Consider the following 57,671-nt stretch of genomic DNA (forward strand, 5'->3'; position numbering starts at 1 on the left):
TAAAGGGAGAATGCAACGCCATACCTATTTTTCGAAAATTGTATGGATACATATCCAATTGAAACAGGCACTTGTACTTGTTATAATTTAGTTGTCATATAAAGTTTTTGTTTAGGAGGGATAATTTTGAAAATAAAACAAATTACACTTTTAGGACTTATGATGGCCGCTATTTGTATCGGTACGATGTCTATAATGATACCAATGCCTGCAACTGGCGGATACGTGAACATAGGAGACAGCGTTATATTCATGACTTCAATACTGTTTGGACCTGCAGCAGGGCTTATAGCCGGAGGAATAGGATCCGCCCTCGCAGACCTTCTCAGCGGATACGCGCACTGGGCCCCATTCACACTTGTTATAAAGGGGCTTGAAGGGCTTGTTGTGGGACTTCTTATGAAAAAAGGACTTTCAAAAGGCAGAATGCTGACTTCAACACTTGTAGGAGCTTGTTTGATGGTTACTGGGTATCTTTTCGCAGGAGCTTTTATGGAGGGAAGCATGCTTGTAGCTCTTGAATCGGTTCCTGGAAACATATTCCAGGGAGTTGCAAGTATGGCAATAGCAGTTCCTGTATCGATTGCAATATCTAAAACTTCATATGTAAGAGATAATATGCTTTCAAGAAACTAATCAAGTGAATGCATAGCCAATCCGAAATAGGGTTGGCTTTTTTATTTTGTCTTTATCAGTCCCAAAATGTAAGTTGTGTTAAGAATGTTAAAAATAAAAGTTTTACCCGCATTGTTCCTGGGAATAATAAAGAAAAACAAACTAAAAGGAGTGTTTTACATGTGGCGGAGTCGTATCGAAAGATGTCTTTTAAAATATAATCCTCAAAAATATGATCTTCTGGAATCAAGCGGCGGTCTGGAAGGCTATCTGGATGTCCTTGAAAACAGCGCCAAGAAAATATTTTTAAGGTTGCAAAGACAGCTTTCCAAAAAGGCCTCTGCATTTTCTTCAGATACTCGTTTTCTATTTTCAAATATGGATAGGTCCATATCACTCCAAGCCGAAGACATAACTTTGGACAGCATAATGTATGAGATAAGAAAAAACTAAATGAACGAATTTAATGCGGGGGCCTGTCACACTGCTCCCGCTTTTATATTGTCAAAAAAAAAATTGTATGGTAGATTATAATTTGATATTTAAAAAGCGAGGTAATTAAAATGAAAATACTCGGACTTGTAACGGAATATAATCCTTTTCACAACGGGCACCTTTACCATCTTGAAGAGTCCAAAAAGATTTCAGGAGCCACACATACAGTAGCCGTAATGAGCGGGCATTTCCTCCAGCGCGGTGAACCGGCTCTTTTCGACAAGTGGACAAGAGCCGAAATGGCCGTAAGATCGGGAGTCGACCTTGTGGTTGAGCTTCCCCTTGTATTCTCTTCACAGACCGCGGAAATATTCGCATATGGCGCAGTATCCGTTTTGGACTCCATGTGCTGCATGGACTCACTTTGCTTTGGAAGCGAATCTGGAAACATAGAAAATCTAAAGCTAATATCATCAATACTTGCAGACGAACCATTTCAGTTCCAATGTCTTTTGAAAGAAAACCTGAGTAGTGGCATGTCATTTCCGTCAGCACGGGAAAATGCCCTCATAGACTATATATCACAATCCCCCAATATGCACCTTGAAAAAGATGAGCTTGAAAGCATTTCAAAGGACATAAAAAATCCAAACAACATACTCGGGGTTGAGTATATCAAAAGCCTAATACATATTGGCAGCAGCATACATCCACATACCATAAAGAGGATCTCAGCCGAATACAACAGCACTCAAATAATCGGTGAAATATGCAGTGCAACAGCCATAAGAGAGCATCTAAAGTCATCTTATTCAATGGACGAGCTCGAAAACGTTATGCCCGAGTATAGTTTCAGACTGCTCGAAAGGCAGATTTCAAAAGGATTTTTACCCGTATTCGACCATATGTTTTTCGAGATGATACTCTGCTCTATAATTTCAAAGGATGCAGCCGGGCTTTGCCTTGTAAACGAGGTGAAGGAGGGCATTCAAAACGCCGTTTCAAAATATGTGCGAAGCTGCAAAGACTTTGAGGATTTGACGAGTTCCCTGAAGTCTAAAAGGTATACAATGACAAGCATCAAGAGAATGCTCTCAAACATACTTTTAGACATAAAAAGAGAAGACATAGACTATTTTAAAAACCTCCATCCTTCCCCCTATGCAAGGATTCTCGCATTCAACGAAAAGGGGACCCAGATTTTAAAAAAGGTAAAGCAAAATTCTGGCATCCAGGTTATAAACAAAACCGCAAACGCTTCATTTTCAGCCCATATGCACCAGAAGATGCTTGATTACGACATCAAATCCACAGACATATACAATATAGTATACTACCGAGGCCGCAGAGATTTCATGGACGGGTCTGCAGACTACAAGACATCACCCGTATTCGTAAGGGGCTAACTCTCTCAAGAGTTTTACAAAAAACAAAAAAATGGCGGCTTTCAGCCGCCAAATATAATTAACTTCCTATTCTCTTAGCCCATTTATATGTCTCTTGGTAAAATCCTGAATCAAGTGGTGATACCATCACCTTGTCCTTTGCTGAAGACGCATGAACAAACTTACCACTACCTATGTATATACCTACATGGTTTACACTACCGCTTCTGTCCGTCGTGAAAAACACAAGATCTCCACTTTGAAGGTCTGACTTGGCAATGGTCTCACCATTGGTGCTCTGAGCTTTAGAACTGTGAGGTATGCTCTTTCCAAGTGCCTTCTTGTATACATATCTTGTGAATCCCGAGCAGTCAAATGCATTAGGGCCTTCCGCCCCCCAATGGTAGTCTTTGCCCAAAAGCGAAAGTCCCAGGTTTGCAGCAGCAGAACCTCTCGAGCCTCCCCTTGAAACAGCTTGAACATTCTCTTTAAGCATTGGTATGTCTACAAATTTGTCATAAATGTAGGCTTCCTCTCCAGATTTCATTGATACCTTTGCCCATCCGTCATTTTTGTCAATCACTCTTACTTTCTCGCCCTTGCCTAAGTTTGCAACCACAGGACTTTCAAGGCTTGCACCCTGCCTAACGTTTACATCTTCAGCATTAACAACTCCATCTACACCCGCTTGGACAACGCTAGTATATTCGCTGCTTATCCACCCTTCAGACGTCTGGCTAGTCTTTATTTTGTACCAACCTTCAACTTTGTCGACGATTAAGACTTCGCTGTCATTATTGAGTTTTGAAACTACAGATGAATTTGAATTTGATTCGCTTCTGACGTTAAGTACGTTGGCATGAACCTTTCCTAGGTTGTAAGATTGGGCAAAAGAAGAAGAACCGGTTAAACCTACAGCAACAATGATAGAAAAAAGGACTCCAATTTTTTTATTCATATTGCAGCCTCCCGTAAAAAATATGGTGCGAGCGAAGGGAGTCGAACCCTTACTTTCTTAAGAAAACAGACCCCTCAAGCCTGCGCGTCTGCCTATTCCGCCACGCTCGCACATTTTAAATTGTAAGGCCTGTAGAAAGACCCGCCCAGCACTTATGTGTTGTGCTGACATCCTCTATTATAAATACATGCGGGCCATATGTCAATATTTTTTGCATTAAAATTTATATTTATTCGCCAGCATTTGAAAATTTCTCCGCTCCCCCGTATATGTTAGTACTGCTTGGAGTTGAAATTCCAGCTATCCTCTCGCTGACAACAAGCGCATTCTTTTTAAAAACAAGCGGTATATACGGTATATCGTCGTTAACTGCCGACTGAAGCTGCGAATACTTCTTTTCAAGCTGCGCTTTATCCTTTGTGTATTCAATTTCACCTATTATGCCGTCGACCTTTTCACTTGCATACCCGAGTATGTTTCCCTTGCCTTGCGAGTGAAGCGCGTACCTCATGGCGCCCGCAAGCGGCATCTTCCAGCCGGCAATCACCATATCGTAATTACCAGAACTCAAATCGGCTGCATACTCTTCCCAAGGCTTTTCCACAACTTCTATTTCCAAACCCATGCCTACAAGAGAGTTCTTTATTATATATGCCGCCTTGACCCTCTGGTCGTTTTCAGAATTCACTAGAAGGCTCAGATGTATGTTCTCCATCTGGATTCCTTGCATATACTCTCTTGCCTTTTGAACATCATATTCATATGGCTTTATGCTCTCATCGTAAAAATCATTTTTGGGGTTAACAGGTATTTGGGTTATCTCTCCTTTTCCAAGATAAACCTCTTCAATCATTCTGTTTCTATCTATGCCGCTTATAAGCGCCTTTCTGAAATTGATGTTTCCAAAAGGCTCTTTTACCATGTTGAACGCCAAAAACTCGAATTCTCCCGAAAAATAGTCTATTGTCCTTATCTTCCTGTTTCCGTATTTACCTTCAAAAAACATATTGTCGTCGTAAAAGTCTATCTCCTTTGCCATGAACATGTTGCTTTGAGCCTGAGAATCTGGAACCACCATAACCCTGAGCGCTTCTATAGCAGGCTTTTGTGCATAATAGTCCTCATTCCTGTTTAACACTATCATTTTGCGCTTTTGAAACTCCCCTATCTTGTACATGCCGCTTCCAACAAGGTTGTTTGCATCTGCAGCAAAGTCCTGGGCACTAAGGGCCTCGAGCCTGTGTTTTGGCAGTATGGGAAATATGAGATTCCTCACAAGCGATGTGTCGATCCTTTTAAACTCTATATATACACTCTGGCCTACGTCCGCTCTAACCGCAGATATTTCTTTTACAAGCTCTGCGTAAGGACTCTCTGGAATACTTTTTATTTTTTCTATTGTAAAAACCACATCATCCGCAGTAATGCCCTTCCCGTCATGCCATTTCACGCCGTTTTTAATTTTTATCTGGACAGATTTACCGTCTTCACTCCATGTATAGGAACTTGCTAGTTGAGAAATCACATTATCATTTTGATCTATTTTAAAAAGACTGTCATATACCAGCCCCAGCGCGTTTCCAAGCGATTTTTCAGTGTTTAGTATTGGATTTATGGTGCTAAACCTTATGCTTGAAATGCTTATGGTATCATAGCCGTAGACCTGCTTCGCCTTTTCATCCTTAGTCCTCTCCTCTTTAGTCTGCACATTCTCAGTACTGCATCCCGCCAGCATCACTGCAATACAGGCAAACAAAAACATTGCAACAAACTTCTTATTTTTCATTATATATTCACCCTCGTGTAAAATAGTGAGCTCTGCAAAGCAAACGCCTTGCAGAGCGTATTAATCTCTGTATATCTTATTGTAACGCTCGTAAGTCTTGAGTACCTTGTTCACATAGTTTTTTGTTTCTCCATAAGGTATGTCTTCAAGCTCCTCTCCATCTTTGCTGTATCTTTCATCCGAAAGCCATTTTTTCACATTGGCTGGACCAGCATTGTACGCCGCCACTACAAGATCATTGTCATATTCGAATTCATCCGAAAGCTTTTTTACATACCAGCACCCCACCTTTATATTGGTGTCTGGATCATATATAGAGGCCTTCGAACTGGTCGTATCGCCGCCTGCGTATTCATATGTTATGTCCATAAGCTGCATTAGCCCCTTTGCGTCCCTGCGCGATTTTGCATACGGAAAAAACTTGCTCTCAGTCTTCATTATAGAGAATATGAGCATGGGGTCAACCTCATATTCGTTGGAATACCTGTATACGCTTTCGCTGTAGTGCATCGGATATATGAGTTTCAGCGTATTTTTAACATTAAAAAGCATGGCTATTATGCTGATTAAGATGCCCGCTCGAAATAGAAATTTGTTCTTTTTAAGTCTCAACTCCCAAATCCTCCATAATACTCAAGAAATTTCTCCACCTCATCTTCAAGACTGTGAATATCCTTCGAATTGTCGATTACATAATCGGCATATTCCCTCTTCGCATCTTGCTCCATCTGGTTTCTTATTCTGCCCTCTGCCTGTTTTCTGTCTAGCCCGTCCCTTTTTTGTATCCTGTCAAGCTGAATCTCTTCACTGCACACAATCAAAAGTACAAAATCTACAGATTCATTTAAGCCGGTTTCAATCAAAAGGGGCGCATCGAGCACCGCAATATCATGCCCATCCATATCCAGCTCCTTAACCCTCTTTTCTATCTCTCTCACTATTATGGGGTGCATTGCATCATTTAGCCTTTTGAGCTCTGCCCTGTTCGAAAATACAATACTGCCTATTTTTTTCCTGTCCAGGCTCTTGTCGTCGCCGAGGACACCTTTTCCAAACAATTCCACAATCTTATTGTACCCTTCATTTCCAACTTCTGAAATGCGCCTTGAGATGGCATCGGCATCTATCACTTCAATGCCCCTTTCACTGAGCATTTTGGAAACCGTGCTTTTCCCTGTTCCTATAGAGCCTGTAAGTCCTATGAGCCTCATATACTCCACCTTTTCCAATCCATTGCTATTTTGCGTCATACCACGAGCTTGCGCTGCTTAGGTCAACCTTAAGCGGAACCGCCAGATTCATGGCGCCTTCCATTTCACTCCTAAGTATTTCTTCAACCACATCCTTTTCCTCGGCATACGTCTCTATTATGAGTTCATCGTGCACCTGCAGTATAAGCTGAGACCTCAGTCCCTTTTCCCTCAGCTTTTTGTGCACATTCACCATGGCTATTTTTATTATGTCGGCCGCACTTCCCTGTATAGGCGTATTCATGGCAAGCCTTTTGCCCAAATTTTTAAGAATGAAGTTGCTCGATCTTAGCTCCGGTATATACCTTCTCCTGTTCATAAGCGTCAGGACATAGCCGTTATCTTTTGCATACTCAACTATGTCATCCATGTATTTTCTGACATTTTCATATCTGTCCAGATAGCCGGTTATATATTCCTTGGCTTTTTTAACAGGTATACCCAGGTTCTTTGAAAGCCCGAAATCGCTTATCCCGTATATTATTCCAAAGTTTACGGCTTTTGCCGCTCCCCTCATTTGCCTGTCAACCTCTTCTATGGGAACCCTGAACACCTCGGATGCCGTTCTCGAATGTATGTCCTGCTCCTTTATGAACGCGTCCTTGAGCTTTTCATCGTCGCATATGTGGGCAAGTATCCTGAGCTCTATCTGAGAATAGTCCGCATCAGTGAACACGCAGTCCTCTTTTGCTATGAACACCTTTCTGAGCTTTCTTCCAAGTTCAAGCCTTACAGGTATGTTTTGGAGGTTAGGCTCGGTCGAGGATATCCTTCCTGTTGTGGTTATGGTCTGGTTGAAGGAAGAGTGAATCCTGCCTGTCTTTTCGTTTATTATTCCCAAAAGCCCGTCTACATAAGTGGACTGAAGCTTCACTATCTGCCTATATTCGGAAATGAGGTCTATTATGGGATGCTTGGCACTTAGCTTTTCAAGCACCTGGGCGTTAGTGGAATATCCCGTCTTGGTCTTTTTCGTAGGCGGAAGGTCCAGCTTTTCAAAGAGTATCACCCCAAGCTGCTTAGGCGAGTTTATGTTGAACTTTTCTCCCGCATGCTCGTATATCTTCTTTTCAAGCTGCTCTATGTCTGCGGCAAACTCCTCCTTGAGCTCAAGGAGGATATCCCGGTCCACCTTGATGCCCTCGTATTCCATGTTGCCAAGAACCTCAACAAGGGGCATTTCGACGTCATAGAAGAGCTCTTCCATTTCATTTTTTGCTATCTCTTCTTCCTGCAAAGGCTTCACCCTGCTTACAAGGTTTATTATGGCTCCAAAATAATTGCTCAGCTCATCCGGCTCAACTTCCTCGAAAAGCCTTGCCTTTTTGCCTTTCCCAAGAAGCTCCTCCTGTGACTTTATGAGCTTTCCAAAATGCTTGCTTGATATGTTCTCGTGCTCATAGGCCGAGCTTGCAGAATCTATTATGTACTCTGCTACAGATATATCAAATTTCATGTTCTCAATACATACTCCGTAAGGCCTAAGATTTATATAGTCGTCCTTGAGCTTGTATCCGTATTTTTCGATTTCAGGGGATTCAAGCACTCCCTTCATCGCCATTATGTCTTTTTCCGAATTTATTTTCAGCATTTCTTCGCCGTCAATGCTCATGAAAATTCCTATTAGCTCCTTGTCGGCTATATTTGCGCCTTTGGATACGCTTTTCAGGTATACATATCCTTTCTCATTCACATTTCCCACGAATTCTTTAATACCCTTTTCGTCCGCATTTACAATGCTCAGCGTAGAAGGTTCTATGTTGACGTCTTCTTCAGCCTTTCCAGCTTCCCCAAACCTTTTTACAAGACTGCTGAATTCAAACAGGTTGAAAAGCCTCAGCACCTGCTCCCTGTCAAATCCTTTCATTTCCAGTCCCTCTATGTCGAATTCAACAGGTATGTCCGTAACTATTTTCGCCAGCTTCTTGCTTATTACAGCCAACTGGACATTCTCCTCTAGCTTCTCCTTCATCTTGCCCTTAAGATCTTCCGTGTTTTGAATGAGGTTTTCAACGCTTCCATATTCCTTTATCAGCTTTATTCCCGTCTTCTCGCCTATTCCCGGAACACCAGGTATGTTGTCCGACTTGTCGCCCATAAGCCCCTTGAGGTCTATAAGCTGGTTTGGCGTTATTCCAAACTTTTCAACGATAGCATCGCCGTCGTATTCCTCAAGCTCAGATATTCCCTTTTTTGTTATAAGTATTTTCACGTTGGCGCTTGCAAGCTGTAGTGCATCCTTGTCTCCCGTAACTATGAAGACTTCAAACCCTTCCCTTTCAGCCTCCCTGGCCACAGTTCCTATTATGTCGTCCGCCTCGAAGCCCTCAAGCTCTAGCCTGTGTATTTTGAATGCGTCAAGAAGCTCCTTAAGCGGTGCCATCTGCTCTCTCAGCTCATCCGGCATCCCTTTTCTGTGTGCCTTGTACTCGCTGTATGCCTTATGCCTGAAAGTTGGCGCCTTGAGGTCGAATGCAACGCTCATATGCGTAGGCTCGTAGTTGTCCATTATCTTAAACAGCATGGTCGTGAATCCATAGAGCGCGTTCGTATGGAGCCCGTCCTTGTTCATAAGCTCCGGGAGAGCGTAATACGCCCTGTTTATAAGGCTGTTTCCATCTATTATAACTAATCTCTTTGTCATTTGTTCATCTCCTAAGTTTAAATGCTGTGTATACATAGTTAATTATATAATAAAAAGGACCCTTCAGAAAGGGTCCCTGTTTAATATTGATGCACAAAATCAATTTGCTAATTAGTAAGTGTATTCCATTGTAACCGACGCCTTTATTGTAAGCTCTCCCTCGGATATTACAGCGCTGTCCATTGCCGCCACGCTCTTTTCCATGTATACTGCACGTTCAATAGGCACAGCATATCCCGACTCCACAACTCTGGCCGGAGACTTTATAGTAGCCCCAAGGGCCTGCGCAAGGCTCTCTGCCTTTTGGCTTCCGTTTGCAACAGCTTTTTTAAGCGCCTCGTTGTAAAGCTCTTCCCTGTTGCTCACAGAAAAATGCACACCGTTCATTCCTGTGATTCCATTTTCAACAGCCTTGTTGAGTACCGCCGCCACGTCGTCTATTTCATCTATTTTCACCTCGAAGCTGTTTACAAGCCTGTAGCCCACAAATATTCGCTCTCCCTTTTCACTTGAATAGTCATAGTCCTTGAAGAAATTGTACGATGTAGTCTTTATGTCCTTCCCCTCTATGCCAATATCCAAAAGCGTCGCCTTAAACTTGCTCACTATGGCGTTGTTCTCGTCAACTGCATTTTGGGCATTCTTATTAACCGTGTCGACGCTGAAGTTCACGCTTGCCTGGTCAGGAACAGCCGAAACCTCTCCCGCACCGCTTACCGTTATAACCCTTTGCGGTTCTTCCTGCGCACATGCCACTCCGCTTATCATAAGCAGTACAATAAATAGTGAAGCTATAAGTTTTTTCATTTTAATTCCTCCCCGTTTTTATTGTTTACACCATATAGACTCTCTACCCCTTAAAAAAGTTCCCGAAAAAATTTTTTAATTTTAAAGGCTTATTTTTATTTATCCAAAAAATGCATAAAACATATTGAAATAGTATCCTTTTTATGTTATTATGTTTCTTGTGGCAAACACATTTTAATAACATGCCGAAGTGGTGGAATTGGCAGACGCGCTGGACTCAAAATCCTGTGGTAGCAATACCGTACGGGTTCGACCCCCGTCTTCGGCACCATCAAAACCAAGACTTTCAACAGTCTTGGTTTTTTCAATTACTCGTATCTCAATGCCTCGATAGGATCCATATTCGCAGCCTTGTTTGCAGGGTATATCCCAAAAAATATACCTACTCCACATGAAAATGAAACAGCAATTATTACAATAGCAATATTTACGCTTCCCTCAAATCCCATAATACGGCCGGCTACTGCTGCAACTCCCACACCAAAAAGCGTGCCTGCTATTCCTCCTATTCCTGATATTATCATTGATTCTACCAGGAACTGCATAAGTATACTTCTCTTGGTGGCGCCAATAGCCTTTCTTATTCCTATTTCTCGTGTCCTTTCCGTTACAGATACAAGCATTATATTCATTATCCCTATGCCTCCAACTACAAGTGATATTGCTGCTATCGCACCCATAACAGTCGATATTACTCCAAGTACAATATCAAGCTGCTGCATCTGCTCAATTGCGCTAACTCCAACGTAGTATTCTTCCCCTTGGATATCGCTTTTCATCTTTCTTTTTTTTATGAAATTCACTATCCTGTTTTTTATTAAGTCGGCTTCTTCTGTCCTCCTTACCGATACTTCAAATGAAAAGTATTTCGACGGAGAATCAATTAAGTTTTTAAGTGTCGTAACAGGACAATATAATGTAGTCGAGGGAACCGCACCCAATGTCTGAGCGAGTTGTTCAAAAACTGATTCAGGCTTTTCGTATATCCCAATAATTGTAAGGTTGACTTTCTTGCCTCCAATATCAACATTAAGCTGTTTCCCAAGTGGGTTTTCATTGTTGAATACGTTTTTCGAAAGGCTTTTATCTATCACTGCAACCCGCCTTTGTGATAGCATATCCTCTTTTTTAATGAATCTGCCCTTTATAAGGTTTACGTCTTCTATCACATTGTAATTTTCATACACACCTCTAACGTCGACCCTTTCTGTTGTTTTCCTGGTCTTGACCTCCGCCTGCGCATCCACCCTTGGACTTGCTGCAACTATATCTTCCGAAAAAACGCTGCTTATAACCTCTATGTCCGAATCAGTAAAGCCATCCCTCATAATGTCTACATTTTCATTTTGCCAGTTGAGGCTTATAAATAACCTGTTCACGCCAAAGGTTTCAAACTCCTGGCCGATCCTCTCCTGGCTCCCCTGTCCAAGAGCCATTATTGTAATTACTGAAGCTATGCCTATTATTATGCCAAGCATAGTAAGGAATGACCTCATCTTGTTTGCCCATATGCTAGACATTGCCACTCTAAAGGTTTCAAATATGTTCATAGGCTCACCCTCTTTTTATAAGCTCGTCCTGTACTATCATTCCATCCCGAAACCTTAATACTCTTTTGCAGTATTGAGCTATCTCCATTTCATGAGTTACTATTACAATTGTCTTGCCTTCTTCGTTTAGCTTTGAAAAAATATCCATTATCTCATATCCTGACTTCGTATCAAGGTTTCCCGTGGGTTCATCTGCTAGTATTAATGAAGGTTCATTTGCAAGCGCCCTTGCTATGGCTACTCTTTGCCTTTCTCCTCCAGAAAGCTCGCTTGGCATGTGGCCAGCTCTGTCCGAAAGCCCGACCTTTCCAAGAAGCGCAAGTGTCCTCTCTCTCATGAAGCCCCTCTTTTTTCCTGCATATATCATTGGCAGTTCAATATTTTTGAAGGCGGATGTTCTTGGTATGAGATTAAATGTCTGGAATACAAAACCTATTTTTCTGTTTCTTAGCTGAGCAAGCCTATTTTCAGACAGACTGCTCACCTGCATATCATCGAGATAATATTCTCCCGTTGTGGCTTTGTCAAGGCATCCCAGTATGTTCATCAGTGTTGATTTTCCCGAGCCCGAAGGGCCCATTATTGCGACAAATTCGCCATCTGATATCTCAATGTTTATTTTTTTAAGGGCCTCGACCCTTATTTTCCCCGTCTCATAAACCTTTTCAATATCTACCATTCTTATCATTTGGATTCACCTTTTATTCTAACCTTCATGCCGTCAACAAATGACTCGTCTGGATTTAAAGCAACCTCGTCCAGCTCCCCAATACCTTCTCCTATTATCTCCACTTCAAGGTCTCCCTCTATTCCAAGCTCTACAGCCACCTCCTCGATTCTGTCACCTTCAATTTTGAATACAACGTATTTGCCGTCCGGATTTTGGAAAAGTGCCTCATACGGAACGATAATGGCTTCTTCCTTTTTATCTGTCACTATGTCCACATCTGCGGAAAATCCAGTCTTTATCCCCTCTGGCGGATCTATTATATCCACCTTGACAAGGACGTCTTTTTCTCCTTGGCCGCTGTCGGTCCTTGCGCTGGGAGCAATATACGATACCCTTCCTTTAAGGCTCTTTTCCGGGAAAGCATCTCCCGTTATAGCTGCACTTTGTCCTATTTTCACCTTGTGTATTTCAAACTGGTTGACATTCGCGTGTACTTGAAGCATTTGAAGATTATGGACTACAAACATTGGTCTTTGGTCTCTTGCGTCAATTCCAACTTTGCAGTTTGAATATACTATAGTCCCATCTATAGGGCTTATTATTGTTGCATCTTCAAGTTGTTCTCCTGCAAGCTTAAAATCGAGCTCTCTTTTTCTCACCTGCATCTGCTTTATCTGCCTGTTGCTGCCCCTTTTTTCGTCTTCAAGTTCTTTAAGCGCAATTTCATATGCATTTTTAGATGACAGGTATTTTTTTTCATTTTCATCAAGTCCATTTTTACTTATGACGTCGTTTTCATAAAGACCTATTGCGTTTTCGTAGTCTTTCTTTACAATTTCAAGCTCCAGCTCTTTATTTTGCACATCTTTTTCCAGCCTAAATATAGTGGTATCCTCTATGCTGTCCTGCAGTTCTTTTTGGGCTATGTCAAGGTCTATACTTGAAGACTCAAGCTTATTTCTAAGCGCATCTGTTTCAAGGGCTGCAAGTGCCTGTCCTTTTTTAACCACTTGTCCTTCCTCTACATATACAGCCTTTATGGCATCCTCAAGTTCTGAATTTATCTCAACCTCATCTCCGGACCTAATTGTGCCGCTCAATATCATATCTGAAGTTATTTCTGATTTTTTAACAGTCAGCTTTTCTACTTCCTTGACAGCACTTTCAATATTCATCCGAATCATAAAGTATATGACTAAAACTGCTATTAAAAGTATCGAAATAAATATAATGAATTTCTTCCCTTTAAATCTTTTCATAAAAGCACCTCCCTGCTCCACAGTTCACTTACTGATGATAATACCCCAATTGGTGCCCTATTATTTCATATTCTATACCCATTCAGGATTATTCACAGTATAAATGAATATAAATATTTGCTATATTTGATAAAATATGATATCCTTAAGGGAGTCTTAATTAAAGTTTGTAGAAAATATTTGAATTTAAAAATAAAATTAGAATTGTGTCGGTATTAATCGTATTAACTCTAAGTTTTTAAATTGATTTACTTTGTACGAAGTGTTTTAAGAAAATAAAATTTGGAGGTATCGATTATGAACGGTACAGTAAAATGGTTTAATGCAGATAAAGGATTTGGATTTATAACAGGAGAAGACGGCGTAGATATTTTTGCACACTTCTCTCAAATCCAAAAAGACGGTTTCAAAACACTAGAAGAAGGCGAAAGAGTTACTTTCGATCTAGCTCAAGGTGCAAAAGGACCTCAAGCCGAGAATATAGTAAGCATATAATTCTATATAGCATATCAAGGACATGAATATAAAATTCATGTCCTTTTTTATTTGATTTTTTATCATATCGGGTCTAAATTCAAAAGCACCTTCGACGTGCGAAGGTGCTTTTACAGTTCAATCATCCAATACCTATATTCTAATAAACCTCCACTCCCCTTTCATACACCGTCACAAACTGTTCCCCTCGCTTGAATTGGAACAAAAACTTGTATATCCCCGGCCTGCCAAACAATACGCTTTCAAAGCCAAGAGTGTATATATAGCCAGTCTGCTCTTTATCCAGCGTATATGGCTGACTTTCAGTGGTGTTGTATATAACGTTGCCTTCGGGATCTACTATCATTACCCTGTCCACATACTCCTTGCCGCCTTCAAGTCCGCTCACATCGAAATATGCGTTGAACGTATATGTGCCGACCTCGAATTTGCTGAATGGATTGCCTATTATCTTGTCCACAATAAGGCTCCTACCATATGAATCCTCTATCTCAACCGCATTTTCAAATGAGGAGGCCTCCCCGTAGTAGTCGCACAGTATCATGTCTATATGGGGCTTTTTTATCTCGACTGTACTTTCTGCACCATTCCACTCCACAAGAGCCCCAAAAATCTCGCTTATCCCTCTTATAGGAACCATTGTATTCCCATAAAAATTCACCGCAGGAATATCTCCCTTAACCTTCTCGCCATTATAATTTATGTTTACTGTCGGAAAACCATTAAACTCACCTGCTGTTTCCGCTGAATATATGCTGCATGCCGATATTACAAATACTATTGCCGTAGTCAAAATATATTTTTTCAATATACATCCCCCCTCAAATGCCCTAATTCATCTCTTTCTTTTATTTATATCCATATATACGCAGGCCTAAATAATTAATTGGAGTGTTTAGAAAAGCCCTAGAAATGGTAAATCATAAATAAAAACATAGGTGGGATGAATATGTCTTATACCAAAATAAACAGCATGCAGCGAAACCTGAGCATGCTTACAGATTTTTATGAACTTACCATGGCAAACGGTTATTTTGAAAATGGCTTTGAAGATAAAATAGCATATTTCGATATGTTTTTCAGAAGGGTGCCAGATGGCGGCGGTTTTGCAATAGCCGCGGGACTCGAGCAGCTTATAGGATATCTCAATGATCTCAGCTTTTCCAAAGAAGATATTGAATTTTTGAGGAGCAAAAGACAGTTTTCAGAAGGATTTTTGGACTATCTCAAGAACTTCGAGTTCAAATGCGACGTATGGGCAGTAAGTGAAGGCACTCCAATATTCCCAAATGAACCTGTTGTAAAGGTTAGAGGGCCCATAATACAGGCCCAGTTTATAGAGACGATGCTTCTTTTGACTATAAACCACCAGAGTCTTATAGCAACAAAAACAAATAGGATTGTGCGGGCCGCGGGAGAAAGGGCGGTCATAGAATTCGGCTCAAGGCGCGCTCACGGATCGGACGCCGCAATATACGGAGCAAGGGCCGCATTCATAGGCGGTGCGGTGGCTACGTCGTGCACAATAGCCGAGCAGCTTTTTGGCATTCCCGCTGTAGGCACAATGGCTCACAGCTGGGTCCAGCTGTTTGACGATGAAATCGAATCATTCAGGAGCTATGCCCGCGCATACCCTGAGAACTGCCTGCTTCTCGTAGACACTTACAATGTTCTTAAGTCCGGAGTTCCAAATGCGATAAAAGTATTCAACGAGGAAATAGTTCCAAGAGGATTCAGGCCCACTGGAATAAGAATAGACAGCGGCGACCTTGCGTATCTTTCAAAAGAAGCCAAAAAGATGCTCAACAATGCAGGATTCGAGGACTGCCGCATAATAATATCAAGTTCTCTCGACGAGAACATAATAAGGGACCTTCTCATACAAGGCGCTCCCATAGATTCATTCGGTGTCGGCGAAAGGCTCATAACATCGAAATCCGATCCTGTATTCGGAGGGGTTTACAAACTATCTGCAGTTGAAAAAGACGGCGAAGTTATTCCGAGGATAAAGGTCAGCAACAACGTCGAAAAAATTACAAACCCCGGCTCTAAAAACCTGTTCAGACTGTATTCAAATGGAAACCAAAATGCTATAGCCGATATAATCACACTTTTTGACGAATCTATAGACAGCAGCGTCCCATACAATCTGTTCGACCCGCTCTTCCCCTGGAAAAAAAGCACAGTTAGAAACTTCACTGCAGTTCCCCTTCTCCACAGGATATTCGAAAATGGAAGGCTGGTATACGACTCTCCATCAGTCGACAAGATAAAGGAATACTCAAACGAGCAGATCTCAAGGCTTTGGCCGGAAATCAAGAGGTTTGAAAATCCCCACAGATACTACGTCAACCTGTCAGAAAATCTTTGGAACCTTAAAAACAGCCTTATAGGCAAACATTCAAGCACATAATAGACATAGAAAAGCCGCAGCGTTATCACTGCGGCTTTTCTATGTCTATTATGAATTCGCTTCCTTCATTAACTTTGCTTTCAACATGTATTTTCCCGTTAAGCGAGAGCACTATGTGCTTTACTATCGCAAGCCCAAGGCCCGTTCCTCCTATCCTTCTGCTTCTTGCCTTTTCAACCCTGTAGAACCTTTCAAATATCCTAGGTATGTCTTTCTGAGGTATTCCTATGCCGCTGTCTTTGACCTTTATATGGATGTGCTGCTCATCTTCCTCAACCGTAACAATCACATTGCCTTCTTCCGGAGTGTATTTCACCGCATTGTCTATGAGATTTAAAAGCAGTTGCTTTATATAGTCCGGATTCGACAGTATAGTTATTTCCTTATTTTCAAAGCGTTCTGATATTTGAATGCTCTTTTTTTGTGCAAATGGACTTATCATGTCAAATACCTCTTTGTAAACATCCCATACGTTCACCATCGTGAAGCTTTCGCCCTTTTTATTCTCATTGTTTTCAATGAATGACAGGGTGAGTATGTCATCTATGAGATTTCTGAGTCTGTCAGTCTCCATATCTATAATATTGAGGAATCTGTTTCTCACCGCTATGTCTATATTTTCATTTCCCTTTAGAGTTTCTACAAATCCGCTTATGGATGTAAGAGGCGTCTTTAGCTCGTGCGTTACATTGGCAACAAAGTCAGACCTTATCTTCTCAAGCCTCTTTCTCTGTGTTATGTCCTCTATGTTTATTATTGCACCTATTGTGAGATCCTTTTCATCATGCAGCTTTATGGGGTCAGATTTTATCTTGTAGTAGTTTCCATTTTCATCTTCTACCACAAGTTTTTTTCTCTCTCCATATCCCATCACTTCCTTTATAGCCTCAAAAAAAGGCTCACCTTTCACCACTTTTTCGAAATTCTTTTGTTCAAAGTCATCGCCTTCATACGAAAACAACTTTTGAGCCTTCTGGTTCATGAGCATTACATTTTCGCGGTTGTCTATGGCTATGATTCCATTTGATATGCTCTTTAGTATTGCCTTGAGCTTTATGTTCTTGTCTTCGAGTTCAACTATGTTGTTTTTAATCTTTTTTACCATGTAGTTGAAATTGTATGCGAGCCTTCCAAGCTCTCCGGTAGCATCACTATCAAGTTCAACCGAAAAATCACCCTTGCTCACACTGTCCGCCGCATTCATTATGGACTTTAAATGTCTTCTCAAAACCATAAGATATCTGACAGTCAGACTGAGAAGTATGACTAGAAACATTATTATCAAATACAAGTCATCTACGTTTATAAAACCTCTGTCCATTATGTCGTCCATCTCCCTACTTGAACTTATATCCCACGCCTCTTACGGTTTCAATATACTTGGGCTTTTTGTCATTATCCTCTATCTTCTTTCTCAGATGCCTTATGTGAACATCCACTGTCCTTGTCTCTCCAAAGTATTCATATCCCCATATCTTGTCCAGAAGTGAGTTTCTAGAGAGCACTTGGCCCCTGTTTTGAGCCAGCAGCTTTAAAAGCTCGAATTCCTTTAGCGTAAGGTCTATCTTTTTCCCATTCTTGTATACCTCGTAGTTTTTGAGGTCTATTTTTATCTCGTCTATCTCTATTGAGTCCGCTTCATTAACCTTGTTCTTTTCATACCTTCTAAGAACCGCATTGACCCTGGCCACAAGTTCATTTACGCTGAAGGGCTTGGTTATATAGTCGTCCGCTCCAACGTCAAGCCCTTTTATCTTGTCGTCCTCCATATTCTTCGCAGTAAGCATTATTATGGGGGTCCCGCTTATATCCTTGTCCGCCCTTATCCTTTTGCAGACCTCCATGCCATCTATTCCCGGAAGCATAAGGTCCAAAAGCACAAGGTCCGGCTTTGTCTGCTTGACCTTTATATATCCTTCCAGACCGTCATATTCAGCCTCTACGTCAAATTCATTGAGCTCCAGGTTGAATTTTATAAGTTCCACTATATGTTCTTCATCATCTATTACCAAGACCCTTTTGTTCATATATTCTCCTCCAAATACTAAATTTCAAAATCATATTTGAGCTATAAGAGCCATCCTTTTGGATGTTTTTCCATCGCACCTGTACGAATGGAACCTTCCTTTAGTGCAGCAGGTACACTGGACAGCATCTGTTATATTGATTGCAGGGACACCCTTTTCCTCAAGTATTAGCCTATTTATCTTCCAAAGGTCCAAATAATGCCTTCCTTCATCCACTATATAAAACTTCGAGTCACAATTTGTAAACTCCAAGTTAAATCTTTGTGCAAGCTCCTCGTCCACCTCATAGCAGCAAGGCCCTATAGAAGGTCCTATTATGCACTTGAGGTCCTCTATTTTGCTGTCGTATTCATCTACCATCACATCTATAAGTCCCTGTGAAATCCTTCCATATGTGCCCTTCCAGCCGCAGTGTGCAAGTCCTACGACCTTTTTTACATCGTCTATTATCGCCACGGGCACACAGTCTGCGACATATATCATTATGGGAGTGTCTTCAATATCTGTAACTATGGCATCTCCCTCACAAATGCTTTTGACCGCACCTTCATTTATTTTCACAACTTCAGTCCCGTGAACCTGCTTCACATGTGTAAGCCTTTTTTCATTTATACTGCATGCCTTGCAAAAGCGGCTTATATCATGCGGGTTTTTCATGTTCACCTCTGAATCCGAAAAGAAAACCCTTATTCCGCTTTTCAGTTCAAAATCCCTGCCTTCGTAGTAGTTCAATTTTCCACCCCGCGTTATTTTTTCTCCTTAAGTATCTTTTCAAGCTCCTCATAAAAAGTATTTATATCCTTAAACTGTCTGTACACAGAAGCAAACCTCACATATGCCACTTCATCAAGCATTTTGAGCTTTTCCATGACCATCTCGCCTATCTTTTCGCTGAGTACCTCCCTAACGCCACTTGAATTTAAACTGTTTTCAATATCTGCAACAGCCTTTTCAACACTTTCCGTTGAAACCGGCCTCTTTTCACAAGCTCTAAGCATACCATTAATTATTTTGTTCCTGTTGAATATCTGCCTTGTTCCTTCTTTTTTTACAACCATCACAGGAACGTCTTCTATCTTTTCATATGTTGTAAACCTTTTTTTACAGTCGTCACATTCCCTACGTCTCCTTATTGAACACCCTTCGTCCGTAGGCCTTGAATCTATAACTTTAGACTGCATAAATCCACAATATGGACATTTCATAATATACCTCCAAATATACAATTGTAAACCTTCACACTACAATTTTAACATATTATTGCAAAATCCGCCCTTTCATTCTTTTTTGAAATAAAAAAAGAAGATAGAAACTATCTTCTTCTTCTTAAAAACGTCGGTATGTTGAAGTTTCCTTCTTCTTCCTGTTTTGCTTCTTTATCTACCTGGACTTGTGCCTGCTGCACATTTTCCTCTTCCTTAACTTCTTCCTTAATTTCTTTCTTTTCTTCTATCTTATGTCCATTTCCAGATTCAAAACCTGTGGCTATTACAGTTATTCTTATCTCGTCCTGCAGGTTTTCGTCTATTACGGCTCCAAATATTATATTTGCATCTTCATCTGAAGATTCTTGTACAAGGGTTGCCGCTTCATTGACTTCAAACAGGCCCAGGTCTGCTCCTCCAGTTATGTTAAGAAGAACTCCTTTAGCTCCCTTTATGGAAGTTTCCAACAGGGGACTTTGTATAGCCTGCTTTGCGGCATCTACAGCCCTGTTTTCTCCACTTGCAGTACCTATTCCCATATGGGCTAACCCCTGTTCCTTCATTATCGTTTGAACGTCCGCAAAGTCAAGATTCACAAGACCCGGAACAGCTATAAGATCCGAAATACCCTGAACACCCTGTTTTAACACGTCGTCTGCTATTTTGAAAGCCTCAAGCATTGAAGTTCTCTTCTCCGCCACCTGCAGCAGCCTGTCGTTAGGTATTGTGATGAGAGTGTCCACCTTTTCCTTTAGCGCTTCTATGCCTATCCTTGCGTGATTTTGTCTTCTCTTTCCTTCAAAAGTAAACGGCTTTGTCACTACACCTACTGTAAGTATTCCCATTTCCTTTGCCACTTCAGCAACTACGGGAGCAGCTCCTGTACCTGTTCCGCCACCCATTCCTGCAGTTACAAACACCATGTCGGCACCTTCAAGCGATCTTTGTATATCTTCTCTGCTCTCTTCAGCAGCCTTTTTCCCTATATCTGGATTGGCTCCTGCTCCAAGTCCCCTTGTAAGCTTTTCCCCAACCTGTATTTTTTGTTCCGCCTTTGAGGTATGCAGAGCCTGTCTATCCGTATTGATAGCTATAAACTCTATTCCCTTAAGCTGTCCTTCTATCATCCTGTTCACAGCATTGTTACCTCCGCCGCCCACGCCTATAACCTTTATTTGTGCAAATTCATCCATTCCCACATCAAATTGTATCATCAAGGTTCCTCCTCACCATGCTTATTATGAATTTACTATTTCTCGACAACTTTTCCAATTATTAATAATTTTTATACATATAATATTATCATAAATTTACCAAATGCGTTTATACTTTTTTCACCTTGTCAGTCTATTCGGCAGGCCTCTCCAAAATCTCTCCAATTTCATTTTTTTTAAGCCCCCTGCTTTTTCTTTGCGATATCTTGCTAAGCACAGCCCTTCTAATAGCAGCAAAATTTTGGAACAACCTTCCTCCAAACACTATTATAGGTGCATAGTAAAGAGGCACTCCAAGCTTATCTCCAAGGTAAGCCAAAAAGCCTGCAAGTATAGAATTGGTAAAAAAGCCTGTAATAAATATTGAATTATTATAATTGCCTTCAAGGCTTGCTCTTATTGCTCCAAACACAGAGTCAAGCGATGCAAGTATTGCCACTGAAATATAAAGCGAATAACTTTCAGGATATGTTACAGGTATATAATACCCAACTAAAACCCCAAGTAAAAGTCCAACTAACGCAATAATCAAATCAATCACCTTCTTCTATATATCTGAAATAAACATCACCGTTATATTGGGGAATACTCATGTTATCTGAGACCTGCGTCTGTACATCTATGCCCCATACTTCCTTTAGTATATATGCGTATGAACCCGGCGCCCTTACTGCTGCTTCAAGGTGCAAAGGATTTCCTGTCGCCTTGATTACAAAAGGCTGGCCGTATGTCGACTTGTTTATGGTTATTGTGGGTCCCGCACACTTTATTTCGGATGTAGTAATCACCCTCTCACCGTTTATGGAGATCGCCTCTGCTCCAGCCGCTTTCAAATCACTTACAAGTTCGAGCACATCTTTGTCGTGCACTATTATGTCGTTTTCTTTTCCAAACTCAACATCCCTGCTGCCATCTTTAAGCCTTACTACCACCCCCGGCCCACTCAGGTCTTTCATCCCCACTGAAGCCTTGAGGTCTTCCAGCTCTTTTTTCATAAGGTTTTTTATGGAACCGTTCTCATTGAGTGCAAGCTCATATTTTGCTATATTCTGCTCTTTTTCCAGTATGAGCTTTTCCATTTTTTCAATTTCTATCTTTTGCATATCCAGCTGGTATTCAAGCTCTTTTATACTCCCCAAAGTCACAAATATGTTGTCCGGGTTGAAGCTTTTTACCTGTATCGCGGTTATAAGCCCCAATATAAACATCAAAAGAACAGTCGTGTTTAACTTGATTCTATTTTTCATCTTTTCACCTACCGTCTATTCTACCGGTTTCGAAAACTCAAACTGTATCTTTTCAGTATTTCTAGGTATTTCAATTTCCTGATGCTTGCTTACATCCGTCTTGAGTCCAAGATACTGCCTTATCTCCCACATGATTCCATATCTCATGTTAAGAGCCGCTTCAAGCGTATCTGGATTTCCTATCGCCCTGATTTCAAAAGGCGTCTTTACAGGCTTGTCATTTATAAATATGCTCTCCCTGCTGTTTGCCGATAGATGTATTTCCGTATTCACAACTATTCTTTCTCCGTTTATGGATATCGCTTCTGCACCGGAAGCATTGAGCTTGTTTATGACAGAAAGCAGCATTTCATAGTTGTATATTATGGTTTCGCTTTCCTGCTCGGAGCCCATTACGTCTATTGCTATCTTGACTCCCGGCCCTTTGACTTTCGAATACCCTGCAAGCACTTCATATCGCTTTATGTCTTCCTTCAGATTTTTAACTACTATATTTTCCTTCGCTTCTGACTCCTCATATTCCCTTATCCTGCTTTCAAGCATTGAGAGTTCATTCGAAAGTGCCTCTTTTTTGTCCTTAAGCCTTTTAAGCTCGGTAGAAAGCTGTCTGGCTTTTTGTGACGATACGAGACCCCCTGTTGATCTTTCAACGGTTTTAAGCTGTATGGTAATCATTGTCCCAAGCAAAAGACTTAAAAGAAGTATTGCAACTTTATTTCTGTTCAATAAGCTCACCACCATATTGTCTGTACACAGGATAACCATTGTGCTTCATATCTATTATACCGTAATTTATGTTTTTCTTGTATAGGTCAGTAAGTATTTCTTTTAGAAATGGAATCTTGTACTCCAGATTCTCTCCTTCACCTATAAGCACTACTATCCCTCTGTATGTGCGCAGCCTTATTTGAGACTTCTCATCTATATTTATTTCCGAAATATTTTCAAGTATATCGCTTCCAAGGCATGCGTTGAGAAGGTTTAAAAGCCTTTGAAGAATATCCTCATTCTTCATTGATATCTTGTTCCCTATTTTGAAGCCATCAAGATCTATGCCCGTCAGTATTGGCCTGTCCAAGTTGTTTATATCATTTTCAACCCGAAGAGCCATGCCTTCTTCATCAATTATTATATATGCGCCCATATAAGGGACGCAAAAAAATTCCATTCTTTCAATTATATTTATGTCCATGCCGCTTGGGAAATCTTTTTCTATGTAAGCATCCTTTATATACGGACTTTGCATAAGGCTTTCCCTGACTTTGGATTTTTTCACAGTGATTATATTTTGGCCATTTTTAACACCTGAAAAGCTGATGACATTTTCAGCTTTCAATTTGATAAGCCCATTCACATTTATATTTTTTATATTGAAATAACCAAATTTGACCGCTACATAAAATGCCGAAGACAAGGCCAATAAAAACGCAATCGCAAACAAGAAAAATTTTTTTTTCAATTTTATCCATCCTTTAAGAGTCTCAAAACACTTTCTATATACCCTCGTCCAACTGCTTCAATCGCATAATTTCAGAATATATTACATCTATAGCCTCCGGCATTCCCATTTGGACGCTCTTATTCGACATCTCATTCAGCTTCTCTTCATCCATTATTATATTGAATATGTTTTGAGCTATCAAATCGGCAGTTATATCCTTTTCAAGAATCATTACGCCTGCTCCGTTTTCCTCTATGCTTCTCGCGTTATATTCCTGGTGATTTTCTGCCGTATGTGCCTTTGGTATTACTATTGCGGGCTTGCCCAGGCAAGTAACCTCTGAAAGAGTTATAGCCCCTGCACTACAGATTACCACATCGCATGCAGCAAGTACATCGGGCATATTATCTATATAAGGCACTACCATTTGATAGTCTTTAAGTCCCGCATCCGAAAACTCTTTGCAAAACCCTTCAAAATAGGCATTCCCAGTTGCATGCACAAATGCAATATCCCTATTGCAAAACTGGCCTATTACGCTGAGCATTGCATCGTTTATTTTCCTCGAACCACCGCTTCCCCCTACCGAAAGAACCATCTTTTTATCCAAAGGTATGCCAAGTTTTTTCCTTGCTTCACTCTTATTTGCATCGATTATCTCTTTTCTAAGAGGATTTCCAGTAAACTCCACATTTCGATCCGATTTGAAAAATTTTCTCGCATCTTCAAAGCTTATCAGTACTTTGTCTGCAAACCTTGACAGGAACTTGTTTGTCATACCTGGAAATGCATTTTGTTCATGCACAACCGTTGGAATTTTCATCATAGCCGCGCAAAACACAACCGGCCCTGACACATATCCTCCTGTTCCAATTACAATATCAGGCCTAAATCGCCTTATTATCGATGCTGATTCCCAAATACCCCTGAAAAACATAATGAGCCTTTTCATGTTTTCAAAACTTATTTTTCTTTGAAAACCGCTCACTGTTACCGTTTCAAAGTCATATCCGCTACCTGGCACTATCTTGCTTTCAAGGCCCATTTTTGTTCCCACATAAAGCACATTCGCGCCCTCGTTTTCAGATTTTATCTTGTCAGCTATAGAAAGAGCCGGATATATGTGTCCGCCAGTTCCTCCGCCTGATACTATGATCCTCAAAAATTCCATCTCCTATCTTTTAGTATACCTTGATACGTTGAGTACTACGCCTATTGAAGCCATCAGTATTATAAGCGATGTCCCTCCAAAACTTATAAACGGCAGCGGCATTCCTGTTGCCGGCATAGACGATGTTACAACCGCTATGTTTATCATTATCTGAATCGCTATTTGAGATATTATTCCGCTTACAAGCATGCATGAAAAGAAATCTGGAGCATTCATAGCAACCTTTATGCATCTGTATATCAGAAATACATAGAGCATAAGTATTATTATACAGCCTATGTATCCAAGTTCTTCTCCTATTATAGCAAATATGAAATCATTTTGAGGCTCTGGTATATAGAGAAATTTTTCATTGCTCCTTCCAAGTCCCAGCCCGAAAAGACCGCCCGTTCCAAGCGCATAAAGGGACTGTATTACCTGATAGTTGTTTCCCAGTTCGTCTTTGAATGGGTCCATAAATCCAGTGACCCTTTTCCACCTATATTCACTGCTCAGCGCAAGAATGAGTACGGCAGGGATTGCCGACCCCGCGGCTATAAATGCATATCTCCACTGAAGGCCCGCAGCAAACATCATGCACACTCCAGTCATCACTATTGTACCCGCAGTGGAAAGGTCAGGCTGTAAAAATACAAGTCCGAAAAATGATATGCATATTATCCCAGGGAGAATAGCTCCCCCTATTGACTTTTCTATATACCTTCTGTTTATATATTTCGCAATCAACACTATGGATGCGAATTTGGCCAGTTCAGACGGCATTATAGTCATGCCGCCTATTCTAATCCATCTTTGCGCTCCGTTTAGGTTGGTTCCAAGAGGTGTTAAAACGGCAATAAGAAGGAGTATTGACGCACCTGCGAAAAACCAAGCATATTTTTCAATCTTTTTGTAATTGAAGAAAGACATGAAAAACAGTGCAAACATTCCAATCACAGCATATGCCACATTTCTTTTCAAGAAATAGTACTGGTCCCCCAGCCTTTTCCCGGCCTGTACATAACTTGCACTGAAGACCATTACTATCCCTATCGAAACAAGTATGAGTGTAGCAAAAAGTATATACTGGTCAAAACTTCTGGCCCTCTGTTTTTGATTTTTCTCACCGTTTTTTTTAACTTCTTTTTTTTGAGACCCACTCATCAAAAAACCTCCTCAAAAAACTAAAGCTTTCCAACCTCTTGTTTGAAATCCATTCCCCTGATTTCATAGCTCGGATACATGTCCCAGCTTGCACATGCAGGTGAAAGCAGCACTATGTCACCTTTTTTAGCAAGTGAGCTGGCCTTTTCAACGGCTTCGTGCATGTTATTGACATCATGACAGTTATTAAAGCCTTTTTCATTTGCTGTTTTTCTTATTTTCTGAGCAGTTTCTCCAAGAAGCACAAGCTCTTTCACCTTGCCTTCAAAACTCAATATGAATTCATCAAATTCACTTCCCTTGTCCATGCCGCCGGCTATTAGCACAAGCGGCCTGTCATAGGCTTCAACTGCCTTTATAGAAGCGTCTGGGTTCGTCCCCTTTGAATCATTCACATAGTCCACTCCGCCTACAGTCCTTACAAATTCAAGCCTGTGCTCGACACCTTCAAAATTTTTAAGGGCCTTTACTATGAGACTCTCATCCATTCCCATGCACAGTGCCACTGCAACTGCAGCAAGTACATTCTCAAGGTTGTGCGCTCCTGGTATCCTTATATCTTCAATGCATGCAAGCTTGTTTGGCGCTCCTTCTATTTCAGATACTATCTCTCCGCTGTCAACATATACTCCGCAGTCAATCTTCTCATTCCTGCTGAAAAATACGACTTTGGACTTGCAAAATCCTGAAAGCTTTCTAGTTTCAGGGCAGTCGTAATTAAGCACTGTATAGTCGCCATCTCTTTGGTTTTTAAATATATTCGCCTTTGCATCTATATAGTTTTCCATAGTCTTGTGTCTATTGAGGTGGTCCGGAGTTATGTTGAGCACCGCACTTACCTTCGGACGAAAATCCACTATGCTTTCAAGCTGAAAACTGCTCAGCTCAGTTACAAGCACAGAAGATTCATCTGCCGAATCAACAACCTCTATTGCAGGTCTTCCTATGTTTCCAACTACAAATGTCTTGTGTTTTGACAGTTTGAACATCTCTCCAACAAGACTTGTAGTGGTTGTTTTTCCATTCGTTCCCGTTATTCCAACAAATGGAGCTCTCGAAAACCTGTATGCAAGTTCTATCTCACTTATTACTTCAGTGCCTTTTGACCTGAGGCTCTCCACTATCGGTATGTCTGCAGGTACTCCCGGAGACATTACCACAAGTTCTATCCCTTCAATTTTATCTGGGTGGCTTCCGAGTATGTATTCGACATCCAGCTCCGCGAGCTCTTCCAGTATATCTTCTACCTGCTCTTTGCTTTTGATGTCGTTTACAGTTATCTTAGCACCTTTGCTGCTTAAAAACTTTATTGTAGATATTCCGGTTTTTGCAAGGCCTATCAAAAGAACCCTCTTGCCTTCCAATTTCATTTTTATCCACCCTTCCATATTTTATCTGAATACGTTTTTTAAATACTTAAATAAATGCAATAAGTGCAACTGCTCCCAATACAAGACTCGTCGCCCAAAACACGCCAACAACCTTGGTCTCGTGCCATCCCACAAGTTCAAAGTGATGGTGGATGGGGCTCATTTTAAAAACCCTTTTTCCCGTAAGTTTAAATGATGTAACCTGTATTATAACCGAAAGCGACTCCGCAAAATATATGCCGCCCACTATGGGGATCATAAGCGACGCATTCATTATCACAGCCGCTGCAGCAACAGCTCCTCCAAGAGCCATAGACCCCGTATCTCCCATGAATACCTTCGCAGGATATATGTTGAACCTTAAAAAACCAAGGCATGCTCCAAACACGGCACTGCAAACTATTGCTATTGACTCATACCCCAGCATCGAAGCCGTGATCACAAAGAATACAGACACTATGAGGGTAACCCCTGACGCCAGCCCGTCAAGCCCGTCTGTAAGGTTTACACTGTTTACAGTGGCCACAACTACAAGCACTGTAAATGGAATATAGAGCATTCCCATGTCAAAATAGTATCCGTCTGTAAATGGTACTAAAATAGAACTTCCATAGTCAGAAGTCTTATACTGGTAAAGTACTATTAAAAACGCAAACACAAACTGCCCTATAAGTTTTTGATAAGCTCTAAGCCCCAAAGACCTTTTCAGTACCACCTTTATGTAGTCATCCACAAATCCTACAAGCCCGAATCCTATTATGGAAAAAAGCGCAACGAGCATATTGCCGTCTACCTTTCCACTTAAAAGCGAAGCCACAATTATGCCTATTACAAGTATTATCCCACCCATTGTAGGAGTTCCGTTTTTCACAAGATGGGTCTTTGGCCCCTCATCCCTTATCGTTTGACCGAATTTAAGCCTTTTTAATACAGGTATTAGCATTGGACCCGATATCAAAGTAGCTGCAAGCGCAACCACCGCTGGAATTAAAACCATGTGATAATTAAACATTAAATACTGCTCCTCTCTTCAAGCGAGATTACTATTTCTTCCATTTTCATCCCCCTCGAGCCCTTTACAAGCACAACATCTTTTGGCTTTACTATCGCTTTTATATATTTTGACGCATCATCTCTGCTTTCAAAATGCCTTCCGCAGTTCAAACCGTTTTTCAAAGCTTCGTCCAAAATATACTTGGAGTCCTTTCCAACAGTTATCATTATATCTACCTTGTCTGATGCATGCTTTCCCACCATCTCATGGCCTTCCCTGGCATAGCTTCCCATTTCGAGCATGTCGCCAAATACACATATCTTCCTCCGGCCCTCATAGGATGTCATAAAGTCCAGTGCCGATTTCATGGAATCGGGATTTGCATTATAAGCATCATTAATTATTATAAAGCTTTTTTCTATAATATCCAATCTCATTTTCTCATTCTCAAAAAGAGCCACTCCCGATACTATATCCTTAATATCAATATCGGCTTCAATGCCTGTACAAATCGCCGCAAGGGCATTATATATGTTGTGTCTGCCCCTTGACGGCACATAAAACTCGGTTTCACTTCCATGTATGAGCACTTTGAATCTGATGCCGTATTCATCCTGGTCATAACCTGTGCATATGATGTCATTGTGGCCCTCAAATCCAAATTTCACAATCCTGTATCCGCCATTTGGGTCTATTCCTTTTAAAAGCTCGTCGTCTCCATTAACTATGAGAATAGAATCATCGTCGAGGAAATTAGTCACTTCCATCTTGGCCTTTAGTATGTTCTCCCTTGACCCTAGGTTTTCTATGTGAGAATATCCTATATTCGTTATTATTGCAATTTGAGGCCTTGCTATGGATGCAAGCAGATCTATCTCTCCAAGATTTGACATTCCCATCTCGAAAATTGCCGCCTCATGACTTTTGTCAAGTTCAAACATTGTAAGCGGAAGGCCTATATGATTGTTGAAATTCCCCTTGTTTCTGTGGGTTTTGTACTTCTTTGAAAGCACATTGTAAACCATTGTCTTTGTGCTTGTCTTTCCGCAGCTGCCCGTTATGCCGACGCATTTGACGTCAAAAAGGCTTTTGTATCCTCTTGCTATGTCTGCAAGTGCCGCCGTAGTGTCTTCAACCTCCACTATGCTGCTCAAATCCCTTATTCTCCTGTTTACTTCGACTCTAGCTTCCTTTATGAAGCTTCTTGCACCCTTTTCAAATACGTCTTCTATAAACGAATGTCCATCGAACCGTTCGCCCTTTATGGCCACATATGTCTGGGAAGGCTTTGCGACTCTTGAGTCGATACATATTCCGGCCACTTTGTCCATGGCATTCCCCGAATAAAGTTTCCCTCTTGTCCATTCAAGTATATCCACTATCCGTACGTTTTCCATTCTATTTTACCTCCAGGTATTTTCTGGCGATTTCCCTGTCATCAAAATGTATCTTTTCGCTTCCGATTATCTGGTAAGTCTCATGCCCCTTGCCTGCTATCACCACTACGTCTCCCTCTTTCGCCATTGAAACTGCATTTTTTATGGCAATATTGCGGTCTTTTTCCACCTGGTAGTTCTGGTTCTGCGTATCCATCCCGCCGAGCACGTCATTTATTATTGCATCCGGGTCTTCAGTTCTTGGATTGTCCGAAGTCACTATGCTGACATCGCTGTATTTTTGGCTTATCCCTCCCATTACGGGCCTCTTTGTAGTGTCCCTGTCTCCACCACATCCAAATACGGTTATTATTCTTCCCTTCGCAAATGAACCTGCAGTCCTAAGTATGTTTTCAAGGGCATCTGGGGTATGGGCATAGTCGACTATTACGGTTTCTCCCTCCTTGCCGCTTATGCTCTCAAATCTTCCCGGAACGCCTTTGCAAAGGCTTATGCTCCTTTGAATCTGCTCCTTTGGCACTTCCGTTGCATAAAGGAGAGCTGCCGCTGCAAGCGAATTGTACACGCTGAATTCTCCAGGAATCGAAAGCTCTATGTCTATCTTGTAATCCGGCGTGACCATTGTATATTTCACGCCTTCCGAAGAAATCTTCACGCCCTTTGCCATTATGTCTGCCTGTTCCCTTATTGCATAGCTTATCCTCTTGGCCTTGGCGCATTTTACATTTTCATATATCCTTCTTCCCCACTCGTCATCTATGTTTATTATGTTGGCTTTAGAAGTCATGTGAAATAGCTTTTCCTTGGCGTTCATGTAGCTTTCAATGTCACCATGAAAGTCCATGTGCTCGGGAGTGAGGTTCGTGAATATGCCGTACTTGAAATCGCATCCGTCCACCCTGTCAAGCTCCAGAGAATGGGATGAAACCTCCATAACACAGCTGTCTATGCCATTTCCGACCATCTCATGGAAATACTGCTGAAGTTCAAGGCTTTCAGGTGTTGTCCTCTCGGATTCAATGTCTCGTTTTCCGGTATAAGTTTTTATGGTTCCCACTATTCCGCTGTCCCTTCCCATGCTTTCAAGAGATGACTTCACAAGATATGTTATTGTAGTCTTTCCGTTTGTTCCAGTAACCCCTGTAAGCTGGATGCCCTTTGAAGGGTTGTTATAGAAGTTGGATGCGGCTTTTGCCATTTCTCTTCTAGTGTTTTCAACTTTTACTACTGTTGCGCCCTCAACTTCTATGTCCTCTTGCACCAAGAATACCCTGCATCCCTTTTCATATGCCTTTGATGCATATTCATGCCCATTAGAGCTGAAACCCTTTATGCATATGAAAACATCGCCTTCAGATGCTTTTCTTGAATCGTAACATATTCCCTCTATATCAGTATCCATGTCCCCTCTAAAATCCAAAACATCAATTCCGTATAAAATCTCTCTAAGCTTCATGTGCTACCTCCATTTGCAATTATCGTGAAGTAAACTGCTTCAAAACGCGAACATATGGTGTCTGCGGATTGTTCTTATTTTACAGCCATGTCGTCCCTTTTCAAGTTTTAATTGAATTCGACGCTCACTACGCTTCCTGGCGGAACTGCGCTTCCCTGTGCCGGCTGCTGGCTCACTGCTGTTCCGCTTCCCGTAGCCTTTAGCTTGAGTCCTATTCCCTGCAGTATATTACCCGCTTCCTTTAGAGTCTTGCCCGCTACGTCCGGAACCGTAACATTCTGGCCAGCCTGCGCACCCTGGCTCTTGACATCCAATTTCATATAAAGCATAACGCTTGAACCCGCCGGAATCTTTGTATCCGGACTAGGGAACATATCCATTACAATCGCCTCATCTGTAAACTCTGTGTTGGCCGGCTCTATCACAGGATTCAAAAGGCTCCCTGCAAGTATTTGCCTTGCTTTGCCAAGAGTTACATTTCTAACATCCGGTATAATCGCCTCGTCAATAATCAAACTGCTGCCCTCGCCCACATAATAGTTGGGCTTGACATTTAGATATCTGAGCGTATCGTACATTACTTCCTTTGCTATAGGGGCAGCTACAACCCCGCCGTACTTAGACTGGCCGTTCGGCTCATCTATGACTATGAGCGTTACTAAGTCGGGCCTCTCAGATGGAGCCATTCCCACAAAAGACGCGTAGTAGTATCCGCCTGCATATCCACCGTTTATTACCTTTTGGGCAGTACCAGTCTTTCCAGCGACATGGTAGCCTGGTATGAACGCTCTGTTTCCACCGCCTTCAGATACCACTGACTCCATTATCCTTCTCATGGTCCTTGCTGTTTCCTTTGATATAACCTTTCTGACCTGCTCCGGCTGGACTCTGTCTGTTATGTTCCCCTTTGAATCCACATACGCCTTTACGACATGAGGCTTCATCATAACACCGTCGTTTGCTATTGCGCTTATTGCAGTTATAAGCTGTATCGGAGTTACAGAGTTCGCCTGGCCGAACGATATGGTTGCAAGTTCCACAGGGCCGACATTTTCCTCTCTATGGTACATCCCCACCTGTTCTCCCGGAAGGTCTATGCCCGTTTTAGACATAAGACCGAAGGCCTTTATGTACTCGTACAGTTTTTTTCTTTCAAGCCTTCGCCCAAGTTCTATCATTACAGGGTTGCATGAGTTTTGGACCGCCTGTGCTAGTGTTTCCTCCCCATGTCCTCTCGGGTATACGTGGCATTTTATCTTGCGGCCCCCAACTTCCGCATAGCCGTTGCAGTAAAACTTCTCGCCTTCATAGGTGAGTCCCTCTTCAAGCGCCGCGCTGACCGTCACCGGCTTGAACGTTGATCCTGGTTCATATGTGGCGTTTACAAGAGGGTTTTTCCACATTTCAAACCATCCCTTGACTTTTTGCTCGCTGTCATATCCCGCAAATTCCTGCTGGAACCTTGGGTATATTGGCGTTCTCGGATCATTGGGATTGTAGTCCGGCTTTGATCCCATGGCTAGTATCTCCCCAGTACTTGGATCCATTACTATTCCCATGACGCTTTTTGCATTATTTTCAACAAGCCCTTTGTCGAGCGCCTTTTCAAGGTGGTGCTGCACAACCTCGTCTATTGTAAGTATTAGCCCTGCTCCGTCTTTTGATTCGTTGTATTTTCCGTTTTCATAAGGTATGTCCCTTCCCGAGGCGTCGGTTACACTTATCATTCTTCCCGGAAGCCCTCTAAGTTCCTTGTCATATTCAAGTTCCACGCCGGCCTGCCCGGAATTGTCAGACGATACATGACCTACTACATAGGAAGCAAAATTGCCATATGGATAATACCTCTTGTTATCTTTGACTATCCACACGCCCTTTATGCATTCCTTTTGAATTTTTTTTGCAGGCTCCTCGTCTATCCATCTTGCAATCCTCACAAGCCCGTTTGTGTCCCTACTTATATCAGAAAGTACCTGAGGCTTTTCAAGCTGAAGTATCTGCGCTATGGTATCCGAAGTTTTTTCCTTTTCCGCTATGCTTGATGGTTTTGCCCATACAGTGTACTTGGCTATGCTTATGGCCATTTCCTTGCCGTTTCTATCATATATAGTGCCTCTCTTGGCTTCTATCGGTATGTCTCTTACCTGCTGTGTAAGAGCTTTTTCTGTCAGCCAGTCTCCCCTTACTATTTGTAGGTATCCGAGCCTCATTATGAGCCCGAGAAATACAAGCAGCACAAAGCTTTGAAGTACAAAAAGTCTTCTTTTATTCCTTATGTTAACCTCAGCCAATTCCTATTCCTCCCAATTAGCTCTAGTGCACATTTATATACACAATCTGCTCGTCTTTAGGATAGTCCATCCCGAGTTTTTCCCTTGCTTCCTTTTCTATTTTAGCACTATTAGTCTTCATTTCAAGCTCATAATAAAGCTCTTTCTTCCTGTTTATATTGTCATCCAGTTCCTTATTCAGCGAATGTGCCTCGTAATTGAGCTTTGATATTGCCGAATACCTGCTCATAAGCATAAATATCGATACTATAAAGAATATTGTAGCCCCTGTCTTCAGCCTTGAGGAGCGTTTTTTTGCCCTTGCGTTTTTAGCCCTTGGCCCCATCGCATCCGAGGATTTTTTCGCCGCTTTTCTGTATTTTTCGATATTTGTAACATTCGACCTCTTAGCCATAAAATCACCCTTTCGGATTATTTTTTTTGCGCAATCCTTAGCTTTGCACTTCTAGACCTTGGGTTTACCTCTATTTCCTCCTCGCTTGGAAGTATTGGCTTTCTTGTTATTATCTTCACTTCGCTTTTCTTGTCGCACATGCACATTGGAAGCTCTGGCGGACATACACAGCTTTTGGCAAGCTCTTTGAATGCATTTTTTACTATTCTGTCTTCAAGGGAATGGAATGTTATTATGCATATCCTTCCTCCCTTGTTCATAATTGATGCGGCATCCCTTATTGTCTTTTCTATTACATCAAGTTCTCTGTTGACCTCTATCCTTATGGCCTGGAAAGTCCTCTTTGCAGGATGAGGCCCGTCGATTCTCGCCTTTTTTGGAATAGCTCTTTTTATTATGTCCACAAGCTCAAGAGTCGTCTCTATATCCTTTTCCTCTCTTGCCTCCACTATGAACTGCGCTATCCTTGCCGCCCAATTTTCCTCTCCGTATTCTCTTATTATCCTCTCAAGCTCCTCTTTGGAGTACTCGTTTACGACTTCCCTGGCTCCTGTTTTCACCCTGTTGTCCATTCTCATGTCAAGAGGCGCATCCTGCATGTACGAAAACCCTCTTTCAGCCTCGTCAAGCTGGTGAGATGAAACCCCAAGGTCCAAAAGCAAGCCGTCTATCTTTTCTATTCCAAGCTTTTCAATCTCCGACTTTATGTTTTCAAAATTACTGCGCACGAGCCTTATCCTGTCTCCATAAGGCTTTAGCCTCTCCTTTGCAGTGTTTATTGCGTTTATGTCCTGGTCAAACCCTACCAGCAGCCCGGCTTTAAGCCTCTTTGCTATTTCCGTGGAATGTCCCGCCCCGCCCAGCGTTCCATCAACATATATTCCATCTGGCTTTATGTCAAGCCCCTGTATACATTCGTCCAAAAGTACCGAAACGTGATTAAATTCCAATTCCATCTCTCCCCACTCTTATTTTCATATATCCTCTATTATACAACGTCAACATACAACCTTGTCATAGTACGATATTACTAGTCATTATTCTGATTTATATGCTTATTTCATTATAACTTGAATTCTTTTTCATGGCAAAGCCGCATAGCTCAGCTCACGGCTCTATGCGGCATTTGTGTTCTTCTTTGTCATTATCATATTTATAATTATGGCAATACCTATAAGAACTATGCTTATCACCTGTGCCATTCTAAGCGGTCCGAGCATCAGGCTGTCAGTCCTAAGGCCTTCTATCCAAAAACGCCCCAGAGAATAGGCCATCATGTACACCACCATAACCTGACCTTCGTATCTCTTTTTTCTCCTCATAAAAAGAAGAAGTGCAAACACACCTAAGTTCCATATCGATTCATAAAGAAATGTCGGGTGAACCTTCATGCCGTCCACCATTATTCCCCACGGCAAATCAGTCGGCCCCCCATGTGCCTCCTGGTTTATGAAATTCCCCCATCTTCCTATGGCTTGGCCGAGTATGAGGCTGGGAGCCGTAATGTCCACAAGTTTTGGAAAGCTGAGCTTTTTGACCCTGCAGAATATATATCCTGCCAAAACGCCCCCTATGACTCCTCCGTGTATGGCCATTCCTCCAAGCCTAGTGTTGATCATCTTTAGAAAATCCCCGCTGTAATAGCTCCAGTTAAATATGACATAGTAGGCTCTTGCACCAACTATGGCTGATGGTATCGCCACAAGGAAAAGGTCAAGCATTGTGTTTTCTTCAATCCCCTGCCTTTTGGCCTCTCTGAGCGCCAAAACCATTCCAATCAGTATTCCCGATGCCATGAGTATGCCATACCACCTTATGTCTATTCCAAATATCCTGAATGCAACAGGATCTATCATACTTACACCTCCAGCACACATAAATGCTTTACAATAAAATTCAGTTTTATATTTTTAAATCCAATCTCTTTTACAGCCTATAAAAAAGCCAGGCAAAAGCCTAGCTTTTTCATACTTCATTATAATTGTAGACAATCCCAAAGTCAATTTATTTGGGATGTATTATTGATATTACGCTATTTTCCCTGTTGAAATGGTCAAACAGCCTTTTTTGAACGCTTTCGAACTCTATTCCCTTTAATACATCCATATATTCAAGGAGGTTTATTCCCTTGAAATGGTATGATATGAAATTGTTTGCGATAAATTCAAGCGAATCGAAGTATTTTATGAAAGCTCCTATGTGCTTTTTCTTTATCCTCTCGAATTTTTCACGGTCAAGGCCTTCCTTCTTGTACTTTTCAATGTACTCAAACATCTTTTCTCTGACCTTGTAAGGGTCTTTTGACTCTCCGCCGGCAACTGTATATCCGTAGTCAGGCAAAAGAGTGTATGACGCCGAAAAATTTTCGTTTATAATACCATTTGAATACAGCTCGTCATAAAACTCGCTTCCCTTTTTGAATATCATGTCTATTAGTATATCTGTTGCAAGCTCTTTTTTAAGAAGGGTTTTCCCAAAATCGCCAACCTCGGTCTCCTTGAACCCTATGTTGAACATCGGCATTGAAACCGAAAGGCTCTCGACCATTTCCTCAACGCTTATGTTTGAAGGCTCCTCTGGCTGGAATCTTTCTATCTCCCTATCTGCAAGGCTCTTGTCCTGGTCTTTTGAAGATCTTTTCACAACGTCAACTATGTTGCCCCAGTCAAGATCCCCCACAACAAACAAGGCCATATTCTGAGGGCTGTAGAATGTATTGTAACAGTCGTAAAGCTCCTCTTTTGTTATCTTGTATATGCTCTCGACAGTTCCCGCTATGTCTATTTTATTTGGATGCTCGACGTACATTGCCTTAAGAGTATTGAAATACACCTTCCAGTCGGCATTATCGTCATACATTTTTATTTCCTGGGCAATTATCCCTTTTTCCTTTTCTACGTTCTCGTCTGTAAAATGAGGCGACTGTACATATTCTATGAGGTGCTCAAGAGCCTCATAAAAGTTTGCAGTGGCCGTGAAAAGGTATGAAGTCATAGTAAAATTGGTGTATGCATTTGCGCTTACCCCAAGCTGTGCAAACCTGTCAAAGGCATTACCTCCGTCGGGCTGCTCGAACATCTTGTGCTCAAGAAAATGTGCGATCCCCTCATTGACACTTAGCTTTTCACTCTTTCCAAGCGGTATGAATTCAAGGTCGTTTGACCCGTAGTTTGTCGAAAATACCGCGTACTGCTTCGTAAATCCTTTTTTTGGCATATAGAAAATTTCAAGCCCGTTTTCAAGCTTTTCGTAGTAAAGTTCTTCCTTTAATATATCGTTTGTCATTTTTTTCAAATCCCACACCCCCTAGTCTCTTAAAAAATAGACCGTATCCATTTTTATTTTCTTAGAAGCCTCAGAAACCTCTTCCTTTGTAACGGCCTTTATCTTTTGTATCATCTGCTCCGGAGTCTCGAAAATACCGCTCACAAGCTGTCCATAGTAAAACTCTGAAAGCGCCCCTATGCTGTCCGTCATGGACCTTAGCGAATTTACTATGGCATTTTTGCTGTTTTCCATCTCTTCGTCGCTTATCCTGCCCTTTTTCATGTCTGTCATTTCCTTTTCTATAAGCTTTAGAGCCTTTTCATAGTTTTCAACTTCTATTCCCGAGGAAATAAACATAAGCGCCTTGTACTTTTCTATGCTCGAATATATATAGTAGCAAAGGCTTTCCTTCTCCCTTATATTTAGGAACATTTTAGAGTGCGCTCCCCCACCTAGTATGCTTGAATATAGCGCAAGCGGATAGTACTCCTTGTCCGTAAAGTGTATGTTCGTCCTAAATCCTATGCACATCTTGCCCTGGGTGACGTCGAAGTGTTCTGTAATTTCCTTCTTCTTTTCGGGAATCTTGTATACTTCCTCCTTGGGTATTTCGACTATCTCCCTGTCATTGGCGATATTCACGTCAAAGAGACTCTTTATGCTGCTTATTACCCTGTCCCTTTCAATATCTCCAACCACAAGTACGTCTATGGGTGATGTGCTTATTATATTTTCATAGTGCTCGTAAAGGCTATTTCTATCTATAAGGTCAATATCATCCTCATATCCGTCCTCGTGTATGCTGTAGTTTTCACCACTGCACATTTCCTCTATACATCTTTCGACTGCATAGCTTGCCTTGTCATTTATCCTTCCCCTTATTGCATCTCTAAGGTTTTGGGCTTCTATGTCGAAATACTCCGGCTTGAAGCCTCCATCTTGCATAAGCGGATTGAAAATTATATCCTTTAAAAAGTCCATTCCCTTTTCAAATATGTCCTCATCTATGAACTTGTCATTGGTCATAACGAGCTTAAAGCTCATTATCTGTCTTTCTCCCTTTTTGCCTACGCTTGCAACAAGCTTTGAGCCGTACAGTTCGTCGAGCATCCTTGATATTTCAACCTGATTTTCATACCCCTTGCTTCCGCTTTTAAGTACATACGGAAGAAGTGCGTTTTTAGTGGCCTCTTCCCTAACAAGTGGCCTTTTTATGTAAACACTTACAAGATTAGTCTTAAACTTATTGTTTTCAACATATATAAGATTGACACCTTTTTTTATCTCTATCTTTTCAAAGCCTTCCAAATGGCATACCTCCCTTTATAATATTATTATTGAACTGATTCATACATACGTATTATACCATTTTTATGCAAACCAGACTCATATAATTGCAAATGTTGTTGCAATGTGGTGGGATGAGCATCCAAGCATCTTACGCAAGTTTTATCCCTCTACAAAATTATAACACCTACAAATGTAGGAATAAAATTCTTAACCTATTAGCTTCAAAAACTTCTTATAATGTCACATTATGTTGAATATATGTTCCATATAGAGTATAATATTTCTGCATGAGATATATTTTTGGAAAAATATTGAATAAGAAGCCAAAGCTTTTATAATAAACATATGAAAGGAAGATATTTAATGAAATTAGGTATAGTAGGACTACCTAACGTAGGTAAGAGTACACTTTTTAATGCAATAACACAGGCAGGTGCCGAATCTGCAAACTATCCATTTTGTACAATAGACCCGAACATAGGTGTCGTTTCAGTTCCAGACAAGAGACTTGATGTTCTTGCCGGAATATACGGATCTGAAAAGATTCTTCCAACTGCAATAGAGTTTTGCGACATAGCAGGACTTGTAAAGGGAGCCAGCAAGGGTGAAGGTCTTGGAAACAAGTTCCTTTCTCACATAAGGGAAGTCGAATCCATAGTTCACGTTGTAAGATGTTTCGAGGACCCTAACGTTGTACACGTTGACGGATGCATAGGACCTCTAAGAGACATAGAAACTATAAACCTTGAGCTTATATTCTCTGACCTTGATATGATAGAAAAAAGAATCCAAAAAACTCAAAAGCTTTCAAAGAGCGACAAATCGCTTGTTTCTGAGCTTGAACTTCTAAACAGGATAAAAGATACTCTTGAAAGTGACAAATGTGCAAGAACAATGGATCTTTCAGACGACGAGGCTGAAATTGTAAAGTCACTTAACCTGCTTACTTTCAAGCCTGTTATATACGCTGCAAACGTATCTGAGGATGATCTTGCAGATGACGGCGAAAACAACGAAAACGTGGCAGTTGTAAGAGAATATGCAAAAACTGAAGATGCGGAAGTAGTTGTGGTATGCGCGCAGATAGAGGCCGAGATATCAGAGCTTGAAGAAGACGAGAAGAAGGCTTTCCTTGAGGATCTTGGACTTGCCGAGTCAGGTCTTGACAAGCTTATAAAGGCTGGATACTCACTTCTTGGTCTTATAAGCTTCCTTACTGCTGGACCAAAGGAGACAAGGGCTTGGACTGTAAAGATGGGAAGCAAGGCTCCACAGGCGGCAGGAAGAATACACACTGACTTCGAAAGAGGTTTCATAAGAGCCGAGGTTGTAGCTTTTGATGACATCTCAAGAGAGGGAAGCATGAATGCTGCAAAGGACAAGGGCCTTGTCAGAGTAGAAGGCAAGGAATACATCGTAAACGACGGAGATGTAATGCTGTTTAGATTCAACGTGTAATACAATTTATAAATTCAATATATATCAGCTGCAGACTTTGTTAAAAGTCATGCAGCTGTTTTTTCATGGAAAAACAAATTTCATATGCTGCAATCGAATATGATATGTATTTCATCTTTGAAGCCTGCTTGAACAGCTATTGCAGTATTTCAAGTCGTCATTTCGAATTCTGCTGTCGAACCTTTTCTCGCATGCAGGACACTTGAACTGCATGTCGAAATAGATTCCCATTCCAAAAATTAGAATGAACAGCGCAAATCTCAGTGCGCCTTCGAGAAATACTGCAGGAATAGTGCTCAAAATGAAGCTTATGAATCCGTATCTTTTGAATCTTACAGCCCTCTTGAACCTTTCAAAAACTTCTTCTTCGCTCATTCCTTCATCTCCATTCTAAATTTCCAGCATAATTGCAATTCCCCTCAGCCAGGCCATCCACATCACATATTAGCTCTTTCACTATATTTTCCTGGTACCCTGCAAATCCCTTTTTTTCTATGGCTTTTGCTATATCTTCAAGCTCCGTATTTTCAAATCCGCCTAGCTTTTTCATTCTTGCGGGGTCAATAAATATGCTTGAAACAGCCTTCTCGTAGTCACAAGATGCATATCTCCAAAATACAAACCCCTTGCCGTATCTTTCCTTAAGTTTCATTGCTATTTGAAGGCCTTCGGGATCAAAATCGCCTGAATACCATATCTGGGTTCCTTGGGCAGACAGCATATCGAGAAGTATTAATGATGCAAGCTTCACCTGCCCGAATGTACACACAAGGGGCGGACTCTTTATGTTTGAGCATTCAAGTATCTCGCTGAATACTGCAGGGTTTTCGACCACAAACACCCTGTCGAATCTGCATTCCACACTGTCTACATTCCCAAGGTTGGATACCGAGACCTGAAGGGGCTCACCTCTTTGACAAAACCCCATCCAGCCTTCATGTTCCTCCTCTCCAATATATCCGACAATGCCGCTGCAGATAGTAAAGTTTGAAACCTCATCAATCACTATTCCAGCCCCGTAGAGAAGGTACGCCCTTTCTTCTGCATTTTGGGGGATTTTCTCGCCGTATATGTCCGACAATGCATGCATAAACAGCTTGTCGCATTCACCTCCCCTGTCGAAGTCATGCGGGCCGTCACCCCATTCAGATGCAAATATCGCAAGCCGCTGTTTTTTCCCTAGTCTTTCAGGGAGGTTGCTCAGCGCATGCATCACCTTTTGTATATCATGCCTCAAAGCGACCCTGTCGGCATTATACCTTTTCACTATTGTCCTGCGTCCGGCATCGCCGTTGCTGAGCGCCTTGACAAGCCATTCACAGGAGGAAGACCCTGCGAAGCTTTCAATGATCTCTTCGAAAAATTCATCCTTTTGGCGCTCATGCATAAGTTTTTCAGCTTCCCTTGTCAGTACGTCCTCTTCAAAATATTCGCATATCAAATCCACAAGTGAGACTCCTGAAAAAGGAGTATTTTCAAGGGCGCTTTGGACCTTTTCCAGCTTGATACTTATTCTGGGCTTGTAGCAGTTTTTTCCCAAAAGGCCAGTGAGGGATTCCTTCTCCTCCTCGCTAAGGTCCAAAAGCTTAACACTGCCTCCTATCCTTCCCATGCTCCTGTATTTATCTTTCATCTTTTCAAACAGCCTGTCGAACCCCTTGCTGCTTTTGAAGTATCCCGCGGCCTTTTGGACAAGGCCGTTGTATGAGTCATCAGACTTACTGCATTTCATTGTCAACAATCTCCCTTTGAATCCCGTTCCACCTGTACCTTAGAACTGTAACAAAATCCGCATTGTCAGGCCTTAAAAGCTCGCATATGGCAAGTGCATCCACTGTGTCATAGTCTCCCCAGAGAACCTGGGAGTTTATTATGAATTCGAGCTCGAGTTCCCCCAAAAGCCTGAACATGTCCCTTATGTTGTTCTCGTCGACTCCAGCAAAAGCCTCGTCAAGAGATATTATCCTCGGGCAGTCGTTTCTCGCCCCCTTGTACTTCGCATATACCGCCGAAAAGAGCGGCACATACATGGCCATGGCCTTTTCACCGCCGCTGAACCTGTAAAAAGCGTTGTTTGTAAGCTCTCTCCTGTTTTCATTAGTCTTTTTGTAGTAGAGCCTGAACTCGAACCACTTCCTGTAGTCAAGAACCTCCTTCATTATGGAGTGGAATGTCTGGTGCTGTCCGCTTTCCTCGATGCTCCTTCTGACCTGGTCTATCTTGGACCTGAAGTGCATCGAAAGCCTTTCGAGCTCCGAGTCCAAAAGAAGCCCGCCGTCCTTTTTGAGTATTTCCACAAGATCGGACGAGTCCATCTGCTCTTCGTCCTGCGCCCCCCTGCTCTTCCATGCCAGACTGAATGAAAGCCCGCTCGATGTGTTCATGGACTGCATGAGAGAGTTCATCTTTTTGACCCAGCTTTCGCTGTGGTATATCTTGGCCCTTATCTTCCTGCTTATGTTCTTTGCGAGTATGTCCTCGAATATGTGCCTGTCGCTGTCCTTGAAAAGCTTGTCGTTTTCCTCTATCTGGTAGTCTATGTGTTTTACAACGTCATAAAACCCTATATACCGGCCCCCTACCATTCCCTGTATTTCGAGTCTTTCCTGGGCCTTTTCTGCCTTTTGGAGCCTTTCGTCCTCATACTCGTTTTCCGGCGTGAAAATATTGTCTATTTTCAGCGCATATTCCGCCATGTACTGCTTGACGTCATGGTATTTCTCCTGTATGTTTTTGATGTGCTCGTTCATGCCCCTTTGAGACAATATTTCACCCTCAAGCCTTTTTATCATACTCACTGCTCTTTCAAACAGGCCGTCTTCGGATAAGCTCTCACCCACATATCCAAGGTTGATCTCGCTTGCAAAGCCCTTTTCATGTATGCCGCACAAAGCCTGTGCGAATACGATATCCCCTGTGTTTGCATCTATCTTTTCGCCTATCCCCTTTGCGCCCTCCTCTGCCCTGGCCCTTTTCCCAACAGAATCCTTTATGCGCTCGGGTATGTTCGAAAGCTCCTTTATGCACTGGGCTATCTCTTTTTGAACATCCTCAAAACCCGAAAGCTCCAGCTGCTCTTTGAGGCTTTTGATATTTTCACGGCACCATTTCAGCTTTCTCTCAATCTCCCCAAAGTCATACGCCAGGTTGTCTATATCGACTCCTATATCCTCAATCTGATTCGAAACCCTCGAAATGTCGTAAACTGCTCCCATGAATTTTGAGTGCAGGACTTCGACCTTTGAAAGTTCGCTCTCGTATTCCCTTGCCGACTGAACAGCCTCCTCGTAACTGTCGAGGTTTACGGGAATTTGGATGTTCCTTGTTTTTTCATAGACTTCTTTTTTGGATTTTTGCAGCCTCTTCATAGCGTCCTGCTCTTCTGCCTGAGCCTTTTCATAAGCCGCCTGTGCAACCTCAAGCTCTATGCTCGCCGCTATAATCGCCTTGTGAGCAACATCCATGTCAGCTCCACCCGGAAATGAATCCTTTTCATTTTCAATTGACTTTAAAATCTCGTCCCTTCGTGCTATGTCCAATGACGCCTCTTTTTCCAAAAGCTCGAGTACATCCCTTTCCGACTCAAGCCTTTTTATGTTTTCCTTCCTGAACCGCTCCCTTGCAGAAGCCCCTATATACCTCGCATTTACCCGTTTCGAAACAACACCCTCTGCAGGGCCTATTCCATAGCGTCCCGATTCATCCACAAATGATATGGATTCTTCATTTCCGTCCATTATACTTCCTATGAGCCCGTCCACAATTTCAGATGGAATTATGCCCCCCAGGCTCTCATCCGCCTTTATCCTTTTGTCCCTGCTCTTAAACGCATGGCTCTGGCTTGAGAAGACATACTTGCCCGCCATTCCCTCCTGTACTGCCAAGGCCTCCACTTTGTATTCGTCCGGTATTATAAGGGCGTCCAAAAGCCCCATGCTCTCAAGCGCCTCTTCTATAATTCCCATATCACGCTCTGCAAGCCCTTCTTCGAAATCAATCGCCCTGTAAAGCGGAATGTGAGGGATTTCAAGTTCTTTGAGCCTTCTTATATTCTCCCTGACCTCATCTCCAAGCGGCATTTGCGGTTCTTTCATCTGCTTCCAGCTTTCGATCTGCCCGTTTTTTTCTCCAATGTCCTCCCTAATTCCGTCAAGCCTCGCCAAAGCTGATTCCCTTTCCCTTGACTCGTGAATTCTTACATCCTCATATGCACCCCTCATGCATTCAAATATTTCATTGTATGAGAATTTCTCACCGTAGCCCTGTGCCATTTGCGCAATTTCACCCATAACCGCATCTGGAATCTTGATATATGTGTTGCCTTTCTCCCACGAATGCGCATTATCCACAAACTCCCCCTTCACCTCCGAAAAGAGAAGCGCGCACTCGTCGAGCTTTTTCTCTTTTTGCTCCTGTTCCCCTGATATCCTGGCGAATTTCTCCAAAAGCCTGTCGTACTCCCTGATGTCACCCGCCTGCTGCTGAAGAGCAATTTTCGCGTCGTGTATCTTTTGGCACTGTACCTTGAGCTGGTTTTCAACAAATGAAAAATCATACTCCTCTTCAAATGCCTTTTCAATTTCGCCTTTCATGAAACTGTGCTCGTCAAAGTCAAACTCCCGCGCAATACCATCCATTTCCAAAAGCCTTCTTGAAATGTCACTTTTGAAAGACTCCCCTCTCGCCTTTATTTCTCTGACTTCGCCGTCCATGACTATTCTCTTCGATTTTTTCTCGTCGAGAAGCTTTTCCTTCGACCCCTTTTCATCCTCAAGCCTTTTCATATCCATCTCGAGCCTCGAGGCCCTTTCCCTTAGCTCATAGCTATCATGCTTTTCGAGCTCCCTTTTTTTTGCTTCAAGGGTCTCTCTTTTCAGCTCGAGGCTCTCCAGATTCCTTTTTTCGAATTCCGCCACATCCAAAAGCCCATGTCTTTGTCTTTCAAGTTCTGAAGTCTCCTCTTTCAGCCTTTCAAGCTCGCTCTTGCTTTTTGCAAAATCCTTGGCCTTTTCGAGCGCCACATATATGTTGTACTGGTCATAAGCCCTTTTTAGCTTCTGGGCCGCCTTCCTGTTGAGCTTCAACTCTTCAAGCTTGCCCTTTATGCTGTCCATGTTTTCAATGGCCTCCGACATAGGCCTTAAATCCTCGTCCGAAAGGGGCTGAAGTGAATTGTTCATTATGTCGTATATTACAGTGGGCTTGAACTCCTTAGACAGCTTCGGGGTCCTTATCTGTATGAGAAGCTTTATCAGCTCGTCGTAGTCTTCTATGCTGTCGAATCCGAAAAGATGCCTGTTGACCCCGTCCATGTAATCCTTCTGGCTCTCGAAAACTTGGCCGCCCTCGGCTATCCTGTTTTTAAGCTCTCTTTTTGTAAGGGGTATCCTCCCTCCTGACTTTTTGACAAGTTCAAAATCCTTTCCGATTCTTCTTCCATCGTTTATTATGAACCCCCAAGAGGACAGGGCCTTTCCCCTCTTGGCGTGAAGCCCCATTCCTATGGTGATGAAGTTTTTGCTCTCCTTCTTTTTGAACTCCATATACAAATACCCTGTGCTCTCCTGCTTCGACGAGTCATTCTCGCCTATAAGGTAGTTTTCAATCTTTCTGGCCCTAGATCCGAAAGGGTCAAGCCTTTCGGGGCTTTTGTTCCCGTCGAGAAGAAGTGGCACAAAACTTTGCATTGTGACCGATTTTCCCGAACCGTTGGCGCCCCTTAGCAGAATGTTTCCATCCTCGAATTCAAACGCCTCGTCATCGTAGCACCAAAAATTCACAAGTCCAGCCCGGTTTATGCTCCACCTGTTTTTTTCGCCGTTATTTGCCATCATTTTCACCTGCCGCCTTTTCAAAATCTTCAGGATAATTTCCCTCTATCTTGCCGCAAATTGGCATTATGTGGACATCTCCCGTATACTCTTCCAGTCTTATCATTGAAAAACTCTTCATGTATTCAACTATACTGCCATACAGTTTTTCAAATCCCATGTCCCTGTACTCCTTGCTCCATCCCTTCACAAACCTTCTCTTGAGCTTTTCGACAATCCCCTTGAACTCATACTGCGAAACCCTGATCACATCGTCGTTTGATACCTTGAGAACTCCTTCATTTACATGCTCCCTTATGATCAGATTCATCTGAAGGGCAATATCGCTCAGTGCGCTGTTTTGCGGAAAGACTCCCCTGTAGCCCTTGTTTTGGGGTAGCACTACGAATGCCGCGTTTTTATGCACATGCAGCTGGGCTGAAAGCCTGTCCTCGATGTCCGACTGCACAACTCCCTTGAAGTTTTTGATGTATTCGTAGTCGGAATCGTCTCCACCTTCGCTGTATACCGCCGGCGACATTACCAGTCTTCTGTACACCCTGTTTCTTCTTATCCTGCCCCGCTCCGTATCCATATGGCTCCACTCGTCGCCCATTATGTCTTCAATTCCGCCGTATGACATGAAATTCCCCGTGAACTGCCTCATGAAATATACCGATATGCCGGTGTTTTCATACAGCGCCTCGGCGGCTCCGTCGGACGCAAAGTCTGATTCGCTTCCGTCATTGAGCCGTATCATCCCCATTTCGAGCGCAAACTTTATGACCTTTATAATAAACCTCCTGTGGCGGTACAGCGTCCAGTCGACCTTTCCGTCTCCCGTGAAAACACCCTCAATGTATTCCGTGAGCTGCGAAAGGAGAAACTGCTCCCCGCCGGGCTTGTCCTCAAGAAACATAAGGAGCATGCAAAGAAACGCATACTCCATGCAGTCTTCAAATCCGTCTATGCCCATCCAGCACTCCAAAGCTCCGGGAAGCTTTTCAAGCTTTATGAGGGTTGGATTCACTATCACCTGATATCCGAGCTTTTCTGAGAAAAACTCCCTTACCTTGGAGACATTGTCCTTGGCGTAATAGTATGCGTCCTTGTCGTCTTCCTTGAGTATCCAGTAGTTTTCAAGCATCATGTCAACTATCTTCATAGCTTCACCCCTCAAACCTTATTTTGTAGGCAGGCGTGATAAACTTTCCGTCGCTGCACTCGAGAGTGCACTTTCTGCCGTCTGCCGGATAGACAAGCTCAAATGAAGCCCCTTCGTCAGTTTTCGCCCTCCTGTTTTTCGAGGAGTTCCCCTTGGCCACCCATTTCAAAAGAGTGTTTCTTATGTGCGGCTCTATATTGCCAATACTTTCAAAATCTATCTCGTTTCCATTTACAATTTCCCTGAGTATTTCAGCCTCCTGGAGCCTTTGGGCCATTATTTTCTCCCTCATTACCCTTTTTCTGTCTTCATTTTCGGATATTGCATTTCTAACCAACTTTTCCCTGAATGTCCTCACCCTAGGCTTTATAGTGACTTCCAGTGCCTCTTCGTCATACACACTGCTGCTCGTGCTCTCGCTCTGCCTTTCTATATCACCCCTTATGTGCCTTGTCGAAAACAGGCCGAACACGAGAGACGATATCTTATGTGCATCATCTATGTCATTGCACGAGACGAACATTTCAGCAAGTTTCTTGTACTCCTCTTTTCTGTTTGCCAGACTGTTTTTTGTATCTATTATCTGGCATGCAAACCTGGTTATCTTCCTGATTATGTCGTTTGTGGTCTCAAAAAGTCTCGACGCCTCGCTCTCGTGAGCTCCCTGCCCCAGAAACCACCTCTTTATGCTGTGCCACCTTCCCGATATGCTCTCCATCATCTCCTGTTCCGTGGCAATGTTTTCTATCCTCGGAATGGACATTTCGTACTCGATCACCTTGTCGAACACAGCCCTTTCACACTCTCCTCCTACGCTTTTAAGTACCGATTCTATTGCATACGAATTGGTCTGAAGGCCTTTTACAAAGCTTCTTATATACTCTATAAACTTGTCCTTGAATATCAAAAACTCCCTGCTTTTCATAAGCTCTTCTGCCCTTATGCTGCAAAGCTCGCGTATATAGTCCTGGTAGTTCTGGTTGAGCCTTTTGAAATCCTCATTCAGATTGTTCCACCATATCCCTACCTGCTGAGGAGTCTTGTCGCTCATCATTTCAAATTTTTCAATTTCCATTTTGAGCCTTTCAAGCAGAGTTGGCTCAAGCGAAGCATTTTCCACCTTCAGGTTTTCAAGCCTTATGACCATCCTCTCTATCTCCACGCTGTATGGCGAGAGCTGATACCTGAACTGCTTATTCTTAAACTCCTCTATTGTCATGGCCTTGGACGTGTCCTGAACGGGCACGAGATTGCCCCATTCGCAAAGAGCGTCAAGATCCTGCCTGCACTGCTCCACAGTGTAGTCCTTGAACCTTTCGCTGCTGATAAGCGCTTCCAGCACGTCCTCCTTGTATAGCCAATAGTTCATCTTTTCATATTCAATGTAGAAAAACCTTATTATGCTCCTATACCTCCATGAGTTTTCAACGCAGAGGTACTTTGCCTCCGTAAGCTGCTTTAAAAGCTTTTCCCCTATTTCCATAATTTTATCACATCCAATTAAATTTCCAGCATTGGCCCATTCTCCCTGAGCCAGTGTCTTCTTTCATTATAGTCCGAAATTATGCTACCCACAAGATTCCAGAATACAGCGGAATGGTCCATATGGACAATATGGCAAAGCTCGTGTACAACCACATAGTCTAGTATCTCTACAGGCGCCATTACAAGCCTAAAATTGAAATTGAGATTCCTCTTGGCGCTGCAGCTTCCCCATATTGTCTTTTGGTTTTTTATTCTGAATGAATTGTGCCTTGCGGGAATATGCTGCTCATAAAAGCTTATCCGCTCCGCCATTATGCTTCTTGCCATTTCCCTCAGGTGGTTTTCCATATGAGTTTTTAGTACGGCTTTGGTCCTTGATCTGCTTTTTATGGTCACCATGCCGTTTTCAATATTTACGCACTCTTTAATTCCATCACCTTTTATGATTTCAACACTTATGCCATGCCTTTTGCCAAGTATCCATATCTTCCCGCCGTTTTTAATGGAATTTGCATATTCATCTTTTTTGGAATTGCACTCCATTATCTTTTCAAGCTTCCCATTCACCCAATTCTCTTTTGAGTACACAAATTCAACAATAGCCCTTTTGGGGTATCCCAAAGGGGCTATTACTGTTATTTCTCCATTTCTGTCTATTCTCAGTTCTATGGTCTTTCGCCTTCTATACTTTACAGTGTAGTCCATGATTCACTTCCATTTCCCGTCTCACTACTGCAGTGCAGATGCGTATTCAATGGTTTTTTCTATGTCGCCTATAAGAATCGCTGTCATCCTCAAAACTTCCTTGAATATTCCACTTACAACCTCAGGCAAATATTCATGAGCGATGTCATTTCTAAGCCTTCTTATCTTTTTCAGCTTTTCCGCATCTTCTACTATATTCCTTTTTTCCGCCCTGTTTATCCTGTCTATTACGGTTCCGCTGCCTTCAAGTTCTATTATGTCTATACGCCTGAAAACCTTTTGGATCAGTATGTCGCTCGCCCTCGAAAACCTGCTTGTAAGAGCCTCAAACCTGTCCAGCTCGTCGAATGTGTACTCTTCCTTTATTCCTATCTTGCTGCACGTCTCATATGAATATTTCAGTATCTCGTTGGCGCCTTTTAATAGGTTTATTCCTTCAGTTAAAACCTCTTTTTCATCTCTTCCAAAATCTGTAAGTCTCATAAATTTATATCTGCCTCTCTTTTATCCTATTGCCTGCAAAAGCATCTACAGATCCATGTCGTTGAGAATGTCTCTGAGCTTTTTAAGCTCTTCCCTGCTCATCGTTATGCCCTTACCCATCTTTTCGTGTTCCGGAGCCCAGTCCCTCAAATCGTACTTGGCCTCTCTTTCATTCCAGCTTATGAGATTCAGCTCCTTTGTCCAGCCCTTCGACGATTCCGAAACCACTCCTATTTGCTCTTCTATTTCGTATTTTATGCCTGCCATTTCATTCTCTCCTATCCCTTTAACCCTCTTATTTGTTTTTTATCGTAGATACGCTTTTTATATCTATAACTTACCATATATACATTCTCTTTTCCACATCTGACTCCTGCAAAATAAAACATCTACTCTTCAACCCGTTCTACCTCAAACCAGAATTTCACCCCTTTTTCAGTGTTCTCTACCCCGAACTCACTTTCGTGCTGCTCAAGTATGTTCTTGACTATAAAAAGCCCAAGCCCGCTTCCTCCAAGCTCACGGCTTCTCGATTTTTCAACCCGGTAAAATCCTTCCCATATCCTGTCCATATGCTCTTTGGGTATGTGGGCCCCGGTGTTTTCTATTGAAAAAACCATTCCGCCCGAGGTCTGCTCTGTTGAAATGCAGATGCTTTCACCCACCGGAGAATACCTTATTGCGTTACTGTACAGATTTATAATGACCTGCTTTATCCTCTTTTCATCTGCATGCACCCTGACGCGGCTCACATCCATAATGACCTGCATATTCTTTTCGTCCGCCATGCATCTGAGCTTTTCATGCACCCTCAACATCATATCTTCAATACAAAAATCACTTTTTTCAATTTCTATTTTTTCCGACTCTATCTTTGATATCTCGAGCATTTCAAACACCATGGCGTTCATCTTATCTATCTCGTCCACTATTACATCGAGGTAGTATTCGCTTTTTTCACTGTATATTCCGTCCTTGATCCCCTCTGCATAGCTTTTTATTATGCTAAGAGGCGTCTTGAGCTCGTGGGATGCGCTTGCGATGAAATCCTTTCTCGCCTTTTCCTGCCTTGTCTTTGCGTCTATGTCCGCCTGGAGTTCTTCATTCGCCCTTTCAAGCTCACCCAAAGTGGCTCTGAGCCTTGCCGACATGTTGTTCAAGCTATCTGCCAGCGAACCCATTTCATCAGAGCTTTTTATGTTGCATTTCACGCTGAAGTCAAGCTGCGCCATCTTGCCTGCTGTGTCGTTGAGCACTATAAGGGGCCTTGTTATGACTCTAGTGTAAAAATACGAAAGTATAAGTATGAATATAATGGCAGCAAAAAACATGTATACATAGTAGTCCTTTAATACGACAATAGCCTCGTCCACCTGCTGGAGCGTTATCATAGCAAACAGGTATTCAGTCCCCCCTCCTTCAGGAGCAATCTTTTTTACAAACACCATGTTCTCGTTGCCAGTCATTTCATCAGTGAAACTGTATCTGTGAATTCCATTACTTTTTGCCGGTGCTGCACTTTCATAAAACCATGCATCTATCTCATCCAGAAGCATCCAGTACTTGTAATCCGCAACCTCTCCATATTCTTCATAAAGCACATCGCTTTGAAGATATACTATCTCGCCTTCTATATCAATCGTTCTAGGAATGATTCCATCGACGCCCAAGACTTCTGCATTTTCCGTCACTTCATCAAGCACATATCCATCATTGTATTCAAACCCACCTATTTTAATGTAGTAGGGCTCAATCCACGGCTGTTCGTCTTCATTATAGCTTTCAACACTGCTTTGTGCACCGTCATTCTTGCTGTAGACTAAGCCGCTATCATAATTAATCCCTTTGACAGCCAGCGTTTGTCCGACTTTAATGCTCTCAAACCCGGCTTCGTCATCTTTTATTGCATCGTAAAGTCCTATGAGGTCTATATTATAAACCTTTCCCTCACCGTCCACTATTAAAGATGTATTGCTGTCAATTCCGTAGAACTCATTTGTTTTTGGCTGACCCTTTTCATCTGAAACGGCTATTACCGCATTGTTGTTTTCATTGAAACGTTTGACTTCGCTTTTAAAAAGCTTCTGTTCTCCCTTGCCTTCAATGTAACTATTTGCAAATTCATCCATGCTTTTTTCGGTGTTTTCTATCTTTCTTGTCACATAAAAACTGTCAAAAAATATAGTCTGCACTACGAGTTCAAAAGCTAAAAATGCCATAAAAGCAACAGTTGTCACTATAAACAGTTTTGCCACTATGCTTTTTTTCATTCGACCACCTCGAATTTATATCCCGCTTTGGTAATTGTTCTTATGTAGTTGGATTTCTCTCCAAGTTTTTTTCTGAGCTTTTTAACATGTGTATCCACAGCCCTTTCATCCCCGAAATAGTCATAACCCCATACGTTATCTAAAATGGCCTTTCTTGAAAGTACAATGCCCTTGTTATCCACCATGTATACAAGCAGCTCGTATTCTTTTGGAGTAAGCTCCACCTCGGCTCCTTGCACCAAAACATGCATTGCATCCTTGCTTATCTCTATTACTCCCGCCTCGATGCAGCTTTCACTTTTTCCCATGCTTCCTTCCACTCTCTTTAGAAGTACTTTTGATCTTGCCACAAGAACCTTTGGGCTGAACGGCTTTGTCACGTATTCGTCGGCCCCAAGTTCAAACCCCATGAGTTTGTCATCTTCGTCGCTTCTCGCCGTAAGCATTATTATTGGAACGTTTGATTTTTTCCTGAGCCTCTTGCATACCGACCATCCATCCAGCTCCGGCATCATTATATCGAGTATCACAAGGTCAACCTGATTTGATTCAAATTCCTCAATTGCCTTTCGCCCGTCCTGGGCCTTTATAGTTTCAAACCCCGCAGCGCAGAAATAATCGCATACTATCTCCCTTATCCTCTTTTCATCCTCCACAATAAGTACTGTTTTGTTCATATGTAGTTTCCTTTCCAAATCGTTTACACTAATTTTAACACATACTTTTCTTGTTTATACAAAAACTGCAAGGGAGGATATGTCTCCCTTGCAGTTTCGTATGCCAATCAATTCTATTTCGTGTCGGGAATGCGCGATTCTACTTTCCATCACACCCTTCCAGTTCATCAAAATCTCCATAGTCAATCTCCGTCATATCATAGTCAACATATTTGTCAAATATTTCGTCAAACTCCTCCCAGTTCTTGTCTGCCTTCTCATAGTCTCCCTCTTCTTCGTCCTCTAATGCGTCATTGTATGCCTTCTCCATAGCCTTCATGTCGTCCTTTGATATCCCTTCAATGTCAAGCTCCTCCATAAATTCTTCAAAGCTTATCATTTGGTAATCAACATATTTGTCGAATATTTTGTCAAACTTGTCCCAGTTCTTGTCTACCTTCTCGTAGTCTCCCTCTTCTTCTGCCTCTAGCGCGTCATTGTACGCCTTCTCCATAGCCTTCATGTCTCCCTGCGAAATGTCATCTAGCTCAAACCCTTCCATGAACTCCTTAAAGCTTGGCATTTCAAGTTTCACATGCTTGTCAAAAAGCTTGTCGAACTCGTCCCAGTGCTCGTCCGCCGCTTCATAGTTCTGTGACTCTTCAGCCTTCACCGCCTTGTTGTATTCATCTTCCAGGGCATCCATATCGCTTTTGGGCACATCTTCCACGTCCAATCCCTCTATGAAATCCTTGAAGCTCATTTCTGAAAGCTCTACGCAGCCAACTGAATTGTCGTCCATATCGCCACATTCAATTGCCATACAGATGCTTTTCGAATTTTGAGCATGTTCTGCAGAATCGGCAAACGCCGGCATCGCATTTGAAGCTAGAATAGCTGCGCACATTACACCTACAGCAAATTTTCTCATATTTCTTTTCATGGTCTTTTTCATAGTCATTTAAATCGCCTCCATATTGTTTTTGTTTTCCTCTTGAGACTACTATATAAAAAAGATGTGTATTCTTTATGTATATGAGTTGTAGTTTTAGAGTAAAAAATAAAGCCCTTATATCCAAAGGCTTTTTCCATTCTTTTTCCTGCTATATTCTTTTTCTATCACGAGATTCAGATGACATAAGTGGCTGATTTTAGTGAAGTTTTGCAAAATCTCTAATCGAAGTACAGCCTGAAACTGATTGGAACCTTTGACTGCCTGAGCTGTAGCGAGTTTCAAATGGTTCCCAGTTTTCAGAGCCGAATGAGATTCTGGAGATTTCAAAACGAAAAGTCATCAGCCTATTATGCATCTGAATCTCCCTTTTATCCCAGCATGCCTATCCCCCTGGATATCATAGGGATAACCTGCTTTTTCCTGGAAACCACGCCTTTCATGAAGTCCCCCTGCTCTATGTCGCCAAGCACGTGCTTTAGTATGGGCACATCCTCCACGAATATAACATATGATCCGTTTTTTATTATGTCCGTTACAAGCATCATTGTAAGGCTGCTTCCTTCCTCTTTGTGCACACCCTCCATATATTCAAGGAATTTCCCTCGCTTGCTCGATATCTGGTCTATGTCCAGCGTAAACACTTGGGATATGCCGACCTTGTGTCCCTCTATTGCAAACTCTTTGAAGTCTCCGTAGAATATGTCCTCTATGCTCTTGCCCTCTATTGATGTTCCTGCCTTGAACATGTCCATTGCAAATTCTTCAATGTCAATATCCAGTATCTCATTCAGCTTTTTCGCAGCCCTTTTGTCTGCATGGGTGCTGGTTGGAGACTTGAATATGAGAGTGTCTGAAAGTATCCCGGAAAGCAGTATCCCGGCGGTCTGACGGTCAATTTCCACGCCCGCCTCTTCATACATGCCGTAGACTATTGTACAGGTGCTTCCAACCGGAATGTTTCTAAATGATATCGGCATAGACGTTGATATGTCGCCTATCTTGTGGTGGTCCACAATCTCCATTATCTGAGCCTCTTCCAGCCCTTTTGCACTCTGGCCGTATTCATTGTGGTCTACAAGTATTACCTTTTTCCTTCCCGGTGTAAGTATGTGCCTTCTGTTTACAAAACCAAGATACGCACCAACTCCCGAGACAATGGGGTAGTTCGAATGCCTTTTGTTTTTTATCTCTTCCTTGAAATCGTCAAGGTATTCTTCTTCATTGAAGCTTACTATGCCCTTCGACTTCATTATAATCGATATGTAATTGCACTGTGATATCAGCCTTGAGGTCGTATATGTGTCATAAGGAGTCGCTATCATAGATATTCCCTTTTCATTCGCCGCACGGAGATATTCACTTGGAATCTCATTTCCCCCGGTCACAACTATGAGCCTCACTCCGCTTTGTATTGCAATGTCTATTATGTCGTATCTGTCCCCCACTATCACTATACTGTTTTCCCCGAGAAGGTTAACCTTTTTGAGTGTTTCATGGTAGAATGCCCCTATGACCGCATCCCCTGTTATCTCGCCTTCGTCCCTGTCCGTTAAAACCTTGGCATCAAGGTCGTTTATAAGGTTGTCCATATTAGTTTCTATATGGTAGTGATTCCCCCTTATGAAGGCCATTGCTATGTCCTTCATTGTCACTATCCCCTCAAGCTTTGATTCTTCACCCACTATGGGAAGTATCTTTATGTTTTGGGATTCCATAATCCTGTAAGCATGTCTTATAGACGAATTGCTCCTTATGGCCTGTGTTTTTTCGTATTCAAGATCCTTTATCTGGATTTTCACGTTATCTATAATGTCCGGACGCTCTACCCCGAATCTGTCAAGCACGTACTGGCTTTCCCTTCCGATTTCATCGAGCACACAGGGCATTGACTTTACCCCTTGTTTGTTTTTAAGCCTCGAAAGCCCTATTGCAGATGCCACAGAATCCGTATCGGGATTTTTATGACCAAATACAAGTATACTCAAAATATTTCCCCCTATCATAAGCGCGCTTTAAATATAGTCCTATCTATTATATATCATCGCCCTTGTATTTTCATCATTGTTTATAAAATATCAATTTGCATTGTTATATTTGAATATATTTCTAATTTTTGACTTTCCAATATTAAAAATCATGATTGTATGGTATATTATGATTATGATTATCTATTTTTTAACTATTTTTCACAAAGGGGTGGCATTATGGATAAAATTCGCGGAAGTGTTTTTGCAGGTCTTGGTACCGGAATATTTGCAGTCAATTTTGTGTCTATGAAAGTACTGCTTGAAAACCTGCCTGCAATGAGTACGCTGTTTTTGAGGTTTTCAGTTGCTATGGTCTCCCTGTTTTTATTCCTGGCATTTAAAAAAGCAGACTTGAAAGTTGAAAAGCACGACTACAAGCCTCTTTTTATAACAGGTCTTTTGGGTATGTTTGCATATTATGTGCTGTTTTCATTTTCGCTTAGGTTTATAAGCGCATCTGTGGCATGCCTTCTTTGCTCTCTTATCCCCATAATCACGTTGTTTTGCGAAAGCTTCATTAAAAAAGTCAAGCTTGAGCCTTTAGCTGTCATATCTCTTTTGATTTCTACATACGGCGTCTACCTGGTTATAGGAAGCGCAAGCCGTTCCCATTCCTCTTCGTCGGCGCTCAGCGGGGTTATTCTAATGCTGTTTGCAATATGCTCCTGGATAGCGTATACTTTCAAGACTGAATATCTTCTTTCAAAATATGACGACATGAAAGTTTTGGCATACCAGAACATGTTTGCGGTAATTGTACTAATTCCTCTTTCCGCATTTGAGCTGCCCCATATTTTAAATGCAAATTTCAGCGCCTCCCAAATGCTCTTTCTATCGGGGAACGTGCTCTTTGTCGGAGTGCTCGGCTCGGCAGTTGCCTACTATGCCTTCATACTCGGCATAAAACATCTTGGAGTGGCCATCTCTTCGGCATACATGAACATAATGCCGGCAATAACAATGGCCACAAGCTATTTTGTACTAGGAGAAGAAGTGACTCCTCAAAAGATAGCCGGATGCATTCTTGTAATAGCGGCAGTATTCATAATAACCTTCAAGGACGATATTAAAAATACATTTGTAACAAAAAAAGCAGCCTGAGAAGATGTTCCCGGGCTGCTTTTTAGTCTTACATAATTAATTTCCCACGTGCATGAACGACTCAGGCAGACAGCTCATCAAGCAACTCCCGTTGTCTTTTTGTCAAATGCGTCTTCTGGAATATCCGCCGCATTTTTATCAAGCACACTCGACAACAGGAATGCACCAAGGCACACAGGCCATTCCAGATATATCGGATGGGACACTATATGGCTTGAAGGAACAAACACCCACAGTGCCAGCACTGCTATTCCAGCCGTCAGTGTCCATGTGGCCGAGCTTTTTTTGCAAAGACTTGGCGCAAACATTGTAAACAGTACAATTATTGTAAATGCCGTCGTTAGAGACAATCCTATTAGTATTGTCTGCAGTATTCCAACTATGGTGCTTGCAAGTATATATGTTATAACGCTTACAATCAATACTATAACACGGGAGAACATGAGCTCCTGCTTCTCGGTCAAATCTGATTTTACATAAACCTTCCATACGTCGTTGATCACAAGCGTGGCGCTTCCAAGTAGAAGTCCCACGGCACTCGATACATCTGCAGCCCACAGTCCTGAAAGGGTCAGTCCCGCTATAACCGGATTGAGGCTCATAACAACCTTCGGCAGGGCCATTGCCGGATTTTCAAGCCCCGGGAACTGGACTGCCGCAATAATTCCAAATAAAGCCGCCAAAAATCCCACCGGAAGTATTATCAAGCCGCCTAGTATATAACCTTTTTGGGCAGTTTGGGCATCTTTGGCTGCAAAAGATATTTGAACGCATGACTGATTGGACATGCACTGGGTTATCATGACAACAAACCATGCTATAATAAGGGCCCAGCCCACTCCGGATATGGGATTGAACCATGGTACATCCGGCCTTTGGTTTAATGCTGAGACGACATTCGAAAATCCACCTACATTTTTTATTGCAAAAATGGCACCCATGCAAAGACCGACATATATCATTATGACATTTATGACATTGCTCAGTCCCGCTGCCCAAAATCCCCCTATTAAACTGATTCCAACAAAAACAATGGCCGTAGCAAGCATTCCTGTTTTAAATGTGAATATGTTTGGAAGCAGTGCCGTAAGTATTGATCCCCCTGCAACATATTGAAGAGATGTGACTGTTATTTGAATAACCAGTTGGCCTATCACCCCTATCAATTTTCCTGTCTTGCCATAATATTTGCCCAATAGTTCAGGAACCGTTGATATGGCCATATTCCTGAACCTCTTAACCACTACAAGTCCTGTGGCAATTGCGCCTGCAGCCCAGGCTGCGTTATACATGCCTGCCGCAATCCCTTTTGAATATGCACTTTCCGCAACGCCTACAGTTGAAGCTCCCCCTACCGCTAAGCCTGCAATCATAACGGCAAT

At 42.1% G+C, this 57,671-nt stretch carries 51 protein-coding genes and 2 tRNA genes (1 of these 53 running past the window's edge); 8 read left to right on the forward strand and 45 right to left on the reverse strand.

Features of this window, described 5'->3' with window-relative positions; genetic code table 11:
* Nucleotides 1-126 precede the first annotated feature (126 nt).
* The 3 genes from BUQ87_RS02870 to BUQ87_RS02880 all read left to right on the forward strand — a co-directional run bounded on the left by BUQ87_RS02870 (nt 127) and on the right by BUQ87_RS02880 (nt 2,456).
* Entirely contained in the window at nt 127-636 is a 510-nt protein-coding gene (locus BUQ87_RS02870) for an ECF transporter S component (protein ID WP_038264916.1), read from the forward strand.
* 159 nt (nt 637-795) lie between these two features.
* Nucleotides 796-1,068 (forward strand): hypothetical protein, encoded by a 273-nt coding sequence (locus BUQ87_RS02875; protein WP_038264914.1) that lies wholly within the window; start codon nt 796-798, stop codon nt 1,066-1,068.
* A 110-nt stretch (nt 1,069-1,178) separates the two neighbouring features.
* On the forward strand, nt 1,179-2,456 hold the full coding sequence (locus tag BUQ87_RS02880; protein ID WP_038264912.1) for a nucleotidyltransferase: 1,278 nt from the start codon (nt 1,179-1,181) through the stop codon (nt 2,454-2,456).
* Nucleotides 2,457-2,514: 58 nt separating this feature from the next.
* Here BUQ87_RS02880 and BUQ87_RS02885 read toward each other — a convergent pair whose 3' ends face one another.
* The 7 genes from BUQ87_RS02885 to BUQ87_RS02915 all read right to left on the reverse strand — a co-directional run bounded on the left by BUQ87_RS02885 (nt 2,515) and on the right by BUQ87_RS02915 (nt 9,880).
* A complete protein-coding gene (locus BUQ87_RS02885) occupies nt 2,515-3,393 on the reverse strand; it encodes a C40 family peptidase (protein ID WP_038264909.1) in 879 nt (292 codons plus the stop codon).
* 23 nt (nt 3,394-3,416) lie between these two features.
* A tRNA-Leu gene (locus BUQ87_RS02890) sits at nt 3,417-3,503 on the reverse strand.
* Between the two features lie 119 nt (nt 3,504-3,622).
* Nucleotides 3,623-5,179 (reverse strand): ABC transporter substrate-binding protein, encoded by a 1,557-nt coding sequence (locus tag BUQ87_RS02895; protein WP_038264906.1) that lies wholly within the window; start codon nt 5,177-5,179, stop codon nt 3,623-3,625.
* Between the two features lie 60 nt (nt 5,180-5,239).
* The gene (locus BUQ87_RS02900; protein WP_052636144.1) at nt 5,240-5,731 is read right to left on the reverse strand and encodes a lytic transglycosylase domain-containing protein; all 492 of its coding nucleotides are present in this window, start codon (nt 5,729-5,731) and stop codon (nt 5,240-5,242) included.
* A gap of 56 nt (nt 5,732-5,787) precedes the next feature.
* The gene (coaE, locus tag BUQ87_RS02905; protein WP_242943767.1) at nt 5,788-6,399 is read right to left on the reverse strand and encodes a dephospho-CoA kinase; all 612 of its coding nucleotides are present in this window, start codon (nt 6,397-6,399) and stop codon (nt 5,788-5,790) included.
* A gap of 16 nt (nt 6,400-6,415) precedes the next feature.
* Nucleotides 6,416-9,073 carry a DNA polymerase I gene (polA, locus tag BUQ87_RS02910; RefSeq protein ID WP_038264900.1) on the reverse strand — a complete coding sequence of 886 codons (2,658 nt, stop codon included), beginning with the start codon at nt 9,071-9,073 and terminating at the stop codon, nt 6,416-6,418.
* Between the two features lie 111 nt (nt 9,074-9,184).
* Nucleotides 9,185-9,880 carry an SIMPL domain-containing protein gene (locus BUQ87_RS02915; protein WP_038264896.1) on the reverse strand — a complete coding sequence of 232 codons (696 nt, stop codon included), beginning with the start codon at nt 9,878-9,880 and terminating at the stop codon, nt 9,185-9,187.
* 184 nt (nt 9,881-10,064) lie between these two features.
* Here BUQ87_RS02915 and BUQ87_RS02920 point away from each other — a divergent pair.
* Nucleotides 10,065-10,151, forward strand: a tRNA-Leu gene (locus BUQ87_RS02920).
* A 37-nt stretch (nt 10,152-10,188) separates the two neighbouring features.
* Here BUQ87_RS02920 and BUQ87_RS02925 read toward each other — a convergent pair.
* From BUQ87_RS02925 to BUQ87_RS02935, 3 genes are read right to left on the reverse strand one after another with little or no spacing between them, the layout of a single operon-like run.
* Nucleotides 10,189-11,430 carry an ABC transporter permease gene (locus tag BUQ87_RS02925; RefSeq protein WP_038264894.1) on the reverse strand — a complete coding sequence of 414 codons (1,242 nt, stop codon included), beginning with the start codon at nt 11,428-11,430 and terminating at the stop codon, nt 10,189-10,191.
* A 4-nt stretch (nt 11,431-11,434) separates the two neighbouring features.
* On the reverse strand, nt 11,435-12,118 hold the full coding sequence (locus BUQ87_RS02930) for an ABC transporter ATP-binding protein (RefSeq protein ID WP_038264891.1): 684 nt from the start codon (nt 12,116-12,118) through the stop codon (nt 11,435-11,437).
* Nucleotides 12,115-13,359, reverse strand: a complete 1,245-nt coding sequence (locus tag BUQ87_RS02935; protein WP_038264887.1) for an efflux RND transporter periplasmic adaptor subunit — start codon at nt 13,357-13,359, stop codon at nt 12,115-12,117. The genes BUQ87_RS02930 and BUQ87_RS02935 overlap by 4 nt, the downstream gene beginning before the upstream one ends.
* Before the next feature lie 297 nt (nt 13,360-13,656).
* On the opposite strand from BUQ87_RS02935, the gene BUQ87_RS02940 reads away from it, so the two are divergent.
* A complete protein-coding gene (locus tag BUQ87_RS02940; RefSeq protein ID WP_038264883.1) occupies nt 13,657-13,854 on the forward strand; it encodes a cold-shock protein in 198 nt (65 codons plus the stop codon).
* Nucleotides 13,855-13,993: 139 nt separating this feature from the next.
* On the opposite strand, the gene BUQ87_RS02945 is transcribed toward BUQ87_RS02940, so the two are convergent.
* Nucleotides 13,994-14,662 (reverse strand): stalk domain-containing protein, encoded by a 669-nt coding sequence (locus BUQ87_RS02945; RefSeq protein ID WP_038264879.1) that lies wholly within the window; start codon nt 14,660-14,662, stop codon nt 13,994-13,996.
* A gap of 141 nt (nt 14,663-14,803) precedes the next feature.
* Here BUQ87_RS02945 and BUQ87_RS02950 point away from each other — a divergent pair, with 141 nt between their 5' ends.
* Complete coding sequence (locus tag BUQ87_RS02950) at nt 14,804-16,267, forward strand: nicotinate phosphoribosyltransferase (RefSeq protein WP_242943765.1); 1,464 nt, start codon at nt 14,804-14,806, stop codon at nt 16,265-16,267.
* 25 nt (nt 16,268-16,292) lie between these two features.
* Here BUQ87_RS02950 and BUQ87_RS02955 read toward each other — a convergent pair whose 3' ends face one another.
* The 21 genes from BUQ87_RS02955 to yfmF form a co-directional block, all read right to left on the reverse strand.
* Nucleotides 16,293-17,600: a HAMP domain-containing sensor histidine kinase gene (locus BUQ87_RS02955; protein ID WP_052636119.1), complete on the reverse strand. Its 1,308-nt coding sequence runs from the start codon at nt 17,598-17,600 to the stop codon at nt 16,293-16,295.
* A gap of 4 nt (nt 17,601-17,604) precedes the next feature.
* Nucleotides 17,605-18,294 (reverse strand): response regulator transcription factor, encoded by a 690-nt coding sequence (locus BUQ87_RS02960; RefSeq protein ID WP_038264876.1) that lies wholly within the window; start codon nt 18,292-18,294, stop codon nt 17,605-17,607.
* 30 nt (nt 18,295-18,324) lie between these two features.
* Complete coding sequence (gene pgeF / locus BUQ87_RS02965; protein ID WP_052636118.1) at nt 18,325-19,026, reverse strand: peptidoglycan editing factor PgeF; 702 nt, start codon at nt 19,024-19,026, stop codon at nt 18,325-18,327.
* 14 nt (nt 19,027-19,040) lie between these two features.
* Complete coding sequence (gene nrdR, locus BUQ87_RS02970; protein ID WP_038264871.1) at nt 19,041-19,499, reverse strand: transcriptional regulator NrdR; 459 nt, start codon at nt 19,497-19,499, stop codon at nt 19,041-19,043.
* Nucleotides 19,500-19,606: 107 nt separating this feature from the next.
* On the reverse strand, nt 19,607-20,713 hold the full coding sequence (gene ftsZ, locus BUQ87_RS02975) for a cell division protein FtsZ (protein WP_038264869.1): 1,107 nt from the start codon (nt 20,711-20,713) through the stop codon (nt 19,607-19,609).
* Nucleotides 20,714-20,846: 133 nt separating this feature from the next.
* Nucleotides 20,847-21,245: a small basic family protein gene (locus tag BUQ87_RS02980; protein WP_074210020.1), complete on the reverse strand. Its 399-nt coding sequence runs from the start codon at nt 21,243-21,245 to the stop codon at nt 20,847-20,849.
* A 1-nt stretch (nt 21,246) separates the two neighbouring features.
* Nucleotides 21,247-21,960, reverse strand: a complete 714-nt coding sequence (locus BUQ87_RS02985) for a DUF881 domain-containing protein (RefSeq protein ID WP_038264867.1) — start codon at nt 21,958-21,960, stop codon at nt 21,247-21,249.
* A gap of 15 nt (nt 21,961-21,975) precedes the next feature.
* The gene (locus tag BUQ87_RS02990) at nt 21,976-22,686 is read right to left on the reverse strand and encodes a DUF881 domain-containing protein (RefSeq protein WP_052636117.1); all 711 of its coding nucleotides are present in this window, start codon (nt 22,684-22,686) and stop codon (nt 21,976-21,978) included.
* The gene (locus BUQ87_RS02995) at nt 22,673-23,419 is read right to left on the reverse strand and encodes a cell division protein FtsQ/DivIB (RefSeq protein WP_038264863.1); all 747 of its coding nucleotides are present in this window, start codon (nt 23,417-23,419) and stop codon (nt 22,673-22,675) included. The genes BUQ87_RS02990 and BUQ87_RS02995 overlap by 14 nt, the downstream gene beginning before the upstream one ends.
* A 34-nt stretch (nt 23,420-23,453) precedes the next feature.
* Nucleotides 23,454-24,563, reverse strand: coding sequence for an undecaprenyldiphospho-muramoylpentapeptide beta-N-acetylglucosaminyltransferase (murG, locus tag BUQ87_RS03000; protein WP_038264861.1), 1,110 nt, complete (start codon nt 24,561-24,563; stop codon nt 23,454-23,456).
* Nucleotides 24,564-24,575: 12 nt separating this feature from the next.
* Nucleotides 24,576-25,715 carry a putative lipid II flippase FtsW gene (ftsW, locus tag BUQ87_RS03005; RefSeq protein WP_052636116.1) on the reverse strand — a complete coding sequence of 380 codons (1,140 nt, stop codon included), beginning with the start codon at nt 25,713-25,715 and terminating at the stop codon, nt 24,576-24,578.
* 20 nt (nt 25,716-25,735) lie between these two features.
* Nucleotides 25,736-27,085: a UDP-N-acetylmuramoyl-L-alanine--D-glutamate ligase gene (murD, locus tag BUQ87_RS03010; protein ID WP_038264859.1), complete on the reverse strand. Its 1,350-nt coding sequence runs from the start codon at nt 27,083-27,085 to the stop codon at nt 25,736-25,738.
* A 46-nt stretch (nt 27,086-27,131) separates the two neighbouring features.
* Nucleotides 27,132-28,097, reverse strand: coding sequence for a phospho-N-acetylmuramoyl-pentapeptide-transferase (gene mraY, locus BUQ87_RS03015; RefSeq protein WP_038264856.1), 966 nt, complete (start codon nt 28,095-28,097; stop codon nt 27,132-27,134).
* Nucleotides 28,097-29,476 (reverse strand): UDP-N-acetylmuramoyl-tripeptide--D-alanyl-D-alanine ligase, encoded by a 1,380-nt coding sequence (locus tag BUQ87_RS03020; protein WP_038264853.1) that lies wholly within the window; start codon nt 29,474-29,476, stop codon nt 28,097-28,099. Before BUQ87_RS03020 ends, mraY begins: the two co-directional genes overlap by 1 nt.
* 1 nt (nt 29,477) lies before the next feature.
* Nucleotides 29,478-30,932 carry a UDP-N-acetylmuramoyl-L-alanyl-D-glutamate--2,6-diaminopimelate ligase gene (locus tag BUQ87_RS03025; protein ID WP_038264851.1) on the reverse strand — a complete coding sequence of 485 codons (1,455 nt, stop codon included), beginning with the start codon at nt 30,930-30,932 and terminating at the stop codon, nt 29,478-29,480.
* Between the two features lie 107 nt (nt 30,933-31,039).
* A complete protein-coding gene (locus BUQ87_RS03030) occupies nt 31,040-33,223 on the reverse strand; it encodes a penicillin-binding transpeptidase domain-containing protein (RefSeq protein ID WP_038264847.1) in 2,184 nt (727 codons plus the stop codon).
* 22 nt (nt 33,224-33,245) lie between these two features.
* Nucleotides 33,246-33,617 (reverse strand): septum formation initiator family protein, encoded by a 372-nt coding sequence (locus BUQ87_RS03035; protein ID WP_038264844.1) that lies wholly within the window; start codon nt 33,615-33,617, stop codon nt 33,246-33,248.
* Between the two features lie 17 nt (nt 33,618-33,634).
* On the reverse strand, nt 33,635-34,567 hold the full coding sequence (gene rsmH / locus BUQ87_RS03040; protein ID WP_038264842.1) for a 16S rRNA (cytosine(1402)-N(4))-methyltransferase RsmH: 933 nt from the start codon (nt 34,565-34,567) through the stop codon (nt 33,635-33,637).
* Between the two features lie 165 nt (nt 34,568-34,732).
* Entirely contained in the window at nt 34,733-35,470 is a 738-nt protein-coding gene (lgt, locus tag BUQ87_RS03045) for a prolipoprotein diacylglyceryl transferase (RefSeq protein WP_038265480.1), read from the reverse strand.
* 151 nt (nt 35,471-35,621) lie between these two features.
* Nucleotides 35,622-36,911, reverse strand: a complete 1,290-nt coding sequence (yfmH, locus tag BUQ87_RS03050) for an EF-P 5-aminopentanol modification-associated protein YfmH (protein WP_038264839.1) — start codon at nt 36,909-36,911, stop codon at nt 35,622-35,624.
* A 12-nt stretch (nt 36,912-36,923) separates the two neighbouring features.
* Nucleotides 36,924-38,192, reverse strand: coding sequence for an EF-P 5-aminopentanol modification-associated protein YfmF (gene yfmF / locus BUQ87_RS03055; RefSeq protein WP_038264836.1), 1,269 nt, complete (start codon nt 38,190-38,192; stop codon nt 36,924-36,926).
* A 345-nt stretch (nt 38,193-38,537) separates the two neighbouring features.
* On the opposite strand from yfmF, the gene ychF reads away from it, so the two are divergent.
* Nucleotides 38,538-39,632, forward strand: a complete 1,095-nt coding sequence (gene ychF, locus BUQ87_RS03060; RefSeq protein WP_038264833.1) for a redox-regulated ATPase YchF — start codon at nt 38,538-38,540, stop codon at nt 39,630-39,632.
* A 111-nt stretch (nt 39,633-39,743) separates the two neighbouring features.
* On the opposite strand, the gene BUQ87_RS03065 is transcribed toward ychF, so the two are convergent.
* The 12 genes from BUQ87_RS03065 to BUQ87_RS03120 all read right to left on the reverse strand — a co-directional run bounded on the left by BUQ87_RS03065 (nt 39,744) and on the right by BUQ87_RS03120 (nt 55,146).
* A complete protein-coding gene (locus tag BUQ87_RS03065; protein WP_038264830.1) occupies nt 39,744-40,007 on the reverse strand; it encodes a hypothetical protein in 264 nt (87 codons plus the stop codon).
* A 4-nt stretch (nt 40,008-40,011) separates the two neighbouring features.
* Entirely contained in the window at nt 40,012-41,364 is a 1,353-nt protein-coding gene (locus BUQ87_RS03070) for a TIGR02679 family protein (protein ID WP_052636115.1), read from the reverse strand.
* Entirely contained in the window at nt 41,351-45,466 is a 4,116-nt protein-coding gene (locus BUQ87_RS03075; RefSeq protein WP_077216543.1) for a TIGR02680 family protein, read from the reverse strand. The genes BUQ87_RS03070 and BUQ87_RS03075 overlap by 14 nt, the downstream gene beginning before the upstream one ends.
* A complete protein-coding gene (locus BUQ87_RS03080; protein WP_038264827.1) occupies nt 45,453-46,607 on the reverse strand; it encodes a TIGR02678 family protein in 1,155 nt (384 codons plus the stop codon). The genes BUQ87_RS03075 and BUQ87_RS03080 overlap by 14 nt, the downstream gene beginning before the upstream one ends.
* Before the next feature lie 4 nt (nt 46,608-46,611).
* Nucleotides 46,612-48,090 (reverse strand): TIGR02677 family protein, encoded by a 1,479-nt coding sequence (locus BUQ87_RS03085; RefSeq protein ID WP_038264824.1) that lies wholly within the window; start codon nt 48,088-48,090, stop codon nt 46,612-46,614.
* A gap of 17 nt (nt 48,091-48,107) precedes the next feature.
* Nucleotides 48,108-48,797 carry a M48 family metallopeptidase gene (locus tag BUQ87_RS03090; RefSeq protein WP_038264821.1) on the reverse strand — a complete coding sequence of 230 codons (690 nt, stop codon included), beginning with the start codon at nt 48,795-48,797 and terminating at the stop codon, nt 48,108-48,110.
* A gap of 24 nt (nt 48,798-48,821) precedes the next feature.
* Entirely contained in the window at nt 48,822-49,280 is a 459-nt protein-coding gene (locus tag BUQ87_RS03095) for a hypothetical protein (RefSeq protein WP_038264818.1), read from the reverse strand.
* A 45-nt stretch (nt 49,281-49,325) separates the two neighbouring features.
* Nucleotides 49,326-49,547 (reverse strand): YdbC family protein, encoded by a 222-nt coding sequence (locus tag BUQ87_RS03100; RefSeq protein WP_038264815.1) that lies wholly within the window; start codon nt 49,545-49,547, stop codon nt 49,326-49,328.
* A 122-nt stretch (nt 49,548-49,669) separates the two neighbouring features.
* Entirely contained in the window at nt 49,670-51,550 is a 1,881-nt protein-coding gene (locus tag BUQ87_RS03105) for a sensor histidine kinase (protein WP_052636114.1), read from the reverse strand.
* Nucleotides 51,547-52,227 carry a response regulator transcription factor gene (locus BUQ87_RS03110; protein ID WP_038264812.1) on the reverse strand — a complete coding sequence of 227 codons (681 nt, stop codon included), beginning with the start codon at nt 52,225-52,227 and terminating at the stop codon, nt 51,547-51,549. The genes BUQ87_RS03105 and BUQ87_RS03110 overlap by 4 nt, the downstream gene beginning before the upstream one ends.
* 139 nt (nt 52,228-52,366) lie before the next feature.
* The gene (locus BUQ87_RS03115; RefSeq protein ID WP_038264810.1) at nt 52,367-53,167 is read right to left on the reverse strand and encodes a hypothetical protein; all 801 of its coding nucleotides are present in this window, start codon (nt 53,165-53,167) and stop codon (nt 52,367-52,369) included.
* Nucleotides 53,168-53,529: 362 nt separating this feature from the next.
* Nucleotides 53,530-55,146, reverse strand: coding sequence for a putative manganese-dependent inorganic diphosphatase (locus BUQ87_RS03120; protein ID WP_038264806.1), 1,617 nt, complete (start codon nt 55,144-55,146; stop codon nt 53,530-53,532).
* A gap of 219 nt (nt 55,147-55,365) precedes the next feature.
* Here BUQ87_RS03120 and BUQ87_RS03125 point away from each other — a divergent pair, with 219 nt between their 5' ends.
* On the forward strand, nt 55,366-56,289 hold the full coding sequence (locus tag BUQ87_RS03125; RefSeq protein WP_038264803.1) for a DMT family transporter: 924 nt from the start codon (nt 55,366-55,368) through the stop codon (nt 56,287-56,289).
* 77 nt (nt 56,290-56,366) lie between these two features.
* Here BUQ87_RS03125 and BUQ87_RS03130 read toward each other — a convergent pair whose 3' ends face one another.
* On the reverse strand, nt 56,367-57,671 hold the 3' portion of the coding sequence (locus BUQ87_RS03130; RefSeq protein WP_038264800.1) for a sodium:solute symporter family protein. The gene runs 141 nt beyond the window's last position; 1,305 of the gene's 1,446 nt are visible here — the last part of the coding sequence; the start codon falls outside the window, past its right edge — the gene reads right to left on this strand; the stop codon is at nt 56,367-56,369.

Origin of the sequence: Peptoclostridium litorale DSM 5388, from assembly GCF_900141635.1 — a bacterium.
In the GTDB taxonomy this organism is placed as follows: Bacteria; Bacillota; Clostridia; order Peptostreptococcales; family Peptostreptococcaceae; genus Peptoclostridium; species Peptoclostridium litorale.

Excerpts from the sequence above, each read along its gene's own strand:
- BUQ87_RS03105 (WP_052636114.1), bottom strand. The coding sequence starts at position 51,550 with ATGAAAAAAAGCATAGTGGCAAAACTGTTTATAGTGACAACTGTTGCT.
- ftsW (WP_052636116.1), bottom strand. The coding sequence starts at position 25,715 with ATGAGTGGGTCTCAAAAAAAAGAAGTTAAAAAAAACGGTGAGAAAAAT.
- BUQ87_RS02960 (WP_038264876.1), bottom strand. The coding sequence starts at position 18,294 with ATGAACAAAAGGGTCTTGGTAATAGATGATGAAGAACATATAGTGGAA.
- BUQ87_RS02875 (WP_038264914.1), top strand. The coding sequence starts at position 796 with ATGTGGCGGAGTCGTATCGAAAGATGTCTTTTAAAATATAATCCTCAA.
- BUQ87_RS03090 (WP_038264821.1), bottom strand. The coding sequence starts at position 48,797 with ATGGACTACACTGTAAAGTATAGAAGGCGAAAGACCATAGAACTGAGA.
- BUQ87_RS02900 (WP_052636144.1), bottom strand. The coding sequence starts at position 5,731 with ATGCTTTTTAATGTTAAAAATACGCTGAAACTCATATATCCGATGCAC.
- BUQ87_RS03035 (WP_038264844.1), bottom strand. The coding sequence starts at position 33,617 with ATGGCTAAGAGGTCGAATGTTACAAATATCGAAAAATACAGAAAAGCG.
- mraY (WP_038264856.1), bottom strand. The coding sequence starts at position 28,097 with ATGTTTAATTATCACATGGTTTTAATTCCAGCGGTGGTTGCGCTTGCA.
- BUQ87_RS03085 (WP_038264824.1), bottom strand. The coding sequence starts at position 48,090 with ATGGAAATAGGGGAAAAGCTTTTAAAGCAGCTTACGGAGGCAAAGTAC.
- BUQ87_RS02950 (WP_242943765.1), top strand. The coding sequence starts at position 14,804 with ATGTCTTATACCAAAATAAACAGCATGCAGCGAAACCTGAGCATGCTT.
- BUQ87_RS02880 (WP_038264912.1), top strand. The coding sequence starts at position 1,179 with ATGAAAATACTCGGACTTGTAACGGAATATAATCCTTTTCACAACGGG.
- BUQ87_RS03020 (WP_038264853.1), bottom strand. The coding sequence starts at position 29,476 with ATGGAAAACGTACGGATAGTGGATATACTTGAATGGACAAGAGGGAAA.
- BUQ87_RS02935 (WP_038264887.1), bottom strand. The coding sequence starts at position 13,359 with ATGAAAAGATTTAAAGGGAAGAAATTCATTATATTTATTTCGATACTT.
- BUQ87_RS03125 (WP_038264803.1), top strand. The coding sequence starts at position 55,366 with ATGGATAAAATTCGCGGAAGTGTTTTTGCAGGTCTTGGTACCGGAATA.
- BUQ87_RS03070 (WP_052636115.1), bottom strand. The coding sequence starts at position 41,364 with ATGAAATGCAGTAAGTCTGATGACTCATACAACGGCCTTGTCCAAAAG.
- BUQ87_RS03080 (WP_038264827.1), bottom strand. The coding sequence starts at position 46,607 with ATGAAGATAGTTGACATGATGCTTGAAAACTACTGGATACTCAAGGAA.
- BUQ87_RS02885 (WP_038264909.1), bottom strand. The coding sequence starts at position 3,393 with ATGAATAAAAAAATTGGAGTCCTTTTTTCTATCATTGTTGCTGTAGGT.
- BUQ87_RS03100 (WP_038264815.1), bottom strand. The coding sequence starts at position 49,547 with ATGGCAGGCATAAAATACGAAATAGAAGAGCAAATAGGAGTGGTTTCG.
- BUQ87_RS02895 (WP_038264906.1), bottom strand. The coding sequence starts at position 5,179 with ATGAAAAATAAGAAGTTTGTTGCAATGTTTTTGTTTGCCTGTATTGCA.
- BUQ87_RS02925 (WP_038264894.1), bottom strand. The coding sequence starts at position 11,430 with ATGAACATATTTGAAACCTTTAGAGTGGCAATGTCTAGCATATGGGCA.
- BUQ87_RS02955 (WP_052636119.1), bottom strand. The coding sequence starts at position 17,600 with ATGGACGACATAATGGACAGAGGTTTTATAAACGTAGATGACTTGTAT.
- ftsZ (WP_038264869.1), bottom strand. The coding sequence starts at position 20,713 with ATGATACAATTTGATGTGGGAATGGATGAATTTGCACAAATAAAGGTT.
- BUQ87_RS03025 (WP_038264851.1), bottom strand. The coding sequence starts at position 30,932 with ATGAAGCTTAGAGAGATTTTATACGGAATTGATGTTTTGGATTTTAGA.
- BUQ87_RS03095 (WP_038264818.1), bottom strand. The coding sequence starts at position 49,280 with ATGAGACTTACAGATTTTGGAAGAGATGAAAAAGAGGTTTTAACTGAA.
- BUQ87_RS03075 (WP_077216543.1), bottom strand. The coding sequence starts at position 45,466 with ATGATGGCAAATAACGGCGAAAAAAACAGGTGGAGCATAAACCGGGCT.
- BUQ87_RS03110 (WP_038264812.1), bottom strand. The coding sequence starts at position 52,227 with ATGAACAAAACAGTACTTATTGTGGAGGATGAAAAGAGGATAAGGGAG.
- BUQ87_RS03065 (WP_038264830.1), bottom strand. The coding sequence starts at position 40,007 with ATGAGCGAAGAAGAAGTTTTTGAAAGGTTCAAGAGGGCTGTAAGATTC.
- BUQ87_RS02985 (WP_038264867.1), bottom strand. The coding sequence starts at position 21,960 with ATGAAAAATAGAATCAAGTTAAACACGACTGTTCTTTTGATGTTTATA.
- murD (WP_038264859.1), bottom strand. The coding sequence starts at position 27,085 with ATGAAATTGGAAGGCAAGAGGGTTCTTTTGATAGGCCTTGCAAAAACC.
- nrdR (WP_038264871.1), bottom strand. The coding sequence starts at position 19,499 with ATGAAATGTCCATATTGTGGATTTATGCAGTCTAAAGTTATAGATTCA.
- BUQ87_RS03115 (WP_038264810.1), bottom strand. The coding sequence starts at position 53,167 with ATGACTATGAAAAAGACCATGAAAAGAAATATGAGAAAATTTGCTGTA.
- BUQ87_RS02940 (WP_038264883.1), top strand. The coding sequence starts at position 13,657 with ATGAACGGTACAGTAAAATGGTTTAATGCAGATAAAGGATTTGGATTT.
- BUQ87_RS02915 (WP_038264896.1), bottom strand. The coding sequence starts at position 9,880 with ATGAAAAAACTTATAGCTTCACTATTTATTGTACTGCTTATGATAAGC.
- BUQ87_RS02930 (WP_038264891.1), bottom strand. The coding sequence starts at position 12,118 with ATGATAAGAATGGTAGATATTGAAAAGGTTTATGAGACGGGGAAAATA.
- ychF (WP_038264833.1), top strand. The coding sequence starts at position 38,538 with ATGAAATTAGGTATAGTAGGACTACCTAACGTAGGTAAGAGTACACTT.
- polA (WP_038264900.1), bottom strand. The coding sequence starts at position 9,073 with ATGACAAAGAGATTAGTTATAATAGATGGAAACAGCCTTATAAACAGG.